We start from the raw sequence: 57671 nt of genomic DNA, 5'->3' as shown, positions 1-57671 counted from the left end.
GCATCATGATGGAGCGAGTAAGTGAATGCTCAAAGCTTGTTAGTTTTCCAAGACGAGAGAAGGAGGAAAAACATTCGATCCAATCGGATCAAACAAACTTTTTGCAATGGGATGGCGAACTGTCTCCGGCGCAAAAAAGAGCATCTGACCGGATCGCGGAGTCCGTTTTGCAGCGTACAGACTGTCTCATTTGGGCAGTTTGCGGAGCAGGAAAAACAGAGGTGCTGTTTGCCGGCATAAACACAGCTTTGCAGAAAGGGCTATTTGTTTGCATTGCTGCACCGCGTACGGATGTTGTTTTGGAGCTTGGACCGCGTTTGAAAAACGTTTTTCCGAGCATCGATGTGGCAGTGCTTTACGGAGGAAGCGAAGATCGTTTGAAGCTGAGCCCAATTACCATTTCAACGACTCATCAGCTTCTTCGGTATAAAGAAGCCTTTGACGTGGTGATACTTGACGAAGTGGATGCTTTTCCATATTCTGTAGATCCTGCTTTGCAATTTGCGGTTGAAAAAGCACGCAAACGAAACAGCTCCCTTATTTATTTAACTGCGACTCCCTCCTCATCAATTAAGCGGCATTTTAAGCCTTCCGAAATTGTGAAAATCCCTGCTCGATACCATGGTTATCCCCTACCTGTTCCTGAATTCAAATGGTGCGGCAATTGGAAAAAAAGATTGGAGAAAGGAAAGCTGCCGAAAAATATCATCACATGGGCAGCCGAACAAATGCAAAAGGAAAGACAAGCTTTTCTATTTGTACCGGAAATCAAAGTGCTTCATGATGTCGTTCCGTTACTAAAAAAATTGAATTCAGCGGTTGAAGGAGTACATGCCGAAGATCCCCAAAGGAAAGAAAAGGTTCGGGCATTTCGAAATGGCCGGATTCCGATCATTGTCACAACTACCATTTTGGAAAGGGGTGTAACAGTTCCTGGAATTGATGCAGCTGTTTTAGGAGCAGAAGAAACCATTTTTACAGAAAGTGCCCTTGTTCAAATATCCGGCCGTGTTGGACGGAGCATGAACAATCCAACAGGCTCCATTATCTTTTTCCATTATGGCAAAACAAATGAAATGATTGCAGCGAAACACCATATTCTTGCTATGAATCGGGAAGCGGCAAAGGAAGATTTGTTAAAGCGTTAGTATTTAGAAAATGAAGGAAACGATACAGAATGTGTAAAGTTGGAAAGATCTTTTCAATTTTGGATGAAAAAAGAAATTTCTTTTTCCAGTATGATCCAATATAATACAGATTAGAGATCATATATTTGGGGTGAGGACATGATAGTAAACGCTCTGGAAAAAATTATGGAAGAATTGCTAGATGAATATATTGACCAATTTCATATGGAATGCACGTGCCCAACTTGCCGCAATGATGTTTTAGCTCTAGTGTTAAATAGAGTTCAGCCCCGTTATGTAACGAGTGAAGATAAAATTACATATGTAAGAGCGGAATTTTTTGATCGGCAGCAAATGACATCTCTTCTTGTCAGCCTGGCAGAATGCGCAAGAATTGTTTCAGAAAACCCACGATGTGATAATAGGAAGGCATGATGCGAAATATGGGAAGATGTCTTTATTGTTTTAAAAGTATAGATGTCCGCTTGACTTGGAGACGGCTTTTTTTCCTCGAAAAAGATCCTGTTTTATGCGAAGAATGCTCCAGCAAGCTAAACGTTATATCAGGCCCCATTTGTCCAATGTGCGGGAGGCAAAGCGAAAAAGCCGAGTATTGCACTGATTGCGCGGCTTGGGAAAAACATCCTGACTATCATGGAGTGATAAAGAAAAACCGTTCTGTTTTTCAATATAATGAATTTATGAAAGAAGTGCTTGCTAGGTTTAAATTCCGCGGGGATGCGATATTGGCGCAGATGTTTTCCGAACCTTTTGTGAAAGCATTTCACCATCACTTCGACAAATCGATGATTCTCGTTCCCATCCCATTAGGTGAAGAAAGGCTTTTGGAACGCGGGTTTAATCAAGCAAAATTATTGGCCCAACTTCTTCAGCTTCCGATTATTGAGCCTTTGCGCAAAACAGATAAAGCAAAACAATCAAAAAAATCACGGATCGACCGAATGAAGACGAAAAATATGTTTACTGTAACAGATCCAAAACAAGTACATGGTCAACATATTGTTATCATCGATGACATTTACACAACAGGCGCAACGGTACGCCAAGCTGCAAAGCAGCTGATGAACGCTGGTGCGAAAAGTGTCGAATCATTTACGCTTGTCCGCAGCTAAATGACAAATCCGTTTTTCCGATATAAAATAATAATAATAATAGGAAGATTTTTGAAAGGTGGATTTTTATGGGGGAATTAGCAAACTGCCCAAAATGTGGTTCCTTGTTTGTCAAAACGCGGCTTCGTTCAATATGTGATGCTTGCTACCAAGAGGAAGAAAAGGCATTTGAAACGGTATATAACTTTTTGAGAAAAAAGGAAAACCGTAGATCGACCATTACTGAAGTTGTGCAAAAAACAGGAGTGGAAGAGGACTTAATACTGAAGTTTATTCATCAAGGACGCATTCAACTGGCGAACTTCCCGAACCTTGGTTATCCTTGTTCACGGTGCGGCACACTTATTCGCGAGGGAAAACTTTGTGTTTCTTGCAAAAAGGAAATACAGTCTCAAATTGAGCAAATGGAAAGAGAAGAGCAGTTTCAGGAGGAGAAAGAGAAGATGCAAACATACTACGCTATCCAACCGAAAAATAATGAAAAACGTTAACAAATCCCTCTATCGATCCGATAATGAATATAGAGATAGATTTCCAGCTGAAACAATCGTTCCATTAGAGCAGGAAAGGAGGCGGTGTCCATGAAGATTCACAGCTATCGGTCATCAAACGTTAATCCTTATCAAAAGCAAATGGATGCCAGCAAGCAGATGAAAGTGGAAGTCCAAAAAGATAGAGTGGAAATATCCAAGCAGGCAAAACAGCTTCAGCAGACGAGCGGTTTTGATCTTCAGCGTCAAGAAAAAGTGCAGGCGATAAAAAAAGAAATTGAAAGCGGGACTTACAAAATCGCCCCAGACCTGATCGCGAAAAGTATGATCCAATTTTATAAGAAAAAAAATGAAGAATAAATTGCGTCAATCCGTTTCGGTTTTTGATTTGGTTGCGTACGAAGCAGCCTGTTTCGATTTTTGATTTGGAACAGAATGAAAATGTGCTGGACAACTATATTGTACATTTCTGCATTTTTAGCATCTTCATCTTTACAACAAAAAATTATTTTTCATTTCCGGCTTTGGATCATCTTGTCAATGTTCGGAACGAAGCACCGGTAAATATGATTTTATTGAATTTTGCGGGGAGGACGTTTTCGTGTCTCTTGCCAATTTAATTAACGTTTTAGAAAAGCAGTTAATCATTCATGAACAATTGTATAACTTGGCAGTAAAAAAAACGGATTTGCTGAAAAAAGATGATGTTAATCAATTAATGCAGCTTTTAAAGGAAGAGCAGAAATATGTAATGCAGCTTGAAAATGCTGAAAAGGAACGGATCAAAGCAGCGGCTTGCTTTTTAGAAAGAGAAGACGATTTAACGATTTCCGCCTGTATTGAAAAAGCGGAAAATGAGGATAAAGAACGGTTGATAAATCTAAAAGAAAAATTGACAAACGTATTGGCTAATTTGAAAAACGCGAATTTTGTCAATCAACAACTGGCATTGCAAGCATTGCAGGTTGTGAATTTAACGCTTGATCTTTTCATGCCGGAGGAAGCATCGCCGAATTACACGAATCCGAATCAAGAATCGAAGCAATCGAAACGGCGTTCATGGTTTGATTCAAAAATTTAACGGGGGAATTCGCAATGGTATCAACATTTTTTGGACTGGAAGCGGCTAGAAGCGGATTGTATGCCGCACAAAGCGCTTTATATACAATTGGACATAATGTGGCAAATGCCGAGACACCTGGATATTCGCGGCAGAGGGTAAACCTTGTGCAAAAGCAAGCGTATCCGACACCAGGCCGTTTTCGAGCTGATATCCCTGGGCAGTTTGGAACAGGGGTGGATACACAAACAGTGCAGCGGATCCGCGACCGCTATCTTGATGTACAATATCGCGGCGAAAATTCTAAGCTTGGCTACTGGAGCTCTAGATTCAACGCATTATCGAGAATGGAAGATGTGATGAACGAGCTGAACGAGACAGGCTTGAACGAAACGATGGATAGCTTTTGGCAATCGCTGCAAGATTTGGCGGTCAATCCTTCCAACCTCGGTGCCCGCTCTGTTGTCCTTGAGCGCGGAAGAGCTGTTACAGAAACGTTCAATTATTTGGCGGAATCATTAAAGCATAATCAGAAAGATTTACGCAATGAACTCGATGTCGCAACAACGAAAATCAACTCTTTGCTTGAGCAAATCAATCAAATTAACAAACAAATCGGCGAAGTAGAACCGAATGGTTATTTGCCAAACGATTTGTATGATGAGCGCGATCGATTATTGGATGAGCTTTCTTCGTATATTGATATTAAAGTGACGCCGGTTGAAAGTGGAGGCAACGCTTTGAAAGTAGCCGAAGGAAAAGTAACTGTCGAGCTCGCTGGCTTCGAACCGCCAATCACCCTTGTCGACGGAAATAGATACAGAGTAAGACAATTTAGCCTCAATGAATCCAAGACGAACGGTCTTATCGAATCTATTTCTGTTGGTGGAAGAATGATAGGGGCAGACGATTTTGTTGAAAATTTAAACATCAATGGAAGTTTAAAAGGTTTAATCGAGGCGCACGGCTATACGAACATAGGCAGCACGATTGAACGCGGCATCTATCCTAGCATGATGTCGGATTTAGATCAAATGGCATATGATTTTGCGAACGCATTTAACACTGTCCACAGAAACGGATGGAGCCTTGAGGACATAAACAACGGCGTTCAAACACAGCGTGATTTCTTTGATCTCGGAGGTTTAAGCTCTCCTAAAGGCGCTGCGGCTGCCATTAAAGTATCGGATGATATGAATCGCGAACGAATTGCAGCTTCTGCTACAGGAGAAATCGGCGACGGCCAAAATGCGCTGCAGCTTGCTGAAGTAAAAAATACTTCATTTCAAAGTTATTTTGAAGCTGTTATCGGCGAAATGGCTGTTATGACACAAGAAGCGGAGCGGATGAAGGAAAATTCAGAAACCTTAGTTTCATCTGTTGAACAACGCCGCAAATCCGTCAGCTCCGTTTCATTAGACGAAGAAATGACAAACATGATCCAATTCCAGCACATGTACAACGCCGCAGCAAGAATGATCACTTTGCAGGATGAAATTTTAGACCGAATTATAAACGGCATGGGACTGGTCGGGAGATAAAGTAAAATTGACTGTTGAATAACCATAGTGGAAAATGAAAGCAAAAATTGTCGGGTTCAGAATGTATGAAATGAAATAAGGCGATGAAGTGCAAATCATATAAGAAATGTACTATTTGCACGTTATGAATTCATACAAAAAATTTATTTAATGAAAGAGAGGTGCAGCATATGCGTGTCACTCAATTGATGCTTGCGCAAAACTCACTCCGCCATTTAAGTAAAAGCTATGAGCTGCTGGGAAAATATCAAGATCAGATGTTGACAAGAAAAAAAATCACCCGCCCGTCCCAAGATCCCGTTGTAGCAATGAAAGGATTGTACTATCGGACAAACTTAAAGGAAGTTGAACAATATAAACGAAATTTATCAGAGGCTTACCTTTGGATCGAAAATTCTGAAGCGGGATTAGAACAGGCCAACCAAGGGCTGCAACGAATACGCGAGCTTTTGATTCGGGCAAAAAACGGTACAAATTCAGAAGACGAACGTGATGCGGTTGCCCGCGAATTGAAACAAATTAAAGACGACCTTGTTGCTGTTGCCAACACACAAGTGGCCGGCCGCTATATTTTTAATGGAACGAAAACAGACTCAGCGCCTGTCAGCGGTGACCCGCCTGTCGTTAATAACAACAATGAACCGTTTAAAATCGAGCTTTCAAAAAACATTCAAATCCAAGTGAATATAACGCCTGACAATGTCTTTAACCAAGCATTGTTTGATACAATTCAAGACATTCAAAATGCTTTGGAAAACAACGACACAACGAACTTGGACAGCCTGCTCGGCCAGCTTGATGGCCATATTGATGCTCTTAACGCTGAATGGGCTGAGCTTGGCGCTCGTTACAATCGGATCGAGCAGATGGAAAACCGCATCGGTCAACAGGAAGTAATCTCTACAAAAATTTTGTCGGATAATGAAGATGCCGACATCGAACGGGTCATTATCGACTTGAAAGAGCAAGAAAGCGCGCACAGAGCAGCGCTTGCTGTCAGCGCCCGCATCATTCAGCCGAACTTAGTTGATTTTTTGCGATAATGTGAGAGAAAGGACCTGCATAAAGGTCCTTTTTGTTCATCGTTATGCCTTGCTTTTGTTCCATGTTTTCCGACTGTTAAAAGAGGTACATAGTTTACTGAAGAAATTTCACTTGTCGTTGATTAGAACGGTATAGTCTTGTTAGTCATTCATATTTTTGACAAGAGCCCCCTTGAAGGAACTTCAATTGCATGGGATAGTTGAAGCACTTGCTTATTATTGTCTGTTGAATTTTTGTTTCTTCGAAGAGAATTTCTTTTCTGCTTTAAAACTTTTGTTGTCAGTGGAGGTGAGAGAAATGCTCCTGCCGCAAATTAGAATGGAAAGCCAAATGGCGAAAATTGCGATTAGCACCACTCCTGGAAATCAGTCAATCAAACAGCCGAAAGCGGATATCGATTTACAGCCGGCGAAAGTAGCGATGGAAATCAACCGCACTCCTGGAAAATTGACAATCGATCAAACGAAAGCGTGGGAAGATCGAAATTTAGCTGACACGTTCCGTTTCATTGAAAAAATAGCTGAGGAAGGCTATCAAGCTTGGCTTGAAGGTATTGCCCGCCTCGCCGAGCAAGGAGATGAACTGATGAAAATTGAAAACGGCGGCAGCCCGCTGGCTGATCAAGCGAAAGAAAACAGCGAATCCCCGATGTATGAAGTGAATGTCGGCTGGATTCCATCATTGTTCAGTGTAAAATTTGATTACGAACCAAGCAAGCTTGATATTAATTGGCATTTGAAAAAAGCTGAATTTCGTGCCATTCCCAATAAGCCGATCATTCATTACGACCGTGGCAGAGTCGATATAAAAATCGCCCAATACCAAAAGTTAAAAATCGACTTTGCCAACCTCACCTTTAAAGGACCAAACTTTGAAATGAACATATGAAGGTTGTGAGAACATGAGACTTAAGACAAAATATCATGGTGAAATAGAAGCCGCGAGCGACAGCATTATCCAATTTCCATCGGGCATTCCGGGGTTTTTAGATGAAAAGGAATTTGTGCTTTTGCCATTTGGCGCCGAATCGCCATTTTTTATTTTGCAATCGGTCAACACAAAGGAACTTGCTTTTGTCATGACAATTCCTTTTTTATTTTTCAAAGACTATGCTATCGACTTAGACGATGCGACGATTGAGCAGCTGGAAATTGAGTCGGAACAAGATGTCGCCGTCTATGTGATTTTGACGGTAGAAGAGCCGTTCGAAAACACAACCGCCAATCTGCTAGCTCCGGTCATCATCAATCAAAAAAACAAAAGGGCCAAGCAAGTGATTTTAACAGGCACTACTTATAAAACGAAGCATCCACTTATGGAACAGAAGGAGGTGTGAAGCCGTGCTCATTTTAACAAGAAAGCTGAACGAATCCATCATTATCGGCGACAACATCGAAATTACCATTACCGCCATCGAAGGCGATCAAGTCAAACTCGGCATTAAAGCTCCAAAACAAATCGATGTTCACCGAAAGGAAATATACGACACCATTCAAACAGAAAACAGCGCGGCTTCCCGCACCGACCTTGACCTGTTAAAACATTTTCAAGAAAAGCTCAACAAAAAATAAACCTGAGGTTTGAGCTGGAAAACCGTAACCAAACAAGAATTTTCAACAATTTTATTTTTCTATTAAAAAAGTCCTATTTTTTCTTTAAACACTATTAAACATCAAAAAAACAATCCGATATAAAACATGTAAAGAGCAGTGGCGGCCGACGCTGCTCGCACATAAACCACATGGACGTGGAAAAACAACAATTCAAGGAGGAAAAAATCATGAGAATTAACCACAACATCTCGGCGTTAAACACTTACCGCCAACTTTCATTTAACAACACACAAACTGCAAAAAACCTTGAAAAACTTTCTTCCGGCTACCGCATCAACCGCGCTGGCGACGATGCAGCAGGTCTTGCGATCTCTGAAAAAATGCGCGGCCAAATCCGCGGACTGGAAATGGCATCTAAAAACGCACAAGACGGTATTTCTTTAATTCAAACGGCTGAAGGAGCTTTAGCAGAAACTCATTCCATCCTTCAACGTATGCGTGAATTAGCTGTGCAATCAGCAAACGATACAAATACAGATACAGACCGTACCGAACTTCAAAAAGAAGTAGATCAATTAATTGAAGAAATTGATCGCATTGCTAAAACAACTCAATTCAACACTAAAAATTTGTTGGATGGTTCATTGTCAAATGCAGGTAGTGGACTGATTTTCCATATTGGTGCAAATTCTGGGCAAAATGTAGAACTAACAATTGCTAACATGAAAGCTAGTGGAATAGGGGTTAGCGGTTTAAAAATTGATACTCAATCTGGTGCAGATGCTGCAATCACCATTATTGATACTGCAATTAATACAGTTTCTTCAGAACGTGCAAAACTTGGTGCAATGCAAAACCGCTTAGAGCATACTATCAACAACTTAGGCGCTTCTGCTGAAAACTTAACTGCTGCTGAATCTCGTATTCGCGACGTAGATTATGCCTTAGCTGCCTAAGCAGTGACAGGCACAGTCGTCCTAGCTGGAAACGGCTAGGAGTATCACCGGGTGAATTGCTGGAAACCCCTTAGAGCCTTTGGCGCCACAACGTAGCTGGAAACGGCATGCGTGATGGCTTGAAAAGTCAAAGGATTGGGCAACCGAGCAGCCAAGCTCCTGTCTCGAAAGAGTGGAGAAGGTTCAACGACTAGGACATACCGCCTAAGGCGAATGCTATGGCGATGAAGTCCGTAGGATGTACAGGATTCTTCCATCGTCCTGTATCAATCCGAAGTGCCCGGCCCCTAACAGGTAAAGCTGAGGGTGAAGAGATAGTCTAGTCATTTGTGAAAGCAAATGTTCGCACGATGGCGAAAGAAATGATGGAATTCACGAAGAACAACATCCTTTCTCAAGCAGCGCAAGCGATGCTGGCTCAAGCAAATCAACTTCCGCAAGGAGTTCTTCAATTATTACGTTAATTTTAACCATTTCTTTGAAGGAGACCTTAGTATACTTACTGAGGTCTCTTTTTGAATTTTTTGGGATGTTTACTATCTCTATCATTTTCTATGTTAAAATTTACAACTTGTTAAACCTTTTTCCTAGGGCTCCTAAGATACAGGTTTCTTTTATTGAAAATAATCAATCCACCAATAAAAGGAGCTCGAGTTTTATTTTCTAGGACAAATTTTTAATAGCTTACTTTGATTGCACATTACCTAACACTACGGGAACATATGTTGATAATTGTGTTACATATTCTATATTTAAAATTGTTGGATTTTGTCGATATAATATATAAGAAACCATCAGTTGAGGAGTAGCGCGATGAATATTATTTTTCAAGATAAAGTGTTAAAAATTAACGGAGATAATCTTGATGAGCTCGAAAAGTTTATGAAACACGTAAATGATAGATTAAATGAAAACGGGCTTGTTTTTAGCCATTTTCTTGTTAACGGTACGCCATTTTATTCTGATATACAAGATTTAATAAATGAATACAGCAATCAGGAAGTTCCTGTTGAAATAGTTGGAATCACTGAACGTGAATGGATGTTAGAATTGAAACATGAAGGCTATCAATATATTGAAAGGGCAGAACAGGTTTTAATACAGCTGTCGGAAAAATTGTATGCTGGGGAAAACACGGGGGACATATGGCAGCAATTTGTCCATCTTTCCGAAGGACTTCATTATTTGTACCAAATTTTTTCCCAATCCAAATTGGGCGAAAAACATGAAAACATTGTCGCCGGAATAAGTTCCGTATCTGAGCAGCTCCTTAAAGCAATGGAGAATCAAGATGTTATTCTTTTAGCAGATTTTATTCAATATGAACTTTTGCCGTTATTTGCACAAATGAAAGAGATATTAAAAGCAGAGGACGATTCAAATGCTAATTGATAATCGAATCATTTTGCGGGAAAAAGCGAAAAATGTTTTAGAACGGTTAGATGAATTAAACGAATCAGAGAATGTAAAATTAATTGAGGCAAAAAACGGACAAAAAACGCTGCAAATCGAAACAAACAACCAAAAGCAATTTATTCACAGTGCTTATAATCCTGAAAAAGAAACAGATGTTTTCGTTGAAAAAATAAAAACAAAATTAGAAGAGAGGGAGCCGATCATTTTTATAGGTTTTGGACTAGGATATCATATCGAAGCCATTGCAGAAGCGTTTTCACCTTCTTGGTTTTCTATCATTGAGTTTAATCCTTTCATATTAAAAAAAGCACTCAGTGTCATAAATTTAAAAAAGAAAAAAGTCTATTCAAACATCAAACATTTACATTTAGTTGAAAAAGAAGAACACATTTTACCAGCGATTTTACAAGATGTCAACGATGTAAACAACCCCCCGCAAATCATTGTGTTACCGAGCTATGAAAGAATTTTTAAAGAAGAGGTCAATCGATATTTCACTGCATTTCAACAATATTTAAAAGAGAAAAAAAGTCGTTTTATCACGACGATCAGCTTTCAAAAACGCTGGACATATAATAGTTTGAAAAATTTCCCGTATTTATTAAAAACGCCAAACATATTAACCGATTTCGATAAATCTTTGTTTGAAAACAAACCTGCTATTTTAGTAGCGGCTGGACCGTCTTTAAATGAAGAATTTGACAACTTAAAAAAAATTAAAAAAGATCGTTCTGCTTATATTTTCTCTGTCGGCTCTGCGATCAATGCATTAATTGAACATGATATATATCCGGATGCAGCATTTACATACGACCCTACTGAAAAGAATCAGTTCGTTTTCCAAAAAATAAAAGAAAAAGGAATCATGGATATTCCGATCATTTTCGGTTCCAGCGTCGGATTTGAAACATTGGAAGACTACCCGGGGAAAATGGCGCACTTTATTACAAGCCAAGATAATATTTCAGCACATACCATTAAACATAACGAATATGATCATATCGATATTGCAGTCGATTCTCCGTCAATCGCGATTATGACTTTACAATTATTAAATCATTTGGATTTTCATCCCATTATTTTAGTAGGCCAAAATTTTTCCTATCAGCAAAATAAACGTTATGCTTCAGGAATTGAGTATGATTTTGTGAAAAATGAATTAAACGAAAAAGAAATAGAGAATGCATTTGAAATAGAATCTGTGGATGGAGGCAAAGTCCTCACAAATGACGGATTTGTCCGGATGAAAACAAGTATGGAACTTATTTTATCGGGGATGAAAGATAAGACAGTTTATAATACGACCAAAAATGGAGCAAAAATCAAGCATACGATTTATAAAGAATTAGCAGCAATTATGCAAGAGCTGCCCCAAAATGTTGTAGTTAATCATTGGCTGTCAGATCAAAAACCTAATTACAATCTCAAATATATAAAGGAACAATGGCAGCAATTGATCACAGATGCGGAACAAATAGAAGGAAAAATAAAGGAAATTAATAGCTTCATAAATAAAATAGAAGAAACGGTCAATTCAAGAAAGCTGAATAAGCTGCACCGTTTATTTACGGCAGTGGATGAAAAAACAAATGAAGTGTTAAAAACATTATTTTACAAAGCATTTCTCCGACCAATGACACAATTTGAATATGAATTGGCATCAAAAGAAATAACGGCTGTCCGAAACAGCCCTGATCTCATCAACAAGGCAAAAGTGATTGTAAAGGAATATAGACGCCTAATCGCTGAGTGGGCTGTATCGTATCGGTTGGTGAAAAAGGATTTGAATGATGTATTTAAAGAGATATTAGAAATTGTCGATTGATATTTTTAAGCTGTTAAAAATAATTGGTATGAATTGAAGATGAGGAAGGATTCACAATGATACTAGATTTTAATTACAGGCGGAACAGGATCTTTTGGCAAGCGCTTTGAAAAAAATATATGATGTTAAAAAAGTGATTGTTTTTATCCGCGATGAATTAAAACAATATGAAATGGCACAAGAATATACAGACTCAAGACTTCGTTTTTTCATTGGGGATGTACGATACAAAGATCGTTTATATCGTGCGTTTGATGGTATTGATGCAGTTGTGCTAGCTAATCCCATGAAGCAAGTGCCGGCATTTGAGTACAACCCTTTTGAAGCAGCAAAAACAAATATTTACAGAGCACATAATATTACTGAAGCAGCGATTGACAGAGGGGGTTCAAAGAGTTATTGCATTACGTACAGATAAAGCTTGTAGTTCTGTAAACTTGTATGGTGCGACGAATCTTGCGTCTGGACAAACTTTTTATTGTTGCAAACTCTTACGTAGGTGAAAACACGAGATTTTCAGTTGTTCGTTGTGGAAATGTTGTAGGCAGCCGAGGCATTGGTATTCCATTCTTTAAGAAAATTCGGCATGCTGGTAAATAGCCTATTACAGATGAAAGAATGCCTCGTTTTTGGATTACACTTGATCAAGGTGTTCAGTTTGTGATTAACTCTCTTGAAAGTATGAAGACAAGGGAATTTTTCATTCCTAAAATCCCAAGTATGAGAGTGTTGGACTTAGCAAAAGCGATTGTGCCGGAATGCGAAATCGAGATTGTTGGAATTCGAAACTAGATTAACTGCTGTAAAAGTTAACTGCTCAATCAATTTCTTAATTCATTGCAGAGACAATAGAAGAGAGGCTGCCTACATTGCGTTGATTCAAATGGCAGCGGTTTTGCCAAGATCAGAAACAATGGTTGCTTAGATTATCAGTAAACCACAGGAAATTCACTTGGATTCTTCTAGAAGAAACAGGATTTTTTGAATTCCGTCAATTAATAAATTTTTTATTCATTTCTATATTCCGTGTGTCTATAAGTTAGACTAACATGAAAGAACACATAATTAAGAAAGTAAAAATCGCTCCTCCTTGAAAAAGATCAATACTTCAAAGAGGAGCAGAGGGCTTTCGTTTTATTTTTTCCCCGCTTTATCCAGTTCGGCAATAATTGGAGTTCCGTAAGTATGGAAGGTTTCAACCGTTTTATTTCCCCAGGCTTGGCCGCGTTTGCGTTCTTCTTCAGTCCAAGTAATTGGCTTCCAATCTGGTGCAAGAATCAGATATCCACCGGAACAGACTTCAATACGGTTTCCGCCTGGTTCATAAACGTAAACAAAGTATGTTTGGTTGATGGCGTGTTTGCTTGGGGCAAATTCAATAAAAACGTCATGGTCAATAAAAAAGTTTGCTGCTCTCACAATGTCCGACATGCTCTCGACGGCAAAAGCGATATGGTGCAGGCGTCCTTTTGATCCAGTTGAATCTTCGGTATATACAAGATCGTACGATTTATTAGTTGCTCGATACCAGACAGCTGCTTTGTGGCCGTCATTCATGACGATTTGCTCGGTTAAACGGAGACCTAAGACATTTTCTGCAAATTCTCCATCTGCTTCCGGATTTGAGGATAAATAGTTGATGTGATCTAAGGTTTTTACCGCAGCTCCATGTCCAGTGAACTTTTGTGGTTGATTTTTCAGTGTAGGCCGTAAATGATCAGGAGCTTGATAAAAGTTTGATTCATAATACAGTTCCATGATATGCCCATCCGGGCCGTAATAGCGGTATGCTCTCCCGTGGCCTTTATCTCCATCAATCCAGCCGATTCCGCGTCCGGTGGCTTCGATCGCCTTCGCTTTTCGTTCCAATGCTTCCGCACTTATCGTCCGCAGCGCTGTATGGCCGACTCCAGCCTGATCAGATTTCGTCAATTTGATCGAATACTCTTCGTAATCCCCCCAACAGCGCAAATAAACCGATTCATTATTTCTATATACTTCCTGTAAACCGAGTATGTTCTTAAAAAAAAAGGTGCTTTCCTCGAATTTTGGAGTTAACAGTTCCACATGGCCGAGGTGGGCAATGTCAAAATCCAGTTCCCTTGGGTGATTCATCTGTTTCTCCCCTCCTATTATTAAACATAATTGTTGAACAATTTTATTCTACAAATTTAAGAATTGTTTGTCAATAAGCGCTTTCATAAATTATTTTGCAGACGGTAAAATGAAGGAAGAAATATAGATCATGTGGAAGGAGAATCCAGTAAGCTTGTTGAACCATTTTCTTTAAACAACTTGCAATGGATCAAAACTCAAAAAGTTTCTGTAAAGTATTGACTAATTTATCAAAATTAATGTGTAATAATATTGTTAAACAATATATTTGCGATTGATTATAATTTACGAGGCGATTGAATATGAAAAGACCAATGGATATTGCATACGAATACATTAAAGAACGAATAATGAACGGCGCGTTTTTGCCTTCACAAAAATTGAATGAAAGTGAACTCTCTAATCAAATCGGTGTAAGCAGAAATACGGTAAAGAAAGCTTTATTTAAGCTGGAGCAGGAATGCTTAGTTGATATGGAAGAAAATAAAGGAGCAACGGTAAAATCCTTTACTGTGAAAGAAGTCGTGAACTATTTTGAAATCCGGGAATTACTTGAAAGCCTGATTATCCGCAGCGCTGTTAAACAAATAACAGATGACCAGCTGAATGAACTGGAAGACGTTTTTAACAAAATGGAATCATATTTAAACTCTGGAAATTTTGAGGATTATTCGAAAATGAATAAAAGATTTCACGAAATCATTTATGAAGCTAGCGACAACCAACAGGCAGTGGATATGGTAAACATGATCAAAGTACAATTGTTAAGATACCATCTGCGGACAATTCTAATACCAGGGAGGAAGGAAAATTCTTTAAAAGAACACAAAAGTATCTATCTCGCATTAAAAAACCGTAATGCGGATGAAGCGGAGAAGGCGATCCGCACACATATTTCTAATATTCGTAAAACGATTGAGGAAAATTTCTCATTTCTTATATAAAAAATATAGTTTTGATGGGCTGGCTTTTTTGAACTGCCCCCTGTCAAGTAGACAGTAGAAATAATAAAAATATACCTAAGCGGCTTTAGCTCTATATTCCATGGGGCTAAGGCCGTTTAATCTTTTTGGATACCTTTCATCATGATAAAAGCGGATGTACTCATCCATCGCAAGAGCTAATTCTTCAAATGTCTGATACTTATGTAAATAATACTTCTCGCATTTAAAGCGTTCCCCAAAAAGATTCCATTGGCCCATTATCAATACATCTGCCTACTCTTGACATACTTTGTGTCATCCCTGCTTGGTCTATTCTACGTTAACCATGAGAGGTATATTGGAACCCACTGTCACTATGAATAAGTGGATGCTCTCCATTGAAAAGTGCGGTAGCTTCATCCAACGTTTTGAATACAAGATGATGATGATTGGAATGTCCTAAAACATAGCTCACAATTGATCCATCATATAGATCAAGAATAGCACTTAAATAGGCTTTCTTTGATGAACCATATTTTAATTCTGTGACATCAGCTACCCATTTTTCATTTGGCTTTTCCGCTGTGAATTCACGATTCAATATATTTTCTGCAACATGTTGATGGGTAGATCGCTTATAAGATTTCTTCTTTTTTCGAATAACAGATTGTATACCGGCAACTTTCATCAGTCTATAAATTCGTTTGTGATTGAAGTTCTGACCAAGCTTTCGATTTATATTCAACGTCATTCGACGGTAACCATAGATGCCGTCAACTTGTTTTTTGCAAAATAAAAGTGCAGAGAATTGCAAAATCCTTATGCAGTGATTTGCAATGGGGCTTTACATGGAGGAGGAGCCATGATAACCTTTTTGGTTTTGCCAAAACTGTTGAATCTGGCGCTTGGCTAAAGAATCATGGCTACAGAGGATCCATGTCAAGCCTTGATGGATAGATCACATATATGTATATTTATTCAAAATTTTGATAAAGATATACTGCAACACTCTGTATTTTTTTCTTGCAGAAAACAGTCAACTTTCTCATGGAGAGCTTTCATCTCTTTTACGATTTCTTCATTCTGAAGTTCTCGGGAGGAAGGCGAACGTTTTAACCTCTTATAGTAAGCAGCTTGTGAAATACCGGCGATTTCACATAATAAGATTATGCTTAGGTTTTCTTTCTCATGAAGTTCCCGGATTGCGATATTTGGTTTACTTTCGCCTCCTTTCGATTTCCTCTAACTTTCTTAAAAATAGATTCTCCGCACGTAAGCGTTCATTTTCTCTTCTGGAAATAACTTTGCTTCTTCTTTTTTTCTTCCTCGTTTGTCTTTCAGCGCTTCTTCTCCACCATTTTCATACTTCTTCACCCATTGATATACTTGTTGATAAGAAACTTCATAAGTCTCTGCTGTTTTGTTATAATCTTTTCCGTTCCCTAAACAATCAAGCACAATTTGTATCCGTTCATTCCAAGTCGTTTTTCTTCCTTTAATCATAGAGCTTGTCTTTCCTTTCGACGTATCCTGTAAATCTCTATGGCTATTATACTTCTTCATCCATCTTTGAAGTATCGATCTACTTGAAATACCATATGTCCTGACAATCTTGTACTGTGAGAACTCACAAGATAAATAATCTTTTACAGCTGCTTCCTTATAACCTTTCCAAGAATTTGAACGTTCTAAACCCTCTATTCCAAATTCCTCAAATTCATTTATCCATTGCTTTAAAGAATATTTAGTAATTTGATACCTTTTACAAAGCTCTTGAATAGTACATGCTCGGTTTTCATATGCAAGTAAAACTTCAAGTTTGAACTCTGTAGTATATTGCTTATACATAGAAAAACTCCCCCTAAGGTAAAACAGATGTTTTATATTTTAATCTATCTACCTTAAGGGGAGCATATCAGCAAAAGTCAGCCCATTTTTTATATTCAATAATGCACATGCGAGTAGCTGTGAGTAGGAAGCTGCTTCATTAAACGAGCGCCTGTTTTATAGAAATTTTAAATTTTTAAACAATTTGAGTTGACAGAAAGAAAAAAGATACTATATACTTTAACCATCAACAATATTGTTAAACAATTTTGTTAAAAATATTTCTGAAAGAGAGGCTGTTCTATGTACGAAGAGCTATTGAAAGATGCCTATGACCTACATGTCCATACCGGACCGGATGTTTTGCCTCGTAAATTGGATGATTTTGAAATGGCAGAACGTCTCCAACGGATCGGCATGAAAGGCTATGGCATCAAGTCCCATTATTTTTGCACAGCTGAAAGAGCATCTTTAGTCAATAAAAACTTCCCGGGTTTTCGTGCTATCGGGGCCATTTGTTTGAATAATACTGTCGGCGGATTAAACCCGATTGCGGTTGAAATGGCTGCAAGGGATGGGGCAAAAATTGTTTGGATGCCTACGTTCGATTCTGCGAACGAACAGGAACATTTTGCTAAGAGCAGCCCTGCAAAATTGCCGCACTGGGCTAAACTGCGACAAAAGCTGGAGGAACAAGGGAAGCATTTGCCTACAATAAGCATTCTTGACGGAAATCAATTGAAAAAGGAAATGTATGATTGTCTGGAAGTAATCAAGGAACACGATTTAATTTTGGCTACCGGACATTTAGGAAAAAAAGAAATTTATGAATTAGTAAAAGAGGCAGGAAAATTGGGTGTGAAAAAAATTGTCATTACACATCCTAACTTTCCATCTATCAATCTATCAAAAGAAGAGCAAAAAGAATTAGCAGATATGGGAGCGGTTATGGAGCATTGTTTTACGACCCCATATTCAAATAAAGCGACTTGGGAATCTGTTTTTGAAGAAATCCGTTATGTTGGACCTGAACATTGCATTTTATCAACAGACTTAGGCCAACAAAAAAATGTTTATCCGGATGAAGGGATATTGGAATTCGTTCGTCAACTAATTGATAACGGCGGTTTTACGAAAGAAGAAGTGAAGCGTATGACAACCATTAATACCTCATTATTGGTAGAAGAACAGGGGGTAAAAATATGATTGATCAAAATACGAATCTATTAGTTGTAAGTGCTCATGCAGGGGACTTTGTTTGGAGAGGCGGCGGCACCATTGCAAAATATGTAAAAGCTGGAGCAAAAGTTTCTCTCGTTATTTTAAGCTACGGGGCAAGAGGAGAGTCCAATGACTTATGGAAAATCGAAGGGCAAACATTGGATAACGTAAAATCTGTCCGCAGAAGCGAAATCGAGGCAGCCATCAAATGCTTAGGTGTGAAAGATTATGAAATCTGGGACTATCAAGATTATCATATGACCATCACACCGGAACGCACCCTGCAATTGCTTAAGAAAATCAGGGAAGTACAGCCGCAGGTGATTTTGACTCATGGTCCGCGGGATGCGTTTAATCCTGACCATGAAACCGTTTCTCGGTTTGTATTTGAAGCTTCAGTATTAGCAACTTCGGCAGGTGTACGCGACGTTGAACTTCCAAAAATTAAACAGCCGAAAATCTTCGGCTTTGAACCGCATCAGTCGGAAATCAGCGATTTTAAACCGGAAGTGATTGTTGATATTACTGATACGTACGAACAAAAATATGAAGCTATGAACTGCTTTAAAGCTCAAAAGCACTTGATTGAATATTATGCCGCTAAAGCAGCTCTGCGTGGAAATCATGCAAGAAGATGCTCTGGCAACCAACAATACAAATATGCGGAAGCTTTCAGCAGATTCTTCCCGCTCGTTGGTGGTGAATTGATATAATGGAAAAATATGTGGTTCAAAATATTCAACGGCCTGATCCGAAATTAATTGAGGAATTTAAAAACTATGACGTGTCGACGGTTTATGAGGCGCAAGGTAAACAAGGACTCTTGGGACATCAACTGAAGCCTGTTCAAGAAGGAAAACTAATTTGCGGACCTGCCGTGACAGCTATTTGCTATGCAGGTGATAATTTGATGATTCATGCGGCCATCGAAGTTTGCAAGCCGGGTGATATATTAGTGATTACGACAATCGGTGAAGGTGTTCATGGAATGATTGGCGAGCTGATCGTCCGAGCTCTTATGAAACGCGGTGTACAAGGTGTCGTCATTGATGCCGGCATCCGAGATGTGAAACAAATTCGTGAACTTGGTTTTCCAGTATGGTCGAAAGCAGTTTATTCAGAAGGCACAACCAAAACAAGAGGAGGCTGGGTGAACGCTCCGGCAGTATGCGCCGGCACGCAAGTAAATCCTGGTGACTTAATTATGGCGGATGACGACGGTATTGTTGTCATCCGGAAAGAAGATGTTAAATCGTCGTTAGAAGCAGCCAAAAATAGAGTGGAAAAAGAAAAAGGGACAAAAGAAAAAATCGAAAACGGCGAATTGAGCGTTGATTTTTACAATCTGAGAGAAACGTTACAAAAGGAAAATGTTATTTATTATGAGGATGAAGAGGCATTTAAAAAATCTTTGCTGTCGTAGGCGAAGCTATATCAGGATTCCGTTATGGGACATTTTTAATTGTTTATTAGACTAAGAGATGGGGAGATTGTACATGGCTGCACCAATAGTAGGTTTTATAGGGTTTGGCGAAGCAGCTTATTTAATTTCAGAAGGGCTGCTTCAAGAAGGAATAAAAATCATTTATGCGTATGATGTTAACGCTAACCATCCGACATTTGGACCGGCTATCCGGGAGCGAACGGAAAAGCTGCATATTCCACTTGCTTCGTCGTTGGAAGAGCTTTGTGAAAAAACGGAGTACATTTTTTGCGCTACGAGTGCAAAAGCGGCCGAACCTATCGCAAAAGATATCAAATCGTACTTAACACCGGACCATTACTATATTGATATAAATGCCGCTTCGCCAATGGTAATGGAAAAGGTTGCAGATTATGTTGCTGAGACAAGAGCAAAATTTGTGGATGCGGCAGTCATGGATTCCGTACCATTAAAAAAACATAAAGTGCCAATGTATATAAGCGGTTCAGGTGCACTAGATTTCCAAAAAATCGGTACACAGTTTGGAATGAATCTTACATTTATTAGCGAAAAAGCCGGCAGTTCTTCTGCCATCAAAATGTTCCGCAGCATTTTTATGAAAGGGTTTTCTGCACTTCTGTTGGAAACCATTCAATCCAGCAGAAAATACGGGGTGGAAGAAATCGTTATGGAATCATTGAATCAATCCGTTACAGGAAAACCATTAGGTGAAACTGCTAATATGTTGTTGACCAGAACGGCCATCCATGCAGAACGGCGGGTGGCCGAGATGAATGAAGTAATCGACACACTCGGTATGTTAAATGTGGATGCTACGATGTCTGAAGCTGTGAAAAGGAAGTTGCAATTACTTGTTGACAGCGGAGTTCGGGAAAAGTTGAACAACCAAGTTCCTAGTCATTATAGCCAATTAATTGATTTATTGGATTCTAGCGAACATTAATGAGATATAGTGCCATTATTTTCCGCTCCACACAGCATTTTGATTGAAGCTTTTCGTAGGTTTCAGGAAGGAATTTGGCAAAAGAGTGGAAGAAGGATGCCCTCGATGATTTTAAGATCATGAACGAGGAGTATCACAAAAAGTCCACCCGCATGATTTGATTTTTGCAATCCATGGTGGCGGAGCGCTCCCCTCCGCCATAACCAAATCATTCAGCGATATTTCATTGAAAAGAACAAGTAATCAAAACTATGAAATTCATTTAAGAAGTTTTTCCTTTCTAAATTATTATATCTTGCCGAAAAAAGGAGGAAGTGAGAACATGACAAGCCTTTCCGTAAAAAATTTTTTAGATGCAAGTAAATTTAACCGCTTTCACACTGTTTTATTGCTTTGGGGGCTTTTCACGATTAGCTTTGAGGGGTATGATTTGGTTGTTTATGGTACTGTAGTTCCGGTATTATCGAAAGAATGGGAGCTGTCGCCGATCCAGGCGGGCATTATTGGCAGCTATGGATTGTTTGGCATGATGTTCGGTTCGATCATTCTCAGCCTTTTGGCAGATAAATTCGGGCGCAAGCCGCTTATCATCATCTCTATTATCATTTTTAGTCTTGCGACAACTATATCGGGATTTGTTGATAATGCAACATTGTTTTCATGGTGCAGATTTTTAGCAGGAATTGGCTTTGGCGGCGCATTGCCTTCAGTGATCTCACTTCTTACAGAATATATTCCTAAATCCAGTAAAAATAAAGCGATTACATTGGCATTGTGCGGAAACCAAGTCGGCGGTATACTTGCACCGCTTGTCGGAGTTTTATTTATTACATCATTCGGCTGGAGACCTGTTCTATGGTTTTCTGTTATTCCTTTGTTCATCATCCCTTTTATGATTAAGTCTTTGCCTGAGTCTCCACAATTTTTAATTCGCAAAGGCAAACTGGATGATTTAGAGCGCACTTTAAGAAAAATTGACCCCGACTATAAAAAGCAGTTGATTGAAACCGAACAGGAACCTGAGGTGAAAACAGAGAAAATTCCATTTATTGGGCTTTTTCAAAACAAACTGGCATTGCCTACGATTCTTTTCTGTATTGTTTACTTTATGGGGTTGTTAATGATCTATGGCCTAAATACTTGGCTTCCTAAATTAATGGAGACAGCAGGTTATCCGCTTATCTCCAGTCTCGGATTTGCGATCTTCTTAAACGGCGGTGCATTGCTGGGAACTATTATCATTGGTATTTTGGCGGATCGCAGAGGTTCGAAAGCATTAATTACCGGTTTGTATATTCTCGGTGCAGTGTGTCTTGCTCTTCTTGGGATCAAAAGCAATATTTTCTTCCTTTATTTGCTCATCGCCATTGCTGGTGTTTGTACGATGGGGAACCAAAGCTTATTAAACGCATTTGTTTCCCAGTATTATCCCGCACATGTGCGTTCAACAGGGGTTGGATTGGCGAATGGTGTAGGACGTCTTGGCGGCATGGTTGGCCCTACATTGGGCGGGATGCTTTTATCTCTGAAAGCACCGATAGGCATATGCTTTATTGCCTTTGCAGCTCCGGGCATTTGCGCAGCCTTGGCACTGCTTCTCGTTCGAAAAAAGCATGATGATCCAACAGTTATTCAATCAGAAGCCGAATTGACATTGCAATAATCTTTCATACAAAATTTGCACAATTAGATGGACTTAACTAAGGTAAAAAAATGGTTCCTATTTTTCTACACAAGAGACTGAATATTCAGTCTCTTGTGTAATCTCTAGTTAAGGATAAAAACAGCAAATGATTAAACCTATTCCGCTGTTTTAAACAAGTTGACTGTGTAAACAAAGGTGTAAAGCTAGGGTCGAATTTTCTGTTGCATACCATGTACGAAAAATACTGAGACCGAACTAAAAGAAATAATTTATCTAAAAAAAGCTGTGGATTAGTTGCTGGTAATGAGCTGCAAACTTTTTTTAAGAACTGTTGACAGACAAAAAGCTCGGCATATGCTGAGCTTTTTGTCATCAATTCACTAAAAAATTTTTTAAATACCGATTGCCCGTTTCAAAAAGGGAACTATTTTCAAGCAAAACCTAGAAAGTGCTGAGAGTATTATGAGAGTTTTACAACCGTTCTGCCGCGCAGTTTGCCTTTTAGAATGTTCGATAATGCGTCAGGAAGCTGATCGAGTGTGATTTCTTGTGCAATAGATTCTAGTAGTTTATCAGGTTTTAAATCAGCGGCCATTCGCTCCCAAATTTGTTTTCGCAATTCCATTTGGCAATAGACCGAATCGATGCCAAGCAGGTTGACTCCTCGCAAAATAAATGGGAAGACAGTCGTTGGAACGTCGCTGCCTCCAGTTAGCCCACTGACTGCTACAGAGCCGTTGTATTGAATTCTGCTAAGGATTGCGGCAAGGGTTTTCCCGCCTACAGGGTCAACGGCTGCTGCCCAATATTGTTTATCTAACGGACGGATCTGTTCTGGACAAACTTCTTCGCGAGAAAGGATTTCTTTTGCGCCAAGCTCGCGTAAATATTCATGTTCTGTTTCTTTGCCTGTACTTGCGACAACATGATAGTTTCGTTTTGCCAACATGGAAACTGCGATGCTTCCGACTCCGCCGGTTGCTCCTGTAACGAGTACTTTTCCTTTGTCAGGAGTTAATCCATTTTCTTCTAAACGATGGACAGACAATGCCGCCGTAAATCCAGCTGTTCCTAAAGCCATAGCATCTTTTAGTGTCAATCCTTTTGGAAGAGGGACAATCCAATCTGCAGGAATGCGGGCGTATTCGCTGTAGCCGCCGTAATGTGTCACGCCGATTTCATAGCTTGTTGCAATAACTTCGTCTCCCTCTTTAAAGCGCGGATCTTTAGAAGAAACAACAGTGCCGGCTAGATCGATACCTGGTACGAACGGATACGATTTTACAATTTTCCCATTCGGAATGGAAGCTAATCCATCTTTATAATTGACACTGGAATAAGCAACTTTTATGACGACATCTCCTTCTGGAAGGTCATTCATGGAAATGGTTTGTACTTTCACTGAAAAATCTGTCTCCGTTTTGTTCACTACTAACGCTTTGAAGTGGTCCACTCGACATCCCCCTTATTGTTTTTCATATTCTTGTTTTTACGATAACAAAATTATTCTGACCGGTCAAAATATTTTTATCGTCAAAAATTCATGTATAATAGCGTTATGACCGAAGTTCGAGGGGTGTTTTTATGAAGAAAAAAGCAGAAGAAAGGCGAGAACAAATTTTAAGGGCTGCTTTTCAAGCTGTTTCAGATAAAGGGTACGAAACGGTAACATTGCAGGATATTGCTGATTATGCAGGTGTAAGCAAAGGGGTTACGAATTATTACTTTGAAAATAAGGAGGACGTTTTTTTAAGCTTGCTGGAATGGGTGACGGATCGCATTTATCAACAAGAGTATAAAGCGGTTAGTAAGCAGACAGCAGCGATAAATAAATTAGAGGCTTATATCCATTCTGTTTTTATCGATCCAAAAAAGAATAAAAAATTTTACAAAGTGTATCTTGATTTTATGGCACAAGCGAGCCGAAATCCGCAATATCGGCTTATAAATCTCAAGTTTTACGAAAACTGCTGGAAAATCGGCCGTGACATTGTTGCTCTTGGTCAAGAGGAAGGAACGTTTTCAGCTGACATTGATGTCGATACAGCTTCCAAAATGATTCGCTCGATCATCGATGGATGTCTCATTCAGTGGTTAATGCGTGATGAAGATCATCTTCATGAGTTTTATAAGAAAACTTGCTATGAGCTTATTTTGAAATATTTAAAATAAGGAAAGTCTTTTGGGAATGATCTCCTGAAAATAGACATATTCCAGCGCTCAGCACCTGAAAGTACTTGAGACAAACTGGGACTGTAACGAATGTTAAAATTATCGAATCATTTGTAGAAAGCGGCTGATTGGAAGCGGTTTGACGGCCAAAGGTGCATTTTGGTTGCTGAAATTTTAAAAGATGTACCTGATGGATTTTTTGAAGGCGATGATTTACGATATTGAAAAGACATTGTTGCAAGGAGTCGAAGTCTTTTGGATAATCGATTAACCTACGAAGACATGTTGAAAATCTGTGAAACAATTAATATACATTATATTCCGGATGAGCAGCTGTTTTATGACACGATTGATCATATTTTAGAAAACCCAGAAAACAAAAGTGCTTCCGAAATTATTCTAGAAACATTTACAGCACTCTTAAAATTAATAGATTCCCAAATTAAAGAAATTGAAACAAAAGTGAATATACAACCTTCCTGTTTTAAAGGCTGTGCTTATTGTTGTTATTTTCCGATTATCACCACCCGCTTGGAAGCCAAATTAATTTTGCAATATATTCAAAGCCTGCCAGAAGAACAGAAGCAAGATATTTTTGAACATTTATTGAATTATTTCGAATCGAACAAGGAGCAACTGGAAAAAGTATGCTCCATCGATTTTCATGAAGATCCTCAATTTAAATTCAAGTACATTTCTGAACAAGTGAGCTGTCCATTTTTAGATCGGTCGTCCAATACTTGCAAAGTTTACGAGGTCAGACCGACTCCGTGCCGCACGTATTTAAATTATTGCCATCCGAATGTGTGTGCGCAATCTTTAATGCCTCGGGAAACCTTCAGCTACGAATTTTTGCATGAATTTTATATGACGGCATTAAATGAGGTGCTTCAAGAGTTTTTATATGAAGATGAAGACTTAGGAATCACCTTTCCAGATGATGTATTTCATATCGATTATTTACCGAAGCTGTTAAAAGAAGAGCTGTGCAATAAGTCTTGAAAAAAGAAGTCAGATTTTGGACAAATTCAGGTTTAAGAGAATTTTCTGCATGCTTTGGGGAAAAAATGAAATAGAATTTAGTAAATATGGTAAAAAAACAGAAGGAGCTGTCTTAGAAAGTCAAATCCCTATTGAAAACAAAAATCATAAACATCGATGATATATCAACGTTTCTAAAACATAAAAGGGGGCCGTCAATAAGCCGAAAAAACGACTTATTAGACAGCCCCATTCTTGAAGAAATATTTTTCTTGATTTTTTTCACACTTTCTGTGAATATAAAATAAAAATATTCATATAAACATAAAGAAGGTGATTCGATGCCCACGTAAATTTCGTGAGGAAGAAAAGGAAACGATACGTCAAACATTATTAGAAACAGCCAAAGCAATGTTTCGTCAATACGGGATACAAAAAACAACTGTTGCGGCTTTGACTGAAGCTGCTGGCATTTCACAAGGAGCGTTTTATTTATTTTTCCCCTCCAAAGAAGCGTTGTTTTATGAAGTGTTTCAAATGGAGGAACGAAAATTAAGAGAAATGCTTCTAGTTGAGTGGACAGAGAAGCCGTTAACGCAAGAACGATTGGCAGATTTGTTAGTACAAGCTGTAAAGTTGATCGAACAAGAACCGATTTTGCGCTTGATGATTGATCGAAAAGAATATGAACTTTTAATGCGGAAGTTACCGCCGGAATATGCTGACCATCATACGACAGAGGATGAAGATGCACTTGTGCCTCTTATTGAAAAATGGCAAGACGAAGGAGTTATGGTAAAAGAAAACCCACGTACAATCGTCGCGGTCATACGCAGCTTCTTTTTGCAGCTTTTGTACCGCGATGAGATAGGGGAGAAGTTTGCCGAAGCGTTAGTGCTTCAAGCGAAATGGCTGGCGAAAGGATTGGTGGAGGAATGATTGAGATCAAACAATTAACCTACACATACCCAAAACAAGCGAAAACGGCATTAAAGGGATTTAACTTTGAAGTCAAGGAAGGGGAAATCGGCCTTTTGAAATAGACATGAATCTCCTAGCAAAAATGGAGGTTCATGTCTTTCGTTATTTTACCAGAGATATCCATGATGATGGCACTGAGTCGGTTGGTCTGAGCACCGTCTCCTTGTTTTTCTAGAATGGTGTATAACGATTGGTTTTCGAGATTTTATGACATATAGATCGGTTTGGATAAAGATCGACTGTCCAATCAATGTAGATCAAGAATGATAAGCTATCAATTCATGTCTGAAAATCCCTCCATATATAACACGACCAATTTATTTGAGGACTGGATGAAATAGCAGTGAAGTGAGGTTTAAGCGAAAATATGGCAAGGCTTATATTTTGCCTGAGCAATCAGAAGAGAAGGAATTATGCACTGGTGTAACAGTAACTGAAGTGAAAAATTCCTAAATATTAGTATGAAATTTTACATTTTTTTCTTCTTTGAAAAGCAACTGTTATCTATTTAATATCTTTTTGCAAAGCTATTGTTACATAAAATTGCTATGATGTCGTCGTAGGGAAAAGGAGGGATTTTTCATCATGAAAAAAACAATCATTGCTTTTACAGCTGCAGTAGCGACTTCGCTTCCATTTGTAGGTCAAGCTTCTGCTGAAACATATAAGGTAAAACAAGGTGATTCTCTTTGGGAAATCTCTAAAGAATATAATGTATCAGTGGCAGATATAAAAGAATGGAACGGCTTAACGACTGAAACGATTTATCCAAATCAAGAATTAGTCGTAAGTGAAAAAATAAAATATACAATCAAATCTGGAGATACGTTAAGCAGTATTGCCGATCAATTCGGTGTGACCGTTTCGTCACTAAAATCTGCGAATAACTTAACATCCGATTTAATTTTTGCTGGTGATGTTTTAATAATTGATCAAGCAGCGAAAGAGGAACGTACAGTAGAAAAGAAAGTGAACAAACCAGTCGTACAGCAAGAAACAACGACGAATGATAAAAACACAGCATCTGCAAATAAAACCAGTACATATGCTGCGAATGAAAAGAGTTTAAAAAAAGAAGAAGCAACGTCTTCTTCACCTAAAGAGGAAAACAGCTCTAATCAAACTGTCAGCAAGCAAGAAGTTCAAGCGAGAGAAACTGCAACGAAAGCTCAAGAAGATAACGGAGCGAAAGATGCTGGCGAAACGATTACAATGGAAGCTACCGCATATTCTTTAGTAGGAAATAAAACAGCAAATGGAACTGTATTAACAAAAGACTCAAAAGTTGTATCTGTAGATCCAAGTGTTATACCGTTAGGAAGCAAAGTATATATAGAAGGATACGGGACATATACTGCTGCTGATACGGGCAGTGCAATCCGCGGCAAAAAAATTGATATCCATATGCCTACTGAACAAGATGCGATCCAATTCGGACGTAAACAAGTAAAAGTAACAATTAAATAACTAGATAATACGGGTGCCGAAAGCTTCTTTTTGGCGCCCTTTTTATTTTTTGATTATTACGTTTTGTCAAAAAGGCTAAAGATGCAGAAACTGAAGGTGAATAGGAAAGGAAAAAATATTGCAGCGATTTTTGGAAGATGAGAACTTAAGCTATAATTGTCTAAGCTTTTTTTCATGCTTCAATGTTTTGCTGGACACGAAGTCGAGGGTTTCTTGTGCGTCTGTTAATTCGGCGCGAATCCCTTCCAATTTTTTCTCTAAGCGTGTAAAGCGTTCATCCACGTTTTTTCTAAAAGATTGCAAATCGTTTTCCAGTTTATCCATTCTTGATTCCAGCTTGTCCATTCTAGATTCCAGCTTATCCATTCTAGATTCCAGTTTGTCCATTCTTGCCTCTAAGCCATCCATTCTTTTTTCAAGATGATCAAATCTTGAGTCAATGTGCTCAGAATGCTCTTTCAGCGCCTGTAAAATTGTTTTTAATGCAACGTCTTCCATACTAAAAGGGCTGCCTCCTTTCTTTTCACTATATTTTTTATTATAAAAGATTATAGGTAAAAATGTAAGTTGGAATAATTCTGGAAAATACTCAAATCGGGTATTTGTCAAAAAGAGTTGATTACAGCAAATTTCAGTTGCACGTAACCGTCAGCCGTACAGGGCAAACGCGTTTGAAGCTTGCAGTGAAACGCCGGGCAAAAAGAACAAACCTGCTGAAATATTAGGCTTGTTGCAAGGACAAAAAAGGAGAGCAGCAAGCAAAAGTAAAATGAAAAAAAAGGAACCGTAAAAGCTTTCCTAACGAGTGAAAAGAAGAACCGGCACTAGATGACTCTGACATAAAAATTGATCCGGTTCTACAAATTTTTAAATACCCGAAATTTTTGCAAGCAGCTTTCTTTTTTTAGCTCTCCTTCAATCTTTTGAAGAAAGAATGCCAAAGATTCGTAAAATTTGAATGAACAGGTTGATGAAGTCTAAATATAGATTTAGGGCTATTAACGGCACTTCTTCTGGATGAACACCGTAATGCTTCATTCGATTAAAGTCATATAATACGTAGCCGCTGAAAATTAATACTCCTATGAAGGAAAATGCGAGCATGCCGCCTGAGTTCAACGGCCAAAAAAGATTAAGAACATAAATGATCAGAAAAGCGAGCAGGGCAGAAAATAACATTCCGCCAAGAAATGAGAAATCTCGTTTTGTTGCAGTTGCATATACAGCTAATCCAGTAAAAACAGCGGTTGTGGCGGCTAGTGCCATAATGACCGCGTGCGCGCCGATTGTTGAAACATAATGCGAGATCATTGGATAGGCTGTAATCCCTGAAATAAACGTAAAACTATATAGAAATGTATAAGAAATAGCTTTTTTTCTGCGCAAAAAGAATGCAAAAATAATCATGCCAAGTTCAATTATGGCAAGAGGCAAAAACAGTGATGGCGGCACATATATTCCCGCTGCCATTCCTAGCATGGCGATAGCCAAAGAAACGGCAAACGCCTTTAAAACACTGGGCATTTGACTTCTATTCGTAGCGTGTGTATACATAGTTTCCCCCGCAAATTTGATCTTCGATATGACGGTTAATGTTTTATGCTTTTGATATAATTTACGATTAACTTTATGCAAGGATTCATTTTTTTTAATTCAAGTCTTTGCAAATTCGATTTTGTTTAAACAATGTTCATTTTTTTGCATCCTTTAGAAGCGGGAAGTTAGAAATCAACTATTCTACTGGACTCGACCTTTCTCGAAGAAAAGCATTGTGAGCTTGCAAATGTCAATATTGGAAAATGGAATCGAGCCATTCACACGATTTAGCGGCAAGTTTCTGCTGATGCTTTTCGAATCAAGGAAAGGTTCTAATATTTTAAGAAACTGTTTTGATCTGTGTAATTGCACAAAAGGCTGATTTCTGCTTTTGCTTTGTTCAGCCTTCCTGTCATGATCTGTTGAATTGCATAAAAGCGTGCGTCCAATTAAACCTGCACGTTTTTTAATTTTTTATCTAGAAACTTAAGCTGCGGAAACTTTTTCGAAACGCTGGCCCCATCGATTAGCCCTCGAAACCAAACCGTTGCCGCAGCGGCAAAAAACGCCTTTTTCCATAAGTTGGAATGTGCTTGCGCTTTTTGCTAAGTCAGAAAACAACCAATCATTTTTCTAATCGTTTATACTAAAACTAATCAATGTAAACAGTTGCAAAGTGGCATTAGGAGGGAATTTTATGACTAGCTTTCGTCCCGATATGTCAGTTGAGGAAGCGATTTCAATTTTTCCTATTGGCGTTAATGAAGTGGAAGTATTTAACGAATCCGGTGAATTTGCAGGCTATTTAACACTTGAGTCGCTATTTGGAGCCGTTCAGCAAGGAGAATTAACAAAACCGATTCGTCATTTTATTTTAACGAATGCTCCTGTACAAAGTCTTGAGCAGCATTCGATCTCTTACTCTCAATTCCAATCTTTTTTTCAGAGCAAATTGTGCCGGATCGTTCTTAACTCATTATATGACGGTGTCTATATAACAGACGGTTCAGGGATTACGCTGTTTATCAATAAAGCTTATGAACGGATTACGGGGATCAAAGAAGAAGAAGTGAAAGGGAAGCATATGAGCCATTTGGTTGAGCAAGGGATTATTTCCAAATCTGCATCTTTAGAAACGATTCGAACGAAAAAGCCGGTCACTCTTATACAGACCATTCGCAATGAGAGGAAAATTATTGTATCTGCAACACCTGTTTTTTCTTCTTCCAATGAAGTGATGTATGTCGTTAACAGTGTGAGAGATATAACAGAACTGATTCGTTTGAAGCATGAATTGGACAGTCAAAAGCTTTCGTATCAAAAAATTTCGCAAAACTCGCTTTTTCCTGAACAAACGGGTTTTCAAAATCTTGTCATCGGTCCTTCTACTTTTCCAATTTTCCAGCTTGCGAACAAAGTCGCCAAAACTGACGCAAAAATTTTGCTGCAGGGAGAAACCGGCGTAGGAAAAAGCTTAATTGCGAAATATATTCATTCGAGAAGCTCCCGAAGCAATAAAATTTTTATGGAATTAAACTGCGGCGCCATTCCTGAACATTTAGTAGAAGCTGAACTTTTTGGCTATGAACCCGGTTCTTTCACAGGAGCCTTGAGAGAAGGGAAAATAGGCATTTTTGAAAAGGCTAACGGCGGGACGTTATTTTTAGATGAAATTGGAGACCTGCCGTTAGAATTACAAGTTAAGCTGCTAAAGGTTGTAGAAGAAAACCGGTTTATGAGAGTAGGATCTACTGAAATGAGAGAAGTCGATGTACGACTCATAACAGCAACTCATAGAGATCTTGCATCTCTAGTAAGGGAAGGGGCGTTCCGTGAGGATTTATATTATCGACTGAATATTGTCACCTTTGATGTCCCGCCTTTACGGGAGCGGAAGGAAGAGATTGTTCCTTTATTAGAAATGTATTTGAAGGAATTTAATAAAAAATATAATGAAAATAAAAAAATGACCCCGGAATGCATTGAGTGGCTGACAAACTATTCATGGCCTGGGAACATAAGGGAGCTTGCGAATTTAGTTGAGAGACTGGTTGTGACTACCTTTCACGACACAATTGATGTAGGCGACCTTCCTCCTTTCATACAACAGATTTTCCCGGCTTCAAAGCCTAAAACTTTAAAGGAAGCTGTGGCGGAGCTTGAACGCTCCCTCATTATCGATGCACTTAAAAAGCATGGTACGACTAGAGCCGCAGCGAAATTTTTAGGAATTAGCCAAAGTGCCATTGTACAAAAAATGAAAAAATTTCACATACGATTAGAAAACTAATCAAAAAACCTAGATATGATTCGTTTTATAATCAATTTTTCCTGATTTACATCAGCAAATGAATAACAAACGATCTAAAAAACATTGAAGATTTTGTTACAAATATTCGCGGATATTAAAAAATTTATAAAAAATACACAAATCATTTTCGAGTTGGCACGAAATTTGCATAGATATTTGAGTGACACCAGTAAAATCAATTCATTTCTCGCTAGTTTGAAAGGAGAGGAAGGAAAAAATGAATATATCTACATTTTCAATGGCGAACAAATTAATTACAGGAACTGATTCTCTCAATCAACTCCCTGAAGAAGTGAAGCGGCTTGAGATAAAAAATCCACTTATCGTGACAGATAAGATACTTATCAAAGCAGGAGTAGTAAAACAGGTTCAAAATTTATTGCCGATGGAGCCGGGAGTCTTCTCGGATGTAAATCCGGAACCGGAAATTGAAATTGTCGAACAATGTCTTCAAACGATAAAAGTAGGAAATCATGACGGGCTGATCGCTGTCGGCGGTGGAAGCGCTATCGATATTGCCAAAGCGGCTTCTGTCATGGCGACGAATAAGGGGAAAATTGAAGAATACTTTGGAATTAATTTAGTGGAATCACCAGGGCTGCCTTTAATAGCCATTCCGACAACTGCCGGAACAGGTTCCGAAGTTACGAATATTTCAATCTTGTCGGATACGAAAGAGCAGGTGAAAAAAGGGATTGTCAGTCCGTTCTTATTACCTGATGTCGCAATTGTTTCGCCGATCATGACCATTACGTGCCCTCCTAGCGTGACAGCAGCAAGCGGAGTGGATGCATTGGTTCATGCTGTGGAAGCATATATTTCGAAGTTTGCTTCTCCGATTACGGATGCACTGGCAATTGGTGCTATGAAACTTATTTCCACCCATTTACCGAAAGCGTATTCAAACCCGGAAAACATCGAATCACGTGAGGCGATGATTACAGCGAGTCTCATGGCGGGATTGGCTTTTGGTAATGCAGGCGTTGGAGCAGTGCACGCTCTCGCTTATCCTCTTGGAGGACGTTTTCATATAGCACACGGTGTAAGCAACTCCTTGCTGCTTCCATACGTCATGAAATGGAACAAAATAGCTTGTTTAGAAAGATTCCGTGATATCGCAGAAGCGTTAGGAGAAAAAGTAGATCATCTAAACGATGATCAAGCGGCTGATGCAGCGATTGAAGCGATGATCCGGATATGCCGCTATGTGGAAATTCCACAATCTTTGCGTGAATTTAATATTCCGGAATCTGCGATTTCTGAAATGGCTGAGGAAGCTTTAAAGCAAACGCGGCTTCTGCGCAATAACCCTCGAAAATTAAGCAAAAAAGATATTGAACAAATATACCGTGCTGCCTATTGATAGGAGGGAAAATCATGATCATGAAATGGAAAAATCGTCCGCACGGCGCTGAAACGCCATATATCCCTGCAGGTCCCTTTAAAATACGGCTGCCGTTTATTCATTATCGGTTTGAATGGCCCGATTATGTGCAGGGTTTGCTCATGTGTGCGGTAGACCTTGGGGCTATTACTCTTTTAGCGGATCATTTAGGGATGCCGTTTGAAGTGGCTCTCGCTGTTGTTGTATTGAATGGACTTTTATATTTACTGCATCATCTGCTTGGTGACCCGGTCATTCCAGGTTGGGTCACTCCCGCGATTCCATTGATTGTTTTGTTTGTTAAACAATTTCCAGAAGGTGAGGACCGAATATATGCACTCATTGCATTTCAGTTGACTCTTGGAATTTTATCCATCATTTTAGGAGTAACGGGACTTGCCAGCAAAGTGGTGCGTTTAGTGCCTGACGCCATTAAATCAGGTATTATACTGGGGGCCGGAATTGGAGCTGTCGTATCGATTTTTGAAGCTGGAGGAAAGTTTGAATTATTCCCGATTACGATCACAATTTGCATTGGCTTTGCGTTTTATCTAATATTCTCTAAACATTTCGAAAAATTAAAGCAAAAAAACAAAGGCTGGGCTTTGTTGGGGAATTTAGGGATTTTACCTGCTATTTTGCTAGCTGTTTTCGTAGCGCCTCTTGTTGGAGAAGCGAAATGGCCGGACATTCAATGGGGCTTCAGTAAACCAGATTTCGCCACACTTTGGGCGGAATATACGGTATTTGGCCTGGGCTTCCCTGCGTTATCGTTTTTCGTGAAGGCAGTCCCTGCTGTTTTTGCAACGTATTTAGTTGTGTTTGGAGATGTGCTGAAAACGAAAGCTCTCCTTTCTGAATCTGATGTCATACGTACGGATGAAAAAGTTGATTATAATCCGAACCGCGCCCACTTAATATTTGGTGGCCGAAACATTCTGATGAGCATGATCGGCCCTGATATTACGATGTGCGGTCCGATGTGGGCTGCTATGCAAGTGGTCGTGATCGAGCGGTTTAAAAAAGGTAAAGAAGCGATGCATTCGTTTTTCGGCGGAGCAGGATCGTTCCGTTGGGGTACAAATACTGGATTATTTTTGCTGCCTATAGTAAGTTTAGTACAACCGATACTTGGAGTTGCTTTAGCTTTGACATTGTTGGTGCAAGGTTATGTAAGCGTTCGTATCGGTGTCATGCAGTCCCGCAGCCAGCGTGATCTTGGAATTGCGGGGATTGTTGGTGCAATCCTCGTCATAAAAGGAGCAACAATGGCTTTTGCTGCCGGCATCCTTTTATGCATCCTGCTGTATGGGAAAGATTTTCTGCGCGGAGAAAACGACCGCATATTTACGCACCACTCGAATGAAGAAAAAGAGAGAGAGGAGATTCAAGCAGTATGAAAGAACAACCATTGACAAAAGGGCTGTATCTTAACGGAGAATTTGTTCAGTTGGATGACAATTTTGCCGTTCAAAACCCTGCCACTTTTGAAACAGTTGGTTATGTGCCGAACGGAACCGCCAAGGAAGCAAAGCTGGCTGTCGATGCAGCTCACGAAGCTTTTAAAACTTGGTCAAAAACGACAGCCTATGAACGAGCAGAATTACTGGAAAAATGGTATAAGCTCATAAATGATCGGCTGGAAGTGTTGGCATCCACGATGACAATCGAGCAGGGAAAACCGCTCGCCGAGGCGAAAGGCGAAATACAATATGCAAACAGCTTTGTGAAATGGTTTGCAGAAGAAGCGAAACGGATTTATGGCGAAACGATTCCGGCATCTGTTCATTCGAAGAGAATTATCGTTCAAAAACAACCTGTTGGAGTCGTTGCTGCCATAACTCCTTGGAACTTTCCGGCGGCGATGATCACACGGAAAGTCGCCCCTGCCCTTGCAGCTGGATGCACAGTTGTCATAAAACCGGCTGAACAAACACCGCTTACAGCACTTTTATTAGCAGAATGTGCTCATGAAGCAGGTTTTCCAGCAGGTGTCATCAATGTTATAACGACTGAAAAACCAGCTGAAGTCGTTGATGTTTGGATGGAAGATTCACGCGTTAAGAAGGTTACTTTTACAGGGTCTACTCCAGTTGGAAAGCTGTTAATGAGAAAAGCAGCGGATACTGTAAAAAAAGTATCGCTTGAACTTGGAGGCTTGGCACCTTTTATCATAACAGAAGATGCAAATATTCAAGAAGCTGTAAAGGGCGTTGTGCAATCAAAATTCAGAAATGCCGGTCAAACGTGCGTATGCGCCAACCGGATTTATGTCCATGAGTCAATTAAGGAGCCGTTTTTAAAAGCATTTCATGAGGCTGTTTTAACACTGCAAGTAGGGAATGGCCTTGACGAGAAGGTAGACATTGGACCGCTTATTGACGAAAATGCAGTCAAAAAAGTTCAACATCAATTAGAAGATGCAGTCGAAAAAGGCGCGAAACTCCATGAAGGACCTTCCGTGAATATGGACAAAGGATATTTTATGAAGCCGGTTGTAATCTCTGATGTAACAGATGATATGTTGTGCATGCAGGAAGAAACATTTGGTCCATTGGCACCGGTCAGCACATATTCAGATGATGAAGAAGTTATCCAACGTGCAAATGGTACACCATTTGGTTTGGCTGCGTATGTTTACACCCAATCTCTCAAAAAGGCTGTTTGGTTTTCTGAAAATCTAGAATACGGCATTGTCGGAATCAATGACGGCCTTCCGTCTGTCGCCCAAGCACCTTTTGGCGGAATGAAAGAGAGCGGCCTTGGAAGAGAAGGAAGCCACTACGGGCTGGACGAATTCCTAGAAATTAAGTTCGTTTCTCTTCAATTAATATAATTTTGGATATCCAAAAAAGTGTGGAAAGAGGGTAAAAACACCCTCTTCCATGCTTTTAGCTACAATAGAAAAATCGGCATCTAACACTTTTTCATAAACTCATTCATTGACTAATCCATTCTAACTGACAGCCTTCCGAATTTTCTATCAGGTTTTGTTTGCTGACTTAACAATATGAATTTTAGCTATCACAATTGACAGTTTATAAGAGTTCCACATATCAATTGCTACAAGTTTTATATATCAAGCAAGATTTGAAAGAAATCGAACAATTTCATATTGTTCGATTGTAATTTCGATGACTATTTTCATTGCTTCCACCTTGCAAATTTTGATTATTTGAAAAGCCCCTGCTTCTTTTACCTTCATTGTCACCTATTACATCTCTGCGTTAGCAACTATAAGGTGTTACGCAACGTAAAAGTCAATAGAAAAAGATGTTATTTTCTGGAGCTTTTTTAAAGATGAAAGTTGCCATATTTTTATTTTGAAAAGTGGCATTTTTTGAGGGATTTTACGTGAAATGGGCTGTGTAAAACAGTGGACAGTTTACAGGAATTCCATGCAATTTTCTGCTTGTGACATGCTGATCTATCTCTAATTTTTATGGGAATTTGCACGATTATCCGAACACCATAAATTTTTTCTTAAAAAAACGCTCAGCTCTTCCGACAGGCTAAGCGTTTTTTTCTGCACTAATCTATTATACTTTCTGACGGTTAAAGACGTTTCTCAGCATACCGAATAAAAGGTAAGCTTGATAGCAATAAAGTCGCGATAAACAAGATGACTCCCGCCCAATGGAAATGAATCCAAAAATAGCCCCCAAATGTACCAACTAAGCTTGATCCCAAATAATAGAATAAAAGATATAAAGAAGATGCTTGAGCTTTATTCTTATCCGCCCGTTCTCCAATCCAAGCGCTGGCAATGGAATGACAGCCGAAAAAACCATATGTAAATAGTGAAATGCCGATAATTTTCACCAATACTGGCGGAAAAAGAGTCAATATGGCTCCGGAAATAGTCAAAGCGACGGCAAAAATTAGCGTGGCTGAATGGCCGTGTTCATCAGCTTTTTTGCCTAAAAATACAGAGCTGAAGCTTCCGAAAATGTAGACGATGAAAAGGAAGCCAAGCAATGATTGGCTGAATGAATAAGGAGGCTCGCTCAGCAAATAGCCAATATAATTGTATAATGTCACAAAGCTTCCCATAAATAAAAAGCCCAAAAAAATGAGAGATAAAAGCGGCTTATTTTTTAAGTGTACAGTATATGCCTTTATAACAGCTTCTATATTAAACGGCTTTTTTTCGCTATTCTTTGGTGTCGGTAGAATAATAGCAAAGACGATGCTTAAAATAAGAGCTAGCGCTCCGATGGAAAATAAAGCGGTCCTCCATGAAAAAAAATCTGTCAACAAGCCAGTGATTATTCGGCCGGCCATTCCGCCGATGCTTGTTCCGCTTATATACAATCCCATCACTTTGCCAATTGCAGTTGGATGAAACTCTTCTGCTACATACGCCATAGCGAGAGAGGGGATGCCTGCTGAAGAAATTCCAAGCAGTGTTCGGAATACAACAAGCAAAGGAAAATTTGGGCTCATAGCAATAAACATAGAGAGCATGGAAGTAAGCAGCATCGAGATGATCATGATTTTCTTTTTTCCAAGAACATCTGACAAACTAGCAGCTATCAGCATCATAAAAGCAAGTGTTCCGGTTGAAGCCGATACGGTTAAACTGGCTGATGCGGCAGAGATATGAAATTCTTTTGAGAAAACAGGCAGTAAAGGCTGTGTTGTATACAAAATGGAAAAGGTGACAAACCCGCCGAAAAAAAGAGCTATGCTGGCCTTTACATATTCTGGACTGTTCATTTTTATGTATACCAATTGGACTCGCCTCTTTCCATTATTTCCAAATATACTATACATCTAATAAGCTAAACTGTCTAATGCAACGAATGTAGTAGAGGCGAATGACAATGAACGATAATCTGTACGAAATCACTTTTAAGGGCCGACTAGTCGAAAAAAACACAAAAATTCAATCATAAACAAAAATTTAAATCTAGCAGCATTCCTCTTTCAAAAACTTGCAAATGTCAAAGCCTACATTCCCTCGGCAACCGAGTGATTTGCCGTATTTGCTGCTGAAGGAATTTGAGCACCGATTCCCTGATGTGTTCACACAACCAAGGGAAAACAATTTATGCGATTGTTCCAATTGGTCATTGGCAAAAATATTGCAAGTACAAACAAACATCTTCAAACATAAAAAGTTAGCAGGCGGACAATGTTCCGTGACAGTGGCAGCAGAGTTTTGAATTCTTGTGGAGGAATCTGCTGAAAAGTTGTATGGACGATGTGAGAAAATGTGGTAAAATATAAAAAAGCGTTTTCAAAATCAAAAAATATTAATGTAAAATCAAAAGAATTTCAAAAATAATTGACAAGATTATGTTTTTTCAAAATTGATCTGGAGGGGATTTAGAAATTGAAGAAAACTCGTTGGGGAATAATAAGCACAGCACAAATCGCTAAAAAGCAGTTGATTCCTGCGATTCAAAGATCTAAAAATGCTGTTGTAGCGGCGATAGCAAGCCGATCCGATAAAGTGATCGGGGTGGCTGATGAACTAAATATTCCGAAAGCTTATAAAAGTTATGAAGAATTGCTGAAGGATCCAGATATCGATGTTGTATACATACCGCTGCCTAACCATTTGCACAAAGAATGGATTGTGAAGGCAGCTGAAGCAGGAAAACATGTATTATGTGAAAAGCCGGCAACGTTGACAGCTGAGGAAGCGAAAGAAGCGGAAGCCGTTTGTGAAAAAAACAATGTGAAGTTTATGGAAGCGTTTATGTACCAATTTCACCCACAGCACCAAAGAGTTCGAGACATCATCGCATCAGGTGAAATTGGCGATGTGAAATTAATGAGAGCCCACTTTTCGTTCTATTTGGATCCTGCCTCGCAAAATATTCGTTTAAATTCTGATATGGGCGGCGGCAGTATTTATGATATTGGCTGCTATTGTATTCATTCGATTCGAAATATTATTCAATCTGAACCGACCGAAGTGCGGGTAGATGCCGAAATAGATCCTGTTCATCGCGTTGATACGACGGCTGTCGGATATATGGAGCTTGACAATGGCGTCAAAGCCGTTTTTGACTGCAGTTTTAACGCGAGTTTTTCAGATGTTTATGAGGTGGTCGGAACGAAAGGTTCTATTCGCGTTCCAAGAGCCTATCGACCTGACCGCCAAGGAGGAGAAGGCTTAATCATTGTTGAAAAAGAAGATGAACAGAGAATCGAAAGCATTGTAGCGGATCAATACGCTCTTCAAGTTGAGCATTTTTCAGATGCGGTGCTGCATGGGAAAAATCCTTCTTACACAAGTGAAAATATGATCCAAAATATGACTGTAATTGAGGCTTGCTATGAATCGATCAAGCATGGAAAAAAGATTGAGCTCAAATAAAGTGACAAAACGGCGGGGCATGCGTTCTCGCCGTTATTTTTACCATATTGACCAATAGAAAGCGTACTGGACAGAAGCCAATCCATCTCCCCATTATCGCCGGGTTGCACTCTACTCATGTTTAACTTTTTGTCTATTTAAAAGCGGAAAGCAGTTTTTGCAATCGAAATTTTTTATTGACAAATCCTAATAAATCGTAAATTCTCTTAATTAAGGACTTCTTTCATAAATAATATCGAGTGCATTTTGCAATATATAGGTATAATAGCATCAAACTAAAGGCAGGGGGTACGCGTGAAAATCGCAAAAGTGATTAATAATAACGTGATCAGCGTTATACAAGATGATCAAGAGCTGGTCATCATGGGACGAGGGATTGCCTTTAAGAAAAGACCTGGCGATGAGGTTGATGAAGACAGAATTGAAAAGATTTTTAAATTGGAAAATCAGGATATGGCCAGTAAATTTAAATCGCTATTGTACGAGGTTCCGATGGAATATGTAAAAGTAACGGAGGAAATGATACAATACGCGAAAAATAAACTTGGCAAAAAACTGAATGATATTATTTATATATCGCTGACAGACCATATTAATTTCGCCATAGAACGGCAAAAACAAGGGATAAAGATTGTGAATCCATTACTTTGGGAAATCAAGCGGATATATAAAGATGAATTTCAAATCGCTTTGGAAGCACTGAAAATGATTAAAGACAAATTGGCGATTGAACTGCCTGAAGATGAAGCCGGTTTCATTGCGATGCATTTCGTCAATGCTGAGCTGAATGAAGAAATGACGGATGTCGCCAATATGACAAAGATTATTCAAGATATACTGAATATTGTAAAATACCATTTTAAAATTGAGCTTGACGAGGATTCATTAAATTATTTCCGTTTCCTTACCCACTTGAAATTTTTCGCGCAACGGCTCATAAACAACATGCTGCTGAAGAGCGACGATGATGAATTGTATGAAATCGTAAAAAATAAGCATCCGGAAGCTTATGCCTGCACGAAAAAAATAAAAGATTATATTCAAAAGGTGCATGGCCATGAAATAACTTCGGAAGAAAAACTATATTTGACAATTCATATTGATCGAGTCGTGAATCGTAATTAAACAAAATCTCAGCTTCTCGTAAAAATTTTTAAATGAACTGTTGACAGGAAATGAAAGCGTATGCTAATTTGTAAATAACAATCGAATAGAAACCGTTTCATTTAGGATTGTTACTGGTCATGCAGGCAAAACCTAAATTGTTTCGTCATTTTTATGGCGGGCAATTTAGGTTTTTTTATTTTCTTGATCGTATAAGCGCTTTGCGACAGGATAAAGTTGGAAATTGTTTTAATAATAACGAGAGGGTGAATGAACAATGGGCCATTTCGAAGCGAAATTCCCGGAAAACTTTCTCTGGGGCGGCGCAACTGCTGCCAACCAATTAGAAGGTGCTTTTGATGCAGATGGAAAAGGTCTTTCTACTGCCGACATGGTGGCTTATGTACCAAAAGAAAAACGTGGTAAAAATGGACATTCATTAGATGTGACAAGTGCAGAAATCGAGGAAATCTTAAGCGGAGCAGCATCAGATAAAATTTTCCCGAAACGTTTCGGAATCGATTTTTATCATCGCTATAAGGAAGACATCGCCTTATTTGCAGAAATGGGGTTTAAAGTATTCCGTTTATCCATATCTTGGCCGCGTATCTTCCCGAATGGGGATGAGACCGAACCAAATGAAGCAGGATTAGCCTTTTATGACAAAGTGTTTGACGAACTAGCGAAATATAATATTGAGCCGCTTGTTACACTTTCCCACTACGAAATGCCGCTCGGGCTTGTGCAAAAGTACGGCGGCTGGACGAATCGCAAGGTGATAGATTTCTTTGTTCACTACGCTGAAACCGTATTTAAACGGTATAAAAACAAGGTGAAATATTGGCTGACATTTAATGAAATCAATATGATTACTTTCAGTCCGTACACCGGCGGCGGCATTTTAACCGATCGGGTTGAAAATGTAAAACAAGCTGCCTTCCAAGGGGTACACCACCAATTTGTAGCAAGTGCACTAGCTGTTAAAGCATGCCACGAAATCATTCCGGATGCAAAAATCGGCTGTATGCTGGCTAGATTGGAAGTATATCCGGAAACATGCAACCCGGACGATGTACTTAAAGCATTAAAAGAAGATCAGCTGAACTTATTTTTCACAGATGTTCAAGTTCGCGGCGCATACCCAAGTTATATGAAACGCTATTTTGCAGAAAATAATATTCACATTGAAAAACTTCCAGGCGATGATGCCATTTTAAAACAATATACAGTGGATTTCCTTTCGTTCAGCTACTATATGACACTTGTAGCCAGCACGAAGGATGATGCTGAAGAAGTTTCAGGCAATTTAATCGGCGGTGTGAAAAACCCTTATCTTGAATCATCTGATTGGGGTTGGCAAATTGATCCGGTCGGCTTGCGGATTACGTTAAATAAATTGTATGACCGCTATCAAGTTCCTTTATTTATAGTGGAAAACGGATTAGGGGCCTACGACAAGGTTGAGGAAGACGGCAGCATCCATGACGATTACCGAATCGACTATTTGCGCAAACATATTGAGCAAATGAAAGAAGCGATTGGCGACGGTGTTGAATTAATGGGGTATACAACTTGGGGGCCTATTGACTTAGTAAGCGCATCTACCTCAGAAATGAGCAAACGGTATGGTTTTATTTATGTCGATCAAGATGATTTCGGCAACGGAACATTGAAACGCCTCCGGAAGGACAGCTTCTATTGGTATAAAAAAGTAATCGAAACGAATGGAGAAGAATTGTAAAAACGATTGCGATTTCGAAATCACTCTGTTTGAAAATGAAATGGGAGGTAGTAAGCATGAAACACGAGCGGCGCAAGCCTTTTCCAAACGATTTTTTGTGGGGAGGTTCCACATCAGCCTATCAAGTGGAAGGCGCATGGAATGAAGACGGAAAGGGACCTTCCGTTATCGATATGGCCAAATACCCCGAAGGCACGACTGATTTTAAAGTAGCCAGCGATCATTACCACCGTTACAAAGAAGATATTGCTCTGTTTGCTGAAATGGGCTTTAAAGCATATCGTTTTTCCATTGCCTGGACACGCATTTATCCTAATGGCGACGGAGAGGTAAATCGAAAAGGGATAGAGTTCTACGATCAACTTATCAATGAAATCAGAAAGCATGGAATTGAACCGATTGTGACGATTTATCATTTTGATTTGCCTTATGCATTACAGGAAAAAGGCGGCTGGTCCAATCGTGCAACGATTGATGCATATGAAAATTATTGCAAAACATTATTCGAGCATTTTGGCGATCGGGTAAAATATTGGCTGACGATTAATGAACAAAATATGATGATCCTTCATGGCGAAGCGATCGGGACCGTTGATCCGAACTTAAAAAATCCAAAAAAAGAATTGTATCAACAAAATCATCATATGTTTGTCGCTCAGGCGAAGGCAATGGCGTTATGCCATCGAATGCTGCCGGATGCAAAAATCGGACCGGCGCCGAATATTGTGACGATTTATCCGGCAAGCTCAAAACCTAAAGATGTTTTAGCTGCCAATAATTACGCAGCCATCCGCAATTGGCTGTATTTGGATATGGCTGTATATGGGCGCTATAACAATATTGCCTGGGCTTACTTGGAGGAAAAGGGCTATACTCCAACAATTCTTGAAGGCGATATGGAAATTTTACAAAATGCCAAGCCGGATTTTATTGCTTTTAACTATTATACTTCGCAAACAGTAGCAGCAAGCGAAGGAAATGAAGAAGATGTGAAGCAAACAGGCGATCAGCATATTACGGTTGGGGAACCGGGAGTTTATAAAGGAGCCTCCAATCCGCATTTAAAGAAAAATGAATTTGGCTGGGAAATTGATCCAGTCGGGTTTCGGACAACATTAAGAGAAATATATGACCGCTATCATTTGCCATTGATTGTTACGGAAAATGGATTAGGCGCCATCGATCAATTGGAAGAAGGCGATGTCATAAACGACACATACCGAATTGAATTTTTAAGAAACCATATCGAACAAATGCAATTAGCGATTAGTGACGGTGTTGAAGTGTTCGGTTTTTGTCCTTGGTCAGCTATTGATCTCGTCAGCACGCATCAAGGTATAAGCAAACGCTACGGTTTTATTTACGTTAACCGTGATGAATTTGATTTAAAAGATTTGCGCCGAATTCGAAAACAAAGCTTTTATTGGTATAAGCAAGTCATCTCATCGAATGGAGCCAATTTAGATTAGAAAGAGTAAATTCGACAATTGCATAATTTTTTCGGGAAGCTGTCAAAAATCAGGAAGGAATGTTACCATCCGGGCATAACCTGAACTGATTTGAACAACACAGTGCGTTTATTCGTGCGCGTTCAAATTGGTTCAGGTTTTTTATATATCAAATATATTTTTGGGAGGGTCAATCATGAAATATGAGCAATTGGCTAAAGACATTATCGAAAATGTCGGCGGTAAAGAAAACGTTATCAGTGTTGTTCACTGTATTACAAGATTGCGCTTTCAATTAAAGGACGAAGGGAAAGCGAACACAGAAGTGTTAAAAAACATGGACGGAGTCGTCACCGTTATGAAAAGCGGCGGACAATATCAAGTTGTCATCGGCAATCATGTGCCTGATGTATATAAGGCGGTCGTTGCTATTGGCGGGTTTGAAGCTGCAAAGCCTGTCGATACGGAAGCGGGAAAAAAGGATAAAAATTTATTCAACCGCTTTATTGACATTATTTCGGGAATTTTTGCACCAACTCTCGGCGTTCTAGCTGCAACAGGAATGATTAAAGGTTTTGCCGCTCTTTTCGCATCACTAGGCTGGATAACAGATAAATCAGGAACTTATCAAATTTTATATGCAATTGGCGATTCGTTATTTTACTTCTTCCCGATCTTTCTTGGTTATACGGCCAGCAAAAAATTCGGCGGCAACACATTCATCGGTATGGCGATCGGGGCGTCATTGGTTTATCCGACACTATCTAATCTTACTAGCGGAAAAGCGCTTTACACTTTGTTTTCAGGCACGATGTTTGAGTCGCCTATTTATATTACATTTCTTGGCATTCCGGTCATTTTAATGACGTATTCATCTTCCGTTATTCCGATTATTTTGGCTGCTTATTTTAGTGCAAAGGTGGAAAATTGGTTTAAGAAAGTTATTCCTGATGTCGTGAAAACATTTTTAGTTCCTTTTTTTACACTGATTATCATAGTTCCTTTAACATTTTTATTGATTGGGCCAATTGCAACTTGGGCAGGAAAGCTTCTAGGTCAACTAACAGTTGCCATCAATGATTTATCGCCAATTATCGCAGGGCTGCTTCTTGGCGGGTTCTGGCAAGTATTTGTTATTTTCGGTCTTCATTGGGGGCTTGTATCGATTGCCATCAACAATATGAGCACAATGGGAGCGGATCCTATTTTAGCGATGGCATTTGCTCCTTCTTTTGCACAAATAGGTGCTGTACTTGCCGTAATGGTGAAAACGAAACAGCAAAAATTGAAAACGCTTAGTGTTCCTGCATTTATTTCCGGAGTTTTCGGGGTTACAGAACCGGCGATTTATGGTGTTACGCTTCCGCTCAAAAAACCGTTTATTATCAGCTGTATTGCTGCGGCAATTGGCGGAGGACTCATAGGAGTATTTGATTCAAAAATGTATATGCTGGGAGGTCTCGGAATTTTTGGTATTCCATCCTTTATCAGTCCGACTGAAGGCATTACGTTTGGTTTATGGGGCACTTTAATTGCCATTACCGTTGCCTTTATCCTTGGTTTTATCCTCACTTTCCTTTTTGGATTCAGTCAAAAATCGGCAGCAGAAGCAGATCGGCAATCCCAACAAGCAACAGCTGAGGCTGACGCGGAAGAAGAATTATTAGGTAAAAAAGAAATTATTTTCAGCCCGTTTAACGGCGAAGTAAAGCCGTTATCAGACATCAAGGATGCAGCATTTTCATCCGGGGCCCTCGGCGCGGGCGTAGCCATTGAGCCTTCGGAAGGAAAATTAGTAGCGCCTGTATCCGGCACAGTAACGACTCTTTTTCCTACGAAACATGCAATTGGAATAACATCTGATCAAGGTGCGGAAATCTTGATTCATATAGGCATGAATACCGTTCAATTGGAAGGTAAATTTTTCACTGCTCATACAACTCAAGGCGCCCGTGTAGAGAAAGGACAGCTGCTCATTGAATTTGACATAAATGGAATTCAGTCGGCGGGCTTTGATTTGGCGACACCGGTTGTTATAACCAACACTAGTCACTACAAAGAAATAAATGAAACGAAAGAAAAACAAATCAAAATTGGCGAACCTTTATTGACGCTTATAAATGACTCGGAATGATTTTCACAAGAAAAAAGCATCTGCTGATTAAGGGCAGATGCTTTTTTTAAGAAGATTTTGAACGTTTTGCAGCTTTTCATGCTGTTTTTTTGAAAAAATACAATTCTTTTATGTAATAATAGTTTCCGTAATATGCGAATATTTCGAGAAATTATGTTAGAAAATATTACATATTTATTGCAGATATAGTCATATAAACTATAATTCTTAATAAATAAAAAATCCCCCTAAAGAGTTTGTAGTGATCTCTCATTCTCTGTCAACCGGAAAAAGAAGGTGAAAAGCTGAGATTTGCCAGCGTATCTTGGAATGATGAAAAGTGAATATCGTTCCCCGAAATAAGTGGGAAATCAAAGCTGTCTAGGGTTCCGTTGCTGGCAGGCTGTATCACCGCCGGTAAGTCTGGTCCGAGAGAGAGCGTATAGAAGCTGCGTTTGATTGCAACTTCTATATACACGGAAGGATAAAAGCCTGGGAGATCTATTCTCTCTGGCTTTTATTTTTTTAAAGCTGAAAATTTAAAAATCTGGGGAGGGGGATATAACAGAATTTCTTTAAGCACTATTTTGAAATACCTAAATTCAAAAAGAGATGAAAAATATAAAGCCGAGGTGAAAGACATGAAGAAAAAGAAGCTTCCACTACTTGTTCTTTCTATCATTTTTTGCTTGTTGTTGTCTGCTTGCGGAAGTAAATCTGCAAATGAAACTTCTTTCGGCAATAAAAGCAAGAAAGAACCGATTAAGATTGGTTTCAGCGCCTTGCCGAGCTGGTATTTATGGCATCTCGTAGAAAAAAAGGGTTTTTTCGAAAAACATGGAGTGGATGTCGAATTGGTTTGGTTTCCAGTATATGCTGATTCCCTTTCTGCATTAAATACGGGAGAAATTGATGGAAACAGCCAAGCTTTGCTTGATTCGATCTCCCCTTTAGAAAAAGGAATTGATTTAAAAGCGGTATTTATTACAGACAATTCACTTGGCGGCGATGGGCTTGTTGCTTCAAATGATATTCGCTCGGTTAAAGACTTAAAAGGGAAGAAAGTTGGTACGGAAATAGGTACGATTGAACACTTTTTTCTGCTCACGGCATTGCATGAAGCGGGATTAAAGGAGTCCGATGTGAAATTTACAAACTTATCTGTTCAAGATGCGGGAAATTCATTTATAGCTGGAAAATTGGATGCAGCCGGTTTGTGGGAGCCTTTTTTAAGCATGGCAGTGAATAAGGGAAAAGGACATAAGTTGGTGACATCCGCTGATTTTCCGGGCTTGATTTCCGACTTATTCGTTGTAAGGGGAGATGTTGCGAAAGAGAGGAAAGAGGACGTGCAAAAAATCGTAGCAGCATGGTTTGATGCGGTTGACTATCTTTCGCAAAATTACGATCAATCGATTCAACTAATAGCGGACGAGGCGGGAATTTCAAAAGAAGAGCTGGATGTAGGAATGAAAGGATTCAAGCTGTTTTCTCCTGAAGAAAGCTTGAACGCTTTTAAAGAGGGAGATAACTATCAATCTTTTTATTACACAGCTGAAAAAAATGCTGAATTTTTAAAAGAGTTAGGGTTTATTAAAGACATTCCTGATTTTAGCAGCTTCGTTGACACCTCATTTATAAAAGCGGAAATTGAACGGGCAAAGTAAGGAGGATTAATGGATGGAGCTTCAAAAAGGAAAAAGGCATCAATGGACATTATTCAAAATACGCGAGGATATTCCGAAAAAATGGTATTTTACTGGGGTATCAGCTGCTTTTATCTTGTTATTGCTCATTTGGATTTTGCTGAGCAATTTAAAACTTGTGGATGAAGTATTTCTTCCGACTCCCGCAGCTGTTGTGGGCTCTTTCTTTGCTGCCCTTTCAAGTCCGGAGTATTGGGGAGAAATCGGGATTAGCGTCTACAGAGTTTTTATGGGGTTTTTACTGGCATGTCTGTTAGGGATTCCGCTCGGAATATTGGCTGGCACTTTTAAGCTTGCAGAATCGGTTATTTTGCCCGTCTCTGAGTTTATCAGGTATATGCCGGCAGCCGCTTTTATTCCACTTATTATGGTTTGGGCAGGAATTGGGGAGACAGCAAAAATTTTAGTGATTTTTATCGGAAGCTTTTTTCAGCTCGTTTTAATGGTGGCAGATGACACAAACCGGATTCATAAAGACCTACTTTATGCCTCCTATACTCTTGGAGCAAACCGCTGGCAAGTCATCTCAAAGGTTATCATCCCTGCAATGCTTCCGAAATTAATGACAACTATGCGGCTGATTATGGGATGGGCTTGGACGTATTTAGTTGTAGCAGAGCTGGTGGCGGCAAACAACGGTCTTGGATATTCGATTATGAAAGCGCAGCGTTTCATGGATACCGAGTCCATCTTTGTCGGAATCATTGTTATCGGGCTGTTGGGACTTATTATTGACAGATGCTTTGCCTACATTAATAAAAAATTATTTCCATGGGCGGAAGGAGGAAATTAAATGTTGAATGCTATCAAAGCTGAAAAAAATCTTCGCCAAGAGAAGATTGAAATAAACATTCAAAATTTGTCGAAAGTGTATAAAACGAATAATGGCTCCTTTCAAGCGCTGGAGAATGTTTCTTTGTACGTAAAAAATGAAGAATTTGTTTCCATTCTTGGACCGTCGGGATGCGGTAAGTCGACCATTTTGAGAATTTTGGCAGGTTTGGAGGAGCCGACATCAGGCAGTGTGCAAGTATCCGGTGAAGAAGTGAAAGGACCAAGTGCGAAACGAGGTATGGTCTTTCAGTCTTATACGTTGTTTCCTTGGTTGACAGTAAGAGAAAACATAGAGTTTGGCCTCAAGCTAAAAGGAATGAAACAAAAAGAGCGTAAAGAAATTTCCGATCGATATTTAGAGCTGGTAGGACTGGAAAGATTTGCGGATTCCTACGGCAAAGAATTGTCCGGCGGCATGAAACAACGTGTGGCTATTGCAAGATCGTTGGCCAATAATCCGGAAGTGTTATTAATGGATGAACCTTTTGGAGCGCTTGATGCACAAACAAAGCAATCCATGCAGCAATTATTGTTGGATATTTGGAAGAAGGAAAAAACAACCATTGTGTTTATAACGCACGACATCGATGAAGCCTTATTCTTATCCCAGCGAATATATGTCATGGAAGCAAGACCGGGGAGAATTCTCGAAGAGATTGATGCGGATTTGCAATTATTTCAAGATGGGGAGCTTGTGGATGTAGAGAAATTTATGAATGTAAAAAAACATATCATTTCTTTATTAAAGCATTAGTAAAAAAAATACAGAAGGATCGGAAGGGCTGTTGATGATGAAGATACGAAACAAACTGCTCCTTAGCTTTGGAACCGTTTTGCTAATTGTCCTGCTCGCCTTTCTTATTGTTTACTCTACTTTGCAGGACGTTTCCAAATCCTATTTTAATTTAGCAAATACCGATATGAAAAAATTGCAGCTTGCCCACCAGATTCAATTTGAAGACCTTGCGTTAACAGATGCGGTCAGAGGGGTGATTATCGAACCGGATAATACGGCCGAAAGGGAAAAGTACAATCAGTTTGCAAAGCAAATTGATCAACATATTAAAGAAGTGACTCCGATGCTGGATGATTCCAGGACGAAAAAAATTTTCCACGATCTAAATATAAATAATCAAAAATTAGTTGAATTAGAAACGCAGATGATGGAATTGGCCGGGGAAGACCGCCAAAAAACGCTTGCTATTTTTCATGGTGAATATGCGGATATTCGCGCTATTTTTAGTTCCAAACTGGAAGAATTCAAACAAATTGAGACAGAACGGATAACCAAGAAAATTGCGGAAGATGAAAAATTAATAAGAAAAAAAATCATGGCGGGTGCAGCGGTATTTATCACAGCACTGTTTGCAGGAATTTTAATTGCAATATTTATTTCTAAAAGAACCACCCGGCCATTGTGGAAAATTGCAAATAAATTAGAGGAATTGGCGCGAAATAAAGGAGATTTAACAGCTAGAATCCATATCACGAATAAAGATGAAATTGGAAAGCTGGCGACGGCATTTAATAGAATGCTGGAGAACCTGCAAAAAATGATGCTAAAAATAAAGGAAACGACAGATGAAGTTTCCGCTTCAGCACTCGAGCTTTCTGAAGGTACTAAAAACTTTGCGGAAAGTACAGAACAGATCACGATGGCAGTTCAAGACATTGCTTCCGGAGCCGGTGATCAAGGGGACATGGCGGATGAAAGCTCACATGCGGTGAATAATATTGCCAATGAAGTTCAAAAAATTGCATCGTCATCTTCTTTCGCAGCAGAATCGGCCTTGACCACATCGAAAATCGCAGAAGAAGGAAACAAATCAATTGTCAAAGCAGTCAAGCAGATGGAATTTTTACAAAAATCCGTTGATGAAGTGTTTATTAAGATTGAGGAACTTGGCAAGCTTACCGACGAGATAAAAAAAATATCAGATGTCATGGCAAATATAGCGGAGCAGACGAATTTATTGGCTCTAAATGCTGCAATTGAGGCGGCGCGTGCAGGGGAACAAGGCAAGGGTTTTGCTGTTGTAGCAACGGAAGTTCGAAACTTGGCGGAAGAGTCAAAACAATCTGCGATTCAAATAAATGAAATGATACAGCATGTCCTCTCCATTGCTGCTGCCGCCGTGGAGAATATCGATAAAGGAAGGAGCGATCTAAAAGAGGGTAAAAGGGTTGTTGATGATGCTGGGCGCGCTTTCCATAAAATTTTAACATCAGTTGAGAAAGTAACATGTCAAATACAAGAGGTTTCCTCATCTGTCCAGCAAATGTCAACAGGAGCTGATCAAGTTGCTGTTTCTATCGGACAATTGGCTGACATCGCCAAAAAATCATCAGCTCATTCACAAAATGTGGCAGCCTCAACGGAAGAACAACTGGCTGCAATTGAAGAATTTACAGCAACGGCAGAAAATCTCTCAAATGTAGCAAAAAAACTGAGAAACATGATCGGGGAATTTAATGTTTAACATTGTTTTTATCTATTTCCAGCATTCATTGTAAGTTTCATGTTATATTATCTAACAAAATCATTGAACAATGCTGCACTCCTTTCTATATTAATCTTAAATAAAAATTTCATAAAGGTTCCTGATCGATAGGAACAAAAAAGCTGTCTAGGGTTCCGCTGCTGCTTAAGTTTGCAGCAGGTCTGGTCCGAGAGAGAGCGTATAGAAAGCATCAAAAGATGTCTTTCTATAAACACGGAAGGATAAAAGCCTGGGAGATTTCCCTAGGCTTTTATTTTTTTACAACGATCATTAAGAAAAGTCTCAAGGGAGGTATTTTGGATGACTAAAATTTTCAGCAAAACGATCGTACCTGGAGGAAAATGGTCAGGAAAAATTGGAAAAGGAAAGCTTATTCGTTTTACAGCCTTGGAGTCTGGAGCCAATCTTTCACTTATGATGTATCATGCACATGATCTTTCAGAGCGTTATAACATGCCGGATACATTAAAAGCCCAGCACACATTTCACTTGACAAAGGGAAACGTATTGATGAGCGATAACGGCCGAGTATTGGCCAGCATCACTAGCGACAGCCTTGGCTGGCACGACACTGTTTCAGGCTATACCACAAGGGAAGGAACAGATGAGAAATATGGAAAAACAAGCTATCAAGAATTAAGAAATGACTGGCTCAGAAGCGGAGAAGAGAACTTTGCCATGGAACTTGTAAGAAACGGGCTCAGCCTGCGCGACATGGCTCCTGTCGTCAATCTGTTTTCAAAAGTGAAAACCGACGACAAAGGCAACCTTACCTATTGTTTGGATCATTGCAAAAAAAATGACACAGTAACATTAAGAACAGAAATGGATATTTTGCTGATTGTATCTAATACACCAAACCCGCTTGATCCAAGAACCAACTATCCGTCCGTTCCGGTGGCAATGGAAGTGCTTCCGGCAGAGCCTGTCGATTTGAACGATTATTGTGTAAATTATCGTCCTGAAAACCGCCGGGCATTTGAAAATACTTGGGAATATTATGCGCTTTTGTAGCATCGGGCAGGAAATTGTTTGAGTACCCAGGCTGATGCCTTTAAAGATCAACATTATAGAAAATACCGATTTAAAAATACGATATGAGGAGGAAAGGAACATGGAAAATATTAAAAAAGTAGAAAGTCCTCGAAAAGAAGAAAATGCAATCTATAACAAAATCATCCCTGCCGGGGAAGGCTGGATGCATGAACTAAATCCAGGGCAAGTTCTAAGAATTGTCGACTTGGAAGGAAACCAAGCAGTAGATACATTGTTTTACGATGCAGATAATCCGGAGGATCATTACAGTGTAACAGCCACCATTACAGGACAGAAAAATATTTACTTAACAACAGGTTCGGTGCTTCGTTCTGAATCAGGAAATGAATTGCTGAAGATTGTAGCGGATACATGCGGGCGCCACGATACATTAGGCGGTGCTTGCTCAGCACAAAGCAATACCGTCCGATATGCACATGATAAATTGCATATGCACAATTGCCGCGACACGTTTATGCTGCAGTTGTCGAAATATGGGGAGCGTTTTACAAAAAGGGACCTGGCTCCAAATATTAACTTCTTCATGAATGTTCCGGTTACAGAAGATGGTCATTTAGAATTTGCTGATGGAATCTCTTATGCCGGAAGTTATGTGGAATTATTATCCCTTCGGCGGACATTGGTGCTGATCAGCAACTGCCCGCAATTAAACAATCCTTGCAATGCTTACAATCCAACAAAAATACAAGTGCTGATTTGGGATAAATAAACAGAATCAACTAGGATACGGATGCGTCAGGGGGGAGTACAAAATGTTTAAAAAAATTCTGATTGCCAATCGCGGGGCAATAGCCGTCCGGATTGAACGGACGCTTCGCAAGCTTGGAATTCTATCGGTTGCTATATATACAAAGGCGGATCAAGACAGTTTACATGTAGACGAAGCAGATGAAGCTATTTTAATAGGAGAAGGCCCGGTCAAAGACAGCTATTTGAATGGAAATTTAATCATAAAAGCTGCCATTGAGTCAGGAGCCGATGCCATTCATCCCGGATATGGATTTTTAAGTGAAAACGCAGATTTTGCCCGCTTGTGCGTACAAAATGGAATTACGTTTATCGGACCTTCACCTGAACAGATGGAGATATTCGGATTAAAGCATTCTGCCAGAGAAATTGCAAAAAAAGCCAATGTTCCTTTATTGCCGGGAACGGACCTCATCACCGATTTGGATGAGGCGGTAAAACAAGCTGAACATATTGGTTATCCAATTATTTTAAAAAGCACGGCAGGAGGCGGAGGCATCGGAATGCGCGTTTGCGAAAATGAACAGCATTTGCGCTCGGCATTTGAGGCGGTACGTCGTCTTGCTGAAACAAATTTTAAAAATAAAGGAGTTTTCCTGGAGAAATATATCGCTAGAGCACGCCATATAGAAGTTCAAATTTTTGGAAATCGATTTGGTGAAGTGGTAGCTTTAGGCGAACGAGACTGCTCTATTCAGCGCCGCAATCAAAAAGTTGTGGAAGAAAGTCCGGCCCCTCTTTTGTCCCAGGAAGTCAGAAAAGAAATGTTCGCAGCCGCCATCCGATTGGCGGAAGAAGTTGGATACCGGAGTGCAGGCACCGTTGAGTTTTTATATGATCCTGAAACAAGCTCCTTTTACTTTCTTGAAGTGAATACAAGACTTCAAGTGGAGCATGGTGTAACAGAAGAGGTCTTTGGCATCGATCTTGTTGAATGGATGATACGTGAAGCAGCAGATGATCTGCATGAATTGCATTCCTTAGTAAAAGAGCCGAAAGGGCATAGCATTCAAGCGCGTATTTATGCGGAAGATTGTTTGCATGAGTTTCGGCCGAGCGCCGGACAGATTGATGAGGCAAAATTTCCTAAAACAGCTCGAACGGAAACGTGGGTAAGAAACGGAATCACGGTTACGACTCTTTATGATCCAATGCTGGCGAAAGTGATTGTTCGTGGAAAAAACAGGGAAGAGGCGATCGGAAAACTCATACAAGCGCTAAACGAAACGAAATTGTACGGTATTACAACCAATCTCCACTACTTGAAAGCTTTATTGAAGGAAAAGGATTTTATAAAAGGAAATGTATACACCCGTTTATTAAACCATTTTCAACCTAGAGAACATGCACTGGAAGTATTGGACGGAGGAATTCAAACAACTGTTCAGGATTGGCCCGGACGCATTAAATATTGGAGCGTAGGTGTGCCGCCTTCCGGTCCAATGGACCAGCTCTCGTTCCGGATTGGAAATAAACTTCTCGGGAACAGAGAAGGCGCCCCTGGTCTTGAAATGACATTGCGCGGGGGATCTTATCGTTTTCGAGATGATATATGGTTTTGTATTACAGGTGCCGATATGCAGGCTAAGCTTGACGATCAGCCCGTGCCGATGTATGAACCTGTTTTGGCAAAAAAGAACCAAGTATTATCATTTGGTGAAGCGAAAAGGGGAATGCGGACTTATTTATTAGTAGCAGGCGGTTTTGACATGCCTGAAGTTTTAGGAAGCTCCTCCACATTTACGCTCGGCGGATTCGGCGGCCATGGCGGACGCGCCTTGCGCACTGGCGATGTGCTTTTGGTCAACCGGGGGGCTGTTGTCAAAAAAACGAAGGGGCTTCCAGCTGAATATAGACCGATCATGACGAATAAATGGACGATAGGCGTCATTCCGGGCCCTCATTGTACAAGCGAATTTTTGCAGCCGGATTATTTGCAGCAATTAACTGAAACAGAATGGGAAGTGCATTTTAACAGTTCGCGCACAGGCGTCCGGTTAATGGGCCCAGCCCCGAAATGGGCAAGAGAAGACGGCGGAGATGCAGGTTTGCATCCATCAAATATTCATGATAACGCTTATGCAGTGGGAACGCTTGATCTAACAGGCGATATGCCGATTTTACTGGGACCTGATGGACCTAGTTTAGGAGGATTTGTCTGCCCAGTTACGACGGCTTCAGCTGAGTTTTGGAAAATTGGGCAATTGCATCCGGGCGATATCGTCAAGTTTCATTTGTTGTCATTGGAAGAAGCGGAGGAACTTCGAAAAAAACAAGAAATGTTTATGCAAAAAATTGAAAATGGCAGTTTGTACGGATTTCAACCTTCTCAACTTCCTGCCATTAATCCAAAAATTACAGCCGACGATTCAATTTTGGCTCAAGAACAAACATCTCGAAACATTCCAATTACGATTCGTTCAAGCGGCGACGAAAATTTGCTGATTGAGTACGGTTCAATGGATTTAGACCTGCTGTATCGGTTTCAAGTACATGCTTTAATGCAAGCGATACAACAAAAAGGCAACATCCCTTTCCTTGATTTAACGCCGGGCATTCGGTCTTTGCAAGTGCACATTGACCCATCGAAAATGTCCGTTCGCGAGGCTTGTCAAAAAATTTTAGAAATTGATCGCGAGCTTCCGCCGCTGGAATCGATAAAAGTCCCTTCACGTATTGTTCGGCTGCCTCTTTCCTGGGATGATCCGGCTACTCAATTGGCCATTGAACGCTACCAGAAAAACGTCCGTTCCGATGCTCCGTGGTGTCCGAGTAATTTGGAATTCATCAGGCGCATAAATGGCTTAAAAAGCATTGATGATGTAAAGAAAATTGTATTTGATGCAAAATATCTTGTTTTAGGATTAGGTGACGTCTATCTTGGCGCTCCAGTAGCCATTCCAATTGATCCTCGGCACCGTTTAGTCACAACAAAATATAACCCTGCCCGGACTTGGACGCCTGAAAATGCGGTAGGAATTGGCGGTTCGTATTTATGTGTATATGGAATGGAAGGTCCTGGAGGCTATCAATTTGTCGGCCGGACGATTCAAATGTGGAATAAATTCCGGACAACGAAGAGTTTTGAACAAGGAAAACCTTGGCTATTGCGGTTTTTCGATCAAATTCAGTTTTACCCAGTAGATGCGGAACAGTTGCTGCAATTGCGGGAAGATTTTCTTAGAGGAAGGTTTGAAGTGGAAATAACAGAAACAGCGTTTGATCTTGGCGAATATTTAAAATTCTTGGATTCGATCAAAGATAGTGCCGAAACTTTCCGCATGCGGCAGCAGGAAGCTTTTCAAGCAGAGCGAGAACGGTGGAAGCAGCTAGGATTGGCGGAATATATATCAGAGCATGAACCAATGAAAGAAGGGCAAGAGGAAAATATCCCTCCAGGTGCTGAGGTTGTTCGTTCTTCCATGCCTGGAAGTGTATGGAAAGTTCTTGTGTCTCCTGGACAGCAAGTTAAGAAAGGCGATGTTCTGATGATTGAAGAAAGCATGAAAATGGAGTTTCCGCAGCTGGCCCCGTGCGATGGACAAATAGTAAATGTTTACGTGAAACCAGGGGACGAGGTGCAATCAGGACAATTGATTGTCAGCATTTTAAAGCAGAAAGAACGAGAGGAGGTTCTCAAATGAAATCGGTCAAACATTTTCCTCAACCTTTGACGATTGCGCGGTTGAGAGAGATGTACCTTAACAATGAATTGACTCCCGAAGAAGTAGTCGTTGAAATCATTCATCGAGTTAAACAAGATGAGGATATGAATATATGGATTACCCCTCCGGCAATGGAAAGAATTCAGCCTTATCTAGACAGGCTTGCTTCACTGGATCGGAAAAGCTTGCCATTATGGGGAATTCCATTTGCTATTAAAGACAACATTGATTTAGCCGGGGTTCCGACAACTGCAGCTTGCCCCCAATATGCTTATATACCAGAAAAAAGCGCAACAGTGGTTGAGCGGTTAATTGCAGCAGGTGCAATCCCATTAGGAAAAACAAATTTAGATCAGTTTGCCACTGGGCTTGTCGGTACAAGAAGTCCTTATGGAGAAACGAAAAATGCCTTAAAAGAAGAACTGATCAGCGGGGGATCAAGCTCTGGATCTGCGGTGGCCGTTGCACGAGGCCATGCAGCGTTTGCACTCGGAACGGACACTGCTGGGTCCGGACGAGTGCCGGCAGCCTTAAATCGCTTAGTCGGATTTAAGCCGAGCAGGGGAGCCTGGCCGACCGCTGGAGTAGTTCCGGCTTGCGCAAGCCTTGATTGTGTGACAGTTTTTGCGCACAATTTGCAGGATGCATTGGAAGTTGATCGAATTGTGCGCGGCGAGGATGAAACAGATCCTTGGTCACGCTATTTCCCGAACGTATCGCCGAAAAGTCCGAGCAAAATTTGTTTGCCGAAACAACCGCTTTCGTTTTTTGGCCCATTTCGTGAAGGATATAGGAATGCATGGATGAAAACGATGAAAAGATTGGAACGTTTGCGTCTTCCGATTGAGTATATCGATTATGATTTGTTTTCCGAAGCGGCGTCTCTTCTTTATGAAGGTCCTTGGGTGGCGGAAAGATGGGCGGATTTAGGTGATTTTGTGAAAGCAAATACAGAAGATGTGTTTTCCGTTACGGAAAAAGTCCTTTCTTCCGGAGCTTCTCCTGATCATACGGCAGCATCAGCTTTTCAAGCGATGCACAGGATCCAATCAATCAAGCATAAAGTGAAAAAATTGTTAAAAGATGCAGTATTAGTTTTGCCTACTTGTGGCGGTACTTGGACGCGCGAACAAGTTAGGCTCGATCCGATTCGCACAAATAACGAAATGGGAAAATACACCAATCACTGTAATCTTTTGGATCTGTCGGCAATCGCCATTCCGGCAGAGGATGCGGAAGCAAATGTTCCTTTTGGCATGACGATGTTTTCGCTGGCAGAACAGGAAGGATTGATATTCGGACTTGCTTCTCAATTTTTAGGAGAGATTC

At 39.8% G+C, this 57671-nt stretch carries 49 protein-coding genes, 2 pseudogenes and 2 riboswitches (2 of these 53 cut by a window edge); of the genes and pseudogenes, 43 read left to right on the top strand and 8 right to left on the bottom strand.

The window, feature by feature from the left end:
• From NSQ61_RS12610 to NSQ61_RS12535, 16 genes and pseudogenes are all read left to right on the top strand, one after another.
• Window positions 1-1148: the 3' portion of a DEAD/DEAH box helicase gene (locus tag NSQ61_RS12610; protein WP_340807201.1), read on the top strand. It extends 229 nt beyond the left edge of the window; the window shows 1148 of its 1377 coding nt (coding positions 230-1377); its start codon lies beyond the left edge, outside the window; the stop codon is at window positions 1146-1148.
• A 138-nt stretch (window positions 1149-1286) separates the two neighbouring features.
• Window positions 1287-1562 (top strand): late competence development ComFB family protein, encoded by a 276-nt coding sequence (locus NSQ61_RS12605; protein ID WP_063386299.1) that lies wholly within the window; start codon window positions 1287-1289, stop codon window positions 1560-1562.
• A complete protein-coding gene (locus tag NSQ61_RS12600; RefSeq protein WP_340807199.1) occupies window positions 1559-2260 on the top strand; it encodes a ComF family protein in 702 nt (233 codons plus the stop codon). Before NSQ61_RS12605 ends, NSQ61_RS12600 begins: the two co-directional genes overlap by 4 nt.
• 68 nt (window positions 2261-2328) lie before the next feature.
• Window positions 2329-2751: a TIGR03826 family flagellar region protein gene (locus tag NSQ61_RS12595; RefSeq protein ID WP_327847931.1), complete on the top strand. Its 423-nt coding sequence runs from the start codon at window positions 2329-2331 to the stop codon at window positions 2749-2751.
• Window positions 2752-2841: 90 nt separating this feature from the next.
• Window positions 2842-3111: a flagellar biosynthesis anti-sigma factor FlgM gene (gene flgM / locus NSQ61_RS12590; protein WP_063386297.1), complete on the top strand. Its 270-nt coding sequence runs from the start codon at window positions 2842-2844 to the stop codon at window positions 3109-3111.
• Window positions 3112-3352: 241 nt separating this feature from the next.
• The gene (locus NSQ61_RS12585; protein ID WP_066246862.1) at window positions 3353-3832 is read left to right on the top strand and encodes a flagellar protein FlgN; all 480 of its coding nucleotides are present in this window, start codon (window positions 3353-3355) and stop codon (window positions 3830-3832) included.
• Window positions 3833-3846: 14 nt separating this feature from the next.
• Window positions 3847-5352: a flagellar hook-associated protein FlgK gene (flgK, locus tag NSQ61_RS12580; RefSeq protein ID WP_340807197.1), complete on the top strand. Its 1506-nt coding sequence runs from the start codon at window positions 3847-3849 to the stop codon at window positions 5350-5352.
• Between the two features lie 170 nt (window positions 5353-5522).
• The gene (gene flgL, locus NSQ61_RS12575) at window positions 5523-6395 is read left to right on the top strand and encodes a flagellar hook-associated protein FlgL (RefSeq protein ID WP_340807195.1); all 873 of its coding nucleotides are present in this window, start codon (window positions 5523-5525) and stop codon (window positions 6393-6395) included.
• Window positions 6396-6693: 298 nt separating this feature from the next.
• Window positions 6694-7284, top strand: a complete 591-nt coding sequence (locus tag NSQ61_RS12570; RefSeq protein ID WP_339194228.1) for a DUF6470 family protein — start codon at window positions 6694-6696, stop codon at window positions 7282-7284.
• Between the two features lie 13 nt (window positions 7285-7297).
• Entirely contained in the window at window positions 7298-7732 is a 435-nt protein-coding gene (fliW, locus tag NSQ61_RS12565; protein WP_144597254.1) for a flagellar assembly protein FliW, read from the top strand.
• A 4-nt stretch (window positions 7733-7736) separates the two neighbouring features.
• Window positions 7737-7967: a carbon storage regulator CsrA gene (csrA, locus tag NSQ61_RS12560; protein WP_144597256.1), complete on the top strand. Its 231-nt coding sequence runs from the start codon at window positions 7737-7739 to the stop codon at window positions 7965-7967.
• Window positions 7968-8176: 209 nt separating this feature from the next.
• Window positions 8177-8905, top strand: a complete 729-nt coding sequence (locus NSQ61_RS12555) for a flagellin N-terminal helical domain-containing protein (protein WP_339194233.1) — start codon at window positions 8177-8179, stop codon at window positions 8903-8905.
• 329 nt (window positions 8906-9234) lie between these two features.
• Complete coding sequence (locus NSQ61_RS12550) at window positions 9235-9369, top strand: flagellin (RefSeq protein ID WP_395994365.1); 135 nt, start codon at window positions 9235-9237, stop codon at window positions 9367-9369.
• 349 nt (window positions 9370-9718) lie between these two features.
• Entirely contained in the window at window positions 9719-10297 is a 579-nt protein-coding gene (locus NSQ61_RS12545; RefSeq protein WP_327847944.1) for a hypothetical protein, read from the top strand.
• Entirely contained in the window at window positions 10287-12146 is a 1860-nt protein-coding gene (locus tag NSQ61_RS12540; protein ID WP_327847945.1) for a motility associated factor glycosyltransferase family protein, read from the top strand. Before NSQ61_RS12545 ends, NSQ61_RS12540 begins: the two co-directional genes overlap by 11 nt.
• 66 nt (window positions 12147-12212) lie before the next feature.
• A pseudogene (locus tag NSQ61_RS12535) lies at window positions 12213-12932 on the top strand (polysaccharide biosynthesis protein); the annotation flags it as partial.
• Window positions 12933-13280: 348 nt separating this feature from the next.
• Here NSQ61_RS12535 and NSQ61_RS12530 read toward each other — a convergent pair.
• Window positions 13281-14261 (bottom strand): catechol 2,3-dioxygenase, encoded by a 981-nt coding sequence (locus NSQ61_RS12530; protein ID WP_327847946.1) that lies wholly within the window; start codon window positions 14259-14261, stop codon window positions 13281-13283.
• 302 nt (window positions 14262-14563) lie between these two features.
• On the opposite strand from NSQ61_RS12530, the gene NSQ61_RS12525 reads away from it, so the two are divergent.
• A complete protein-coding gene (locus NSQ61_RS12525; protein ID WP_327847947.1) occupies window positions 14564-15205 on the top strand; it encodes a GntR family transcriptional regulator in 642 nt (213 codons plus the stop codon).
• A gap of 75 nt (window positions 15206-15280) precedes the next feature.
• Here NSQ61_RS12525 and NSQ61_RS12520 read toward each other — a convergent pair.
• Both NSQ61_RS12520 and NSQ61_RS12515 read right to left on the bottom strand, forming a co-directional pair.
• Window positions 15281-16004: pseudogene (locus NSQ61_RS12520) on the bottom strand (IS3 family transposase); the annotation flags it as partial.
• A gap of 431 nt (window positions 16005-16435) precedes the next feature.
• Window positions 16436-17032, bottom strand: a complete 597-nt coding sequence (locus NSQ61_RS12515; protein WP_339229696.1) for a transposase — start codon at window positions 17030-17032, stop codon at window positions 16436-16438.
• A 282-nt stretch (window positions 17033-17314) separates the two neighbouring features.
• On the opposite strand from NSQ61_RS12515, the gene NSQ61_RS12510 reads away from it, so the two are divergent.
• From NSQ61_RS12510 to NSQ61_RS12490, 5 genes are all read left to right on the top strand, one after another.
• Entirely contained in the window at window positions 17315-18217 is a 903-nt protein-coding gene (locus tag NSQ61_RS12510) for a DUF6282 family protein (RefSeq protein ID WP_340807191.1), read from the top strand.
• Window positions 18214-18945 (top strand): PIG-L deacetylase family protein, encoded by a 732-nt coding sequence (locus NSQ61_RS12505; RefSeq protein WP_339229692.1) that lies wholly within the window; start codon window positions 18214-18216, stop codon window positions 18943-18945. Before NSQ61_RS12510 ends, NSQ61_RS12505 begins: the two co-directional genes overlap by 4 nt.
• Window positions 18945-19655: a 4-carboxy-4-hydroxy-2-oxoadipate aldolase/oxaloacetate decarboxylase gene (locus NSQ61_RS12500; RefSeq protein ID WP_063389286.1), complete on the top strand. Its 711-nt coding sequence runs from the start codon at window positions 18945-18947 to the stop codon at window positions 19653-19655. Before NSQ61_RS12505 ends, NSQ61_RS12500 begins: the two co-directional genes overlap by 1 nt.
• A gap of 73 nt (window positions 19656-19728) precedes the next feature.
• Window positions 19729-20619 carry a DUF1932 domain-containing protein gene (locus NSQ61_RS12495; protein WP_327847950.1) on the top strand — a complete coding sequence of 297 codons (891 nt, stop codon included), beginning with the start codon at window positions 19729-19731 and terminating at the stop codon, window positions 20617-20619.
• A gap of 322 nt (window positions 20620-20941) precedes the next feature.
• Window positions 20942-22282 carry an MFS transporter gene (locus NSQ61_RS12490; RefSeq protein WP_327847951.1) on the top strand — a complete coding sequence of 447 codons (1341 nt, stop codon included), beginning with the start codon at window positions 20942-20944 and terminating at the stop codon, window positions 22280-22282.
• A 442-nt stretch (window positions 22283-22724) separates the two neighbouring features.
• Here NSQ61_RS12490 and NSQ61_RS12485 read toward each other — a convergent pair whose 3' ends face one another.
• Window positions 22725-23717: an NADPH:quinone oxidoreductase family protein gene (locus NSQ61_RS12485; protein ID WP_340789611.1), complete on the bottom strand. Its 993-nt coding sequence runs from the start codon at window positions 23715-23717 to the stop codon at window positions 22725-22727.
• A gap of 131 nt (window positions 23718-23848) precedes the next feature.
• Here NSQ61_RS12485 and NSQ61_RS12480 point away from each other — a divergent pair, with 131 nt between their 5' ends.
• The 4 genes from NSQ61_RS12480 to NSQ61_RS12465 all read left to right on the top strand — a co-directional run bounded on the left by NSQ61_RS12480 (window position 23849) and on the right by NSQ61_RS12465 (window position 27865).
• On the top strand, window positions 23849-24436 hold the full coding sequence (locus tag NSQ61_RS12480) for a TetR/AcrR family transcriptional regulator (RefSeq protein WP_339194251.1): 588 nt from the start codon (window positions 23849-23851) through the stop codon (window positions 24434-24436).
• Window positions 24437-24691: 255 nt separating this feature from the next.
• A complete protein-coding gene (locus NSQ61_RS12475; protein WP_261308704.1) occupies window positions 24692-25438 on the top strand; it encodes a YkgJ family cysteine cluster protein in 747 nt (248 codons plus the stop codon).
• A 312-nt stretch (window positions 25439-25750) separates the two neighbouring features.
• Window positions 25751-26356 carry a TetR/AcrR family transcriptional regulator gene (locus tag NSQ61_RS12470; protein ID WP_340807184.1) on the top strand — a complete coding sequence of 202 codons (606 nt, stop codon included), beginning with the start codon at window positions 25751-25753 and terminating at the stop codon, window positions 26354-26356.
• 627 nt (window positions 26357-26983) lie between these two features.
• Window positions 26984-27865 carry a LysM peptidoglycan-binding domain-containing protein gene (locus NSQ61_RS12465; RefSeq protein ID WP_066246834.1) on the top strand — a complete coding sequence of 294 codons (882 nt, stop codon included), beginning with the start codon at window positions 26984-26986 and terminating at the stop codon, window positions 27863-27865.
• A 150-nt stretch (window positions 27866-28015) separates the two neighbouring features.
• Here the strand turns inward: NSQ61_RS12465 and NSQ61_RS12460 are convergent, their stop codons facing one another.
• Together NSQ61_RS12460 and NSQ61_RS12455 are read right to left on the bottom strand one after the other, a co-directional pair.
• Window positions 28016-28363, bottom strand: a complete 348-nt coding sequence (locus NSQ61_RS12460) for a coiled-coil domain-containing protein (RefSeq protein ID WP_063389277.1) — start codon at window positions 28361-28363, stop codon at window positions 28016-28018.
• 417 nt (window positions 28364-28780) lie between these two features.
• Window positions 28781-29419 carry a Bax inhibitor-1/YccA family protein gene (locus NSQ61_RS12455; RefSeq protein ID WP_063389276.1) on the bottom strand — a complete coding sequence of 213 codons (639 nt, stop codon included), beginning with the start codon at window positions 29417-29419 and terminating at the stop codon, window positions 28781-28783.
• 679 nt (window positions 29420-30098) lie between these two features.
• On the opposite strand from NSQ61_RS12455, the gene NSQ61_RS12450 reads away from it, so the two are divergent.
• The 4 genes from NSQ61_RS12450 (at window position 30099) to NSQ61_RS12435 (ending at window position 35932) form a co-directional block, all read left to right on the top strand.
• The gene (locus NSQ61_RS12450; protein ID WP_063389275.1) at window positions 30099-31691 is read left to right on the top strand and encodes a sigma-54 interaction domain-containing protein; all 1593 of its coding nucleotides are present in this window, start codon (window positions 30099-30101) and stop codon (window positions 31689-31691) included.
• Between the two features lie 238 nt (window positions 31692-31929).
• Window positions 31930-33075 carry an iron-containing alcohol dehydrogenase gene (locus NSQ61_RS12445; RefSeq protein ID WP_340807181.1) on the top strand — a complete coding sequence of 382 codons (1146 nt, stop codon included), beginning with the start codon at window positions 31930-31932 and terminating at the stop codon, window positions 33073-33075.
• Between the two features lie 20 nt (window positions 33076-33095).
• A complete protein-coding gene (locus NSQ61_RS12440) occupies window positions 33096-34496 on the top strand; it encodes a hypothetical protein (RefSeq protein WP_063389297.1) in 1401 nt (466 codons plus the stop codon).
• Complete coding sequence (locus NSQ61_RS12435) at window positions 34493-35932, top strand: NAD-dependent succinate-semialdehyde dehydrogenase (protein ID WP_066246827.1); 1440 nt, start codon at window positions 34493-34495, stop codon at window positions 35930-35932. The genes NSQ61_RS12440 and NSQ61_RS12435 overlap by 4 nt, the downstream gene beginning before the upstream one ends.
• A gap of 243 nt (window positions 35933-36175) precedes the next feature.
• Here the strand turns inward: NSQ61_RS12435 and NSQ61_RS12430 are convergent, their stop codons facing one another.
• Both NSQ61_RS12430 and NSQ61_RS12425 read right to left on the bottom strand, forming a co-directional pair.
• The gene (locus NSQ61_RS12430) at window positions 36176-36301 is read right to left on the bottom strand and encodes a hypothetical protein (RefSeq protein WP_268753486.1); all 126 of its coding nucleotides are present in this window, start codon (window positions 36299-36301) and stop codon (window positions 36176-36178) included.
• Between the two features lie 350 nt (window positions 36302-36651).
• On the bottom strand, window positions 36652-37830 hold the full coding sequence (locus NSQ61_RS12425) for an MFS transporter (RefSeq protein WP_327848447.1): 1179 nt from the start codon (window positions 37828-37830) through the stop codon (window positions 36652-36654).
• Between the two features lie 604 nt (window positions 37831-38434).
• Between NSQ61_RS12425 and NSQ61_RS12420 the strand changes: the two genes are divergently transcribed.
• From NSQ61_RS12420 to atzF, 13 genes are all read left to right on the top strand, one after another.
• Window positions 38435-39427 carry a Gfo/Idh/MocA family protein gene (locus NSQ61_RS12420; protein ID WP_340807178.1) on the top strand — a complete coding sequence of 331 codons (993 nt, stop codon included), beginning with the start codon at window positions 38435-38437 and terminating at the stop codon, window positions 39425-39427.
• Between the two features lie 294 nt (window positions 39428-39721).
• A complete protein-coding gene (gene licT, locus NSQ61_RS12415; protein WP_063389270.1) occupies window positions 39722-40552 on the top strand; it encodes a BglG family transcription antiterminator LicT in 831 nt (276 codons plus the stop codon).
• A 256-nt stretch (window positions 40553-40808) separates the two neighbouring features.
• Window positions 40809-42272: a glycoside hydrolase family 1 protein gene (locus tag NSQ61_RS12410; protein WP_063389269.1), complete on the top strand. Its 1464-nt coding sequence runs from the start codon at window positions 40809-40811 to the stop codon at window positions 42270-42272.
• 56 nt (window positions 42273-42328) lie between these two features.
• Window positions 42329-43741 (top strand): glycoside hydrolase family 1 protein, encoded by a 1413-nt coding sequence (locus NSQ61_RS12405; protein ID WP_130156688.1) that lies wholly within the window; start codon window positions 42329-42331, stop codon window positions 43739-43741.
• A gap of 175 nt (window positions 43742-43916) precedes the next feature.
• Window positions 43917-45854, top strand: coding sequence for a beta-glucoside-specific PTS transporter subunit IIABC (locus NSQ61_RS12400; RefSeq protein WP_327847968.1), 1938 nt, complete (start codon window positions 43917-43919; stop codon window positions 45852-45854).
• Between the two features lie 349 nt (window positions 45855-46203).
• Window positions 46204-46334, top strand: a riboswitch (guanidine-I (ykkC/yxkD leader).
• A gap of 140 nt (window positions 46335-46474) precedes the next feature.
• Entirely contained in the window at window positions 46475-47500 is a 1026-nt protein-coding gene (locus tag NSQ61_RS12395) for an ABC transporter substrate-binding protein (protein WP_327848448.1), read from the top strand.
• A 13-nt stretch (window positions 47501-47513) separates the two neighbouring features.
• Window positions 47514-48332: an ABC transporter permease gene (locus NSQ61_RS12390; protein WP_063389266.1), complete on the top strand. Its 819-nt coding sequence runs from the start codon at window positions 47514-47516 to the stop codon at window positions 48330-48332.
• Window positions 48333-49127: an ABC transporter ATP-binding protein gene (locus NSQ61_RS12385; RefSeq protein ID WP_186439255.1), complete on the top strand. Its 795-nt coding sequence runs from the start codon at window positions 48333-48335 to the stop codon at window positions 49125-49127.
• 34 nt (window positions 49128-49161) lie between these two features.
• Complete coding sequence (locus NSQ61_RS12380) at window positions 49162-50853, top strand: methyl-accepting chemotaxis protein (protein ID WP_340807173.1); 1692 nt, start codon at window positions 49162-49164, stop codon at window positions 50851-50853.
• Between the two features lie 136 nt (window positions 50854-50989).
• Window positions 50990-51112: riboswitch (guanidine-I (ykkC/yxkD leader) on the top strand.
• 62 nt (window positions 51113-51174) lie between these two features.
• Window positions 51175-51888, top strand: coding sequence for an urea amidolyase associated protein UAAP1 (locus NSQ61_RS12375; protein ID WP_340807170.1), 714 nt, complete (start codon window positions 51175-51177; stop codon window positions 51886-51888).
• Between the two features lie 100 nt (window positions 51889-51988).
• The gene (locus NSQ61_RS12370) at window positions 51989-52639 is read left to right on the top strand and encodes an urea amidolyase associated protein UAAP2 (RefSeq protein WP_066246812.1); all 651 of its coding nucleotides are present in this window, start codon (window positions 51989-51991) and stop codon (window positions 52637-52639) included.
• 43 nt (window positions 52640-52682) lie between these two features.
• Window positions 52683-56321: an urea carboxylase gene (uca, locus tag NSQ61_RS12365; RefSeq protein WP_339229662.1), complete on the top strand. Its 3639-nt coding sequence runs from the start codon at window positions 52683-52685 to the stop codon at window positions 56319-56321.
• Window positions 56318-57671: the 5' portion of an allophanate hydrolase gene (atzF, locus tag NSQ61_RS12360; RefSeq protein ID WP_144598064.1), read on the top strand. Its footprint extends 419 nt past the window's final position; the window shows 1354 of its 1773 coding nt (coding positions 1-1354); it begins with the start codon at window positions 56318-56320; its stop codon lies beyond the right edge, outside the window. The genes uca and atzF overlap by 4 nt, the downstream gene beginning before the upstream one ends.

Source organism: Aeribacillus sp. FSL K6-1121 (genome assembly GCF_038003725.1).
Classification (GTDB): domain Bacteria; phylum Bacillota; class Bacilli; order Bacillales; family Aeribacillaceae; genus Aeribacillus; species Aeribacillus composti.
The sequence above is the reverse complement of the archived record's forward strand: the minus strand, read 5'-3'. Positions and strand labels throughout refer to the sequence as shown.

Coding starts and splice junctions, on each gene's coding strand:
- NSQ61_RS12605 (WP_063386299.1), top strand. CDS start 1,287: ATGATAGTAAACGCTCTGGAAAAAATTATGGAAGAATTGCTAGATGAA.
- NSQ61_RS12600 (WP_340807199.1), top strand. CDS start 1,559: ATGATGCGAAATATGGGAAGATGTCTTTATTGTTTTAAAAGTATAGAT.
- NSQ61_RS12595 (WP_327847931.1), top strand. CDS start 2,329: ATGGGGGAATTAGCAAACTGCCCAAAATGTGGTTCCTTGTTTGTCAAA.
- flgM (WP_063386297.1), top strand. CDS start 2,842: ATGAAGATTCACAGCTATCGGTCATCAAACGTTAATCCTTATCAAAAG.
- flgK (WP_340807197.1), top strand. CDS start 3,847: ATGGTATCAACATTTTTTGGACTGGAAGCGGCTAGAAGCGGATTGTAT.
- flgL (WP_340807195.1), top strand. CDS start 5,523: ATGCGTGTCACTCAATTGATGCTTGCGCAAAACTCACTCCGCCATTTA.
- NSQ61_RS12570 (WP_339194228.1), top strand. CDS start 6,694: ATGCTCCTGCCGCAAATTAGAATGGAAAGCCAAATGGCGAAAATTGCG.
- fliW (WP_144597254.1), top strand. CDS start 7,298: ATGAGACTTAAGACAAAATATCATGGTGAAATAGAAGCCGCGAGCGAC.
- NSQ61_RS12555 (WP_339194233.1), top strand. CDS start 8,177: ATGAGAATTAACCACAACATCTCGGCGTTAAACACTTACCGCCAACTT.
- NSQ61_RS12545 (WP_327847944.1), top strand. CDS start 9,719: ATGAATATTATTTTTCAAGATAAAGTGTTAAAAATTAACGGAGATAAT.
- NSQ61_RS12540 (WP_327847945.1), top strand. CDS start 10,287: ATGCTAATTGATAATCGAATCATTTTGCGGGAAAAAGCGAAAAATGTT.
- NSQ61_RS12530 (WP_327847946.1), bottom strand. CDS start 14,261: ATGAATCACCCAAGGGAACTGGATTTTGACATTGCCCACCTCGGCCAT.
- NSQ61_RS12525 (WP_327847947.1), top strand. CDS start 14,564: ATGAAAAGACCAATGGATATTGCATACGAATACATTAAAGAACGAATA.
- NSQ61_RS12515 (WP_339229696.1), bottom strand. CDS start 17,032: ATGTATAAGCAATATACTACAGAGTTCAAACTTGAAGTTTTACTTGCA.
- NSQ61_RS12510 (WP_340807191.1), top strand. CDS start 17,315: ATGTACGAAGAGCTATTGAAAGATGCCTATGACCTACATGTCCATACC.
- NSQ61_RS12505 (WP_339229692.1), top strand. CDS start 18,214: ATGATTGATCAAAATACGAATCTATTAGTTGTAAGTGCTCATGCAGGG.
- NSQ61_RS12500 (WP_063389286.1), top strand. CDS start 18,945: ATGGAAAAATATGTGGTTCAAAATATTCAACGGCCTGATCCGAAATTA.
- NSQ61_RS12495 (WP_327847950.1), top strand. CDS start 19,729: ATGGCTGCACCAATAGTAGGTTTTATAGGGTTTGGCGAAGCAGCTTAT.
- NSQ61_RS12490 (WP_327847951.1), top strand. CDS start 20,942: ATGACAAGCCTTTCCGTAAAAAATTTTTTAGATGCAAGTAAATTTAAC.
- NSQ61_RS12480 (WP_339194251.1), top strand. CDS start 23,849: ATGAAGAAAAAAGCAGAAGAAAGGCGAGAACAAATTTTAAGGGCTGCT.
- NSQ61_RS12465 (WP_066246834.1), top strand. CDS start 26,984: ATGAAAAAAACAATCATTGCTTTTACAGCTGCAGTAGCGACTTCGCTT.
- NSQ61_RS12460 (WP_063389277.1), bottom strand. CDS start 28,363: ATGGAAGACGTTGCATTAAAAACAATTTTACAGGCGCTGAAAGAGCAT.
- NSQ61_RS12455 (WP_063389276.1), bottom strand. CDS start 29,419: ATGTATACACACGCTACGAATAGAAGTCAAATGCCCAGTGTTTTAAAG.
- NSQ61_RS12450 (WP_063389275.1), top strand. CDS start 30,099: ATGACTAGCTTTCGTCCCGATATGTCAGTTGAGGAAGCGATTTCAATT.
- NSQ61_RS12445 (WP_340807181.1), top strand. CDS start 31,930: ATGAATATATCTACATTTTCAATGGCGAACAAATTAATTACAGGAACT.
- NSQ61_RS12440 (WP_063389297.1), top strand. CDS start 33,096: ATGAAATGGAAAAATCGTCCGCACGGCGCTGAAACGCCATATATCCCT.
- NSQ61_RS12435 (WP_066246827.1), top strand. CDS start 34,493: ATGAAAGAACAACCATTGACAAAAGGGCTGTATCTTAACGGAGAATTT.
- NSQ61_RS12430 (WP_268753486.1), bottom strand. CDS start 36,301: ATGAAGGTAAAAGAAGCAGGGGCTTTTCAAATAATCAAAATTTGCAAG.
- NSQ61_RS12410 (WP_063389269.1), top strand. CDS start 40,809: ATGGGCCATTTCGAAGCGAAATTCCCGGAAAACTTTCTCTGGGGCGGC.
- NSQ61_RS12405 (WP_130156688.1), top strand. CDS start 42,329: ATGAAACACGAGCGGCGCAAGCCTTTTCCAAACGATTTTTTGTGGGGA.
- NSQ61_RS12400 (WP_327847968.1), top strand. CDS start 43,917: ATGAAATATGAGCAATTGGCTAAAGACATTATCGAAAATGTCGGCGGT.
- NSQ61_RS12395 (WP_327848448.1), top strand. CDS start 46,475: ATGAAGAAAAAGAAGCTTCCACTACTTGTTCTTTCTATCATTTTTTGC.
- NSQ61_RS12390 (WP_063389266.1), top strand. CDS start 47,514: ATGGAGCTTCAAAAAGGAAAAAGGCATCAATGGACATTATTCAAAATA.
- NSQ61_RS12385 (WP_186439255.1), top strand. CDS start 48,333: ATGTTGAATGCTATCAAAGCTGAAAAAAATCTTCGCCAAGAGAAGATT.
- NSQ61_RS12380 (WP_340807173.1), top strand. CDS start 49,162: ATGATGAAGATACGAAACAAACTGCTCCTTAGCTTTGGAACCGTTTTG.
- NSQ61_RS12375 (WP_340807170.1), top strand. CDS start 51,175: ATGACTAAAATTTTCAGCAAAACGATCGTACCTGGAGGAAAATGGTCA.
- NSQ61_RS12370 (WP_066246812.1), top strand. CDS start 51,989: ATGGAAAATATTAAAAAAGTAGAAAGTCCTCGAAAAGAAGAAAATGCA.
- uca (WP_339229662.1), top strand. CDS start 52,683: ATGTTTAAAAAAATTCTGATTGCCAATCGCGGGGCAATAGCCGTCCGG.